Origin of the sequence: Paraburkholderia sp. RL17-347-BIC-D, assembly GCF_046027915.1 — a bacterium.
GTDB lineage: Bacteria > Pseudomonadota > Gammaproteobacteria > Burkholderiales > Burkholderiaceae > Paraburkholderia.
In genome coordinates this window covers 1-55771 of the sequence record NZ_JARESS010000027.1, presented here as the reverse complement: position 1 = coordinate 55771, position 55771 = coordinate 1, and the positions used below count along the sequence as shown (strand labels likewise).

The window sequence follows — 55771 nt, the reverse complement described above, 5'->3', positions numbered from 1 at the left end:
ATTTCATGGTCGGAATCGAAGAACGGGCGATCGAGACGGCGCGCAATGGCCCGGCCCACGGTGGTTTTCCCTGCCCCCATGAGCCCTACAAAAAATACATTGGCGTGTGCGTCCCGCGCTTGCAACGGTGTCCTCTGGCTAATCCGGTATGGTTCGTGCCGCAGCTTACTGGCAAAGCGGCTGCCTTGTCGAGCCTGCGCGCCCCCGCTCGCAAGCGGCGGCAGCATGCCCCTAATTTGTCTGAACGACGCGCGGCGTGATGAAAACAGCCAGTTCGCTGCGCTGGTCGCGATGAGCCCGATGGCGGAAAAGCGCACCTAAAACCGGTATTTTGCCCAGGACCGGGACCCGCGTCACATCGTCCCGGTCGTCGGTCGCATAAATTCCGCCGATCGACACCGTACCACCATCCTCGACCTCGACGCGCGTTTGCACGTGCTTGGTGTTGATCGCGGGCCCGGCGTCGGTCTGTTCGCCGACGCTGTCCTTGGCGACGTCGAGGTCCAGCACCACACGGCCGTCCGGCATGATCTGCGGCTCGACCTCCAGTTTGAGCGTGGCGCGGCGAAACTGCACGGCCGACACGCCCTGCCCCACTTTCGCCTGATACGGCAACTCGGTGCCCTGCTCGACCACCGCCTTCATCCGGTCGGCCGTGACCACGCGCGGACTCGAGACGATTTCGCCGCGGCCCTGCGCTTCGAGCGCGCTCAGCTCGATGTTCAGCAGCCGCGTCGCGCCGGCGGCGAACAGGGTCAGGCCGGCGGTCGCGGCGTCGAAGCCGGAAATCGGGCGGGCCGACAGATCGTAGCCGGCGCCGGTCAAGCCTTTCGCGGTGCCATCAGCGTTCGTGGCCGCCATGGAGAGCTTCACGCCGAGATTGCGCGAAAAACCATGTTCGCCTTCGACGATACGCGCTTCGATCAACACCTGGCGCGTTGGCCGGTCGACGGAAGCGAGCAGCGCCGCAATCTGCGCGAGGCGCCCTTCGAGATCGGTCACGAACAGCAGATTGGTGCGCGGATCGGCCGTCGCGGCACCGCGCTTAGACAAGACGCGTTGCGCGCCCGAACCGGTCAACAGCCGTCTGACGTCTTCGGCATGCGCGTAGTGCAGCTCGAACGTGCGGCTCGCGAGCGGCTCGAGATCGGCGGCTCGGGCGTGCGCTTCGAAGCGCTGCCGCTCGCGCGCCGCCAGATCCGCAATCGGCGCGACCCAGATCACGTTGCCGTGGCGCTCCATCGCCAGGCCGTTGACGTCGAGCAAGGTGTCGAAGGCAGTGCGCCACGGCACTTTGTCGAGCTTCAGTGAGACCGCGCCGCGCACTCTTTCGCTCGCGACGATGTTCAGCCCGGTGAACTTGGCGAACGCATTGAGGACGGCGCCGAGTTCGGCACGCTGGAAATTCAGCGAGATCGGTTTGTCGTCGGGCGCGAGGGCTGCGTCGGCGGCGCTGCGTGGCGCGTTGCTCAGACGGGCGAGCGGTGGCAGCGGCACCGGCGGACCTTCGAGCGCGGCGGTGCCGGCGGCTTCGGTGCGAGCCGGAGCGGCGGATTGCCTTCGCAGCGGGACGGAGCCGTCGGCGTCGGCATCGCCGAGATCCGGAGCCGCGGATTGCGTTGCAGCGGCGTCGGCACGCTCGTCCGTGCCGGCGTTGGCCGCCGCAGTGCTCCCGCGCGATGCCTCTGGATCGTCTGCTGAATCCTGACGAAACGGGTTGGGCACATCGGCCGAAACGTCGTGTGGTAGTGGCGGTGTGCCGCTGTACGGAGCGTCGCGCGGCGATACCGCGTCGTCGAGCGGCATGTAGGCAGGCAACGGCGGCAGTGGTGGAGTCGACGCCTGCGTGACGCTGGCGCCCAGCGTCGCGCTGAGATACAGGCCGAGACACACAATGAGGCGAGGCGACGCACGCGGATCAACTCTCGACAATGCAAAGGGAAAGGGCTTCACCAGTCTCATCAGGAAGCCTCCGTCATCGCCAGCATGCGTGTCGCACCGTCCTTAGCGAGCGTAATGCCGGACGCGTCCAGCTTCGTGACTCGCTCGGCGCCGATCCGCTCTCCGGACTCGACGGTTGCCACGCCGTCCGGTGTATCGAGCAAGGCCAGCCCACGCGTACGATCGCTCAGCAATCCGACCAGACGTAGTTGCGAGGCATCGGGCAGATCGCCGGCAGCCTGCATCTGCGGCTGCGAAAACGGATCGAAGAAAACGATGTCTTCATCGTCGTCGGAGTCGAGGCTGTCGTCGGCGAATGCATCCGCGGAGGTTGTCGATGGCGCCGGCCGCAGCGCGTCGAACACGTGCAGCGTAGCGCTCACCGACAACGCCGCGGCATCACGCTTGACGGTCACATCGACCGGCACGATCAGCACCGGCAGATCGGACAGTCCGCGCAAAAATGCCATCAGGTGAACGAAGTCCGTACGCGCGGTCAGTTGCAGCGGTCGCATGCTTTCAACGCCCGCGCCGCTGACCACGCCGGGTTCCACCGCCAGCAACGCGACGTTATTTTGCGCGGCCAGTTCGGAGACGATGCGCAGGTCGTCGGCGGAACTCCACGACGCGGATGTGCTCGTGGTCGAAGCAGCAACCGGCGCGGCGGCGGCATCACGGCGCAGCGCGGGCAATTGCGCAAGCGCGCGCCGCGCGTTCGCGAGATGCAAGCTACTGGCTTCCAACGCAGTGCGGCTCGCTTCGACACCACCGAGATCGGCCACGACCCAGCCATGCGCGCCAAGACCGAACACCAATGCCGCGATCAGTAACGCGACCACCCAGCGACGACGCCGGCTCCATGCATCGAGCGGCAAGTGCACGCGCTTCATCCAATGGGAAAGGGAAAGGCGCGCGTTTGCCGCGCCGCCGAACTCCACAAAGATCGTACTCATTTCGCACCTCTTGATTGTTCCGGCTTCACAGGACGCTGCGTTGTGGACCCAGCCGGGCGAGCCGCTTTCTGCGCCGGCTCGTTCCACCGCAGATGCGCACCGAATTCGATCGGACCGGCAACGCTCGCCTGCGCAGCAGCCGCACCGCCGCGTGAAACCGAACGATGCAGATCACTCACCTCCGCCCCCTTCACGCCACGGATCGCACTCAGCCGCTTGAGCCACTCGGCCGAGGCGAGATGTCCACGCGATGACGCCAGCAACTCGGTCTCGTCCTCGCGGTGGCGCAACTGCTGCAGCACCACGCCGTCGCCCGGTTCGAAACTCAGCGCGTCGAGCAGATCGCGCAGATGCGTGAGCGGCTCAGACACGCTCTTTGCGCGTGCGACGTCGCGGCGCTGTTCGTCTCGCGCGCGCAGCAACGCCGCGTGCTCCGCGAGCGGTGCCGACAGTTGCGTGAGCGTGTGTTCGATCGACACGCGCTGCGCATCGAGCCGCGCTCTCGCGATTACCTGCCAACCGCCCAATGCGAAAACGGCGGCGCAACCGGCGCAGACCGCGGCAACCCATTCGAGCACGCGCCGTCGGCGCGCGAGCCGCGCGTTGGTTTGCCGGTACGGGAGCAGATTGAAACCGCCGAGCCACGACCGCGCGAAGCGCGTGCCGCGTACCGGCGCACGGATGTTAGAGGCCGTTGCGTGCAACAGGCCGCCCGTCATTCGAGCACCCCGCGCAACGCAAGCCCGAACGCGACCGCGCCGGACGGCTCGTGCAACAGCGAATCGTCCAACGGCCGGACGAGACCACCCAGCACCGCGCATTCGAACGGCAGCACTGCGCAGCTCAACACGTCGGCGATATCCGCGCTCGAGAAACCCACACCGTCGAGCAGATCGACCTCGCCGCTCAACAACGCGCAGTCGAGTTCCGGGCCTTGGGCCAGGTCGCGCAACGCATCGGCGAGATCGGCGTGTTCCGGTGCCGGATAGCGCATTTCGCAGCAGATGACGTCGTCGACGATCCGCCAGCCATACACGCCGTCCGTACCGATCCACAACGCGACATACGGCTCGTGCGGATCGAGCTCGTAACTCGCCGCGTAGCGCATGGCGCGCAGCGCCGCATGCGGCTCGCCGTCGATGACGGTGAGCGAGATACCCGCAATCGCCGCGCATTCGATTCGCGCTTCGAGATGTTGCCGCGCGGTAGCGGCAATGGTCACGGAGCGGACCGGCGAATACGTTTCGTCGAGATACCAGTCGACGGCGAGAGCATGCCGCTCGAGGCCGGCAATGCGCTCGACCTCGCTCATCACCGCCGGCTCCAGTTCGGCCAGTTGATGCCCGCCGTCTTCCCCGCAACCGCTCTGCGCGGCAAGCCGCGTGAGCGGCACCGTGGTGGTCATGGTGGCCGACGCGGGCAGCGCCATCGCGCATCGCAAGGCATGTGTCGCGCACGCGTGCGGCAGACCGGCGAACGCCTCGCGCAACGCACGCGCCACCGCGTGCCGGTCGGCGATCTCACTGCCAGCCATAGCACCGGCGGCAAGCGGGACGGTGCTCACGTATTCGATATGCAACGCGCCGGGTGAGCGCACGCGCTGACTCAGCACGATCAGACGCACGGTCTGCGAGCCGACATCGATCCCCGCAGCAAAACGCTGCGCACCGGGTTGCACTGCCTGAAGCCAAGATCTTTTCAACGCCATGACGCCCTCCCTCTGACTCACGCGACGAACCATTCGAACGCGAGTGATGAGGAAGAATTGTGCGTAGCCGCGCCGCCGCGCGACACTCAGCCAAATGGCTAACGTTGAGCAACGCACGTCCTGTATGCCATCAAAGCGGCTACAGTGAAGTCATTCCCGCGCGGCGCGCAGACTTGCCAATAAGTGTCAGTAAGCATGCCGAAAGCTGAAAAGCGAGGCGGCTATAATCGCGGGACTGTTTTTTGGTGCCTATATGCAATCCACGTCTCCTACGTCCCCGCCGCCCGCGCCGCAGAAGCGCAAACGCCCGCTGTGGCTGAAGCTCATCCTGGGCTTCGTGGGTCTGATCGTCGCAGGCATTCTGTGCGTGCTGCTGGTGCTCGGCTATGCGCTTGTCGTCGCCACGCCCAATCTGCCGTCGCTCGATGCGTTGACCGACTACCGGCCGAAGGTGCCGCTGCGCATCTATACGGCCGACCATGTGCTGATCGGCGAATTCGGCGAAGAACGGCGCGACATCGTCCATATCCAGGACGTGCCCGATCATCTGAAGAAGGCGATTCTCGCCATCGAAGACGCGCGCTTCTACGATCACGGCGGCGTCGACCTCACGGGCATCGCGCGCGCGGGCTTCGTCGCGCTGACCAATGGCCACGCCACGCAGGGCGCAAGCACGATCACCATGCAGGTGGCGCGCAACTTCTTCCTTTCCAGCGAGAAGACCTACACGCGCAAGATCTACGAGATGCTGCTGGCGTACAAGATCGAGTCAAAGCTGTCCAAAGATCAGATTCTTGAGGTGTATATGAATCAGATCTATCTCGGCCAGCGCGCCTACGGTTTCGCGAGCGCGGCGCGGGTGTACTTCGGCAAGGATCTGAAGGATCTGACGCTGGCGGAATCCGCCATGCTGGCCGGCTTGCCGAAGGCGCCGTCCGCGTATAACCCGGTCGTCAATCCGAAGCGTGCGAAGGTGCGTCAGGAGTACATCCTGCAACGCATGTACGAGTTGCACTACATCACCCAGGAACAATACGACGAAGCGAGCAAACAGCCGCTCGTGGTCAAGGGCGCGGGCAAGGAATTCAGCGTGCACGCGGAATACGTCGCGGAAATGGTGCGTCAGATGATGTACGCGCAGTACCGCGAAGAAGCCTATACGCGCGGTCTGAACGTGGTGACCACGATCGATTCGGCGGATCAGGACGTCGCATACCGGGCGCTGCGCAAAGGTCTGATGGACTACGAACGGCGCCACGGTTATCGTGGTCCGGAGGCGTTCATCGATCTGCCGACCGACGCCGATGATCGCGAGCAGGCCATCGACGACGCGCTGCTCGAACACCCGGACAACGGCGAGATCATTGCCGCCGTGGTCACCTCGGCGAGTCCGAAGCAGGTGCAGGCCGCTTTCATCGACGGCAATGTCGCGACGATCCAGGGCGACGGCCTGCGCTTCGCGCAGTTTGCGCTCGGTCCGCGCGCGCAGCCGAATCAACGCGTGCGGCCCGGCGCGATCATCCGGCTCGTCAAGAACGACGACGGCAACTGGTCGATCACGCAATTACCGCAAGTGGAAGGCGCGTTCGTTTCGGTCATCCCGCAAGATGGCGCGATTCGCGCACTGGTCGGCGGTTTCGACTTCAACAAGAACAAGTTCAATCACGTGACTCAGGCGTGGCGTCAGCCGGGATCGAGCTTCAAGCCGTTTATCTATTCGGCGTCGCTCGAAAAGGGGCTTGGGCCGGCAACCGTGATCAACGACGCGCCGCTCTTCTTCAGCGCGGCTGAAACAGGCGGCCAGGCGTGGGAACCGAAGAACTACGGCGGAGGCTTCGACGGCCCGATGACCATGCGCACCGCGTTGCAACGCTCGAAGAACCTGGTGTCGATTCGTATCCTGAACCAGATCGGCACGAAGTACGCGCAGCAGTACATCACGCGTTTTGGCTTCGACGCGGATCGCCATCCGGCCTATCTGCCGATGGCGCTGGGCGCCGGTCTCGTCACGCCGTTGCAGATGGCGGGCGCGTTCTCGGTATTCGCCAACGGCGGCTATCGGATCAATCCGTATCTGATCGCTGAAGTCACCGATCAGCGCGGCATGGTGGTCGCGCACGCACAACCGCTCGTGGCCGCGCAAAGCGCGCCGCACGCGATCGAGCCGCGCAATGCGTACGTGATGAACAGCCTGCTGCAAAGCGTGGCGCAACGCGGCACGGGTGCGAAGACCAACGTACTGAAACGCACTGACCTCGCCGGCAAGACGGGCACGACCAACGATTCGCGCGACGCGTGGTTCGCCGGTTATCAGCACACGCTCACGGCCATTGCGTGGATCGGCTACGACAACCCGCGCAGTCTCGGCGACAAGGAAACCGGCGGCGGCCTCGCGCTACCCGTGTGGGTCGAATACATGGGTCGTGCGCTCAAGGGCGTGCCGGAGTACAAGATGCCGATGCCCGACGACGTGACTGAAGTCGGCTCGGAGCTTTATTTCGACGACTTCACGCCGGGGCATGGCTTCATCGCTACGGTCGGCATCAGTCAGGCGGCGCTGGACGCCGAGGCGAGCGGCGCGTCGGCCGCAGCGCCCGAGCAGGTCGGCGAGCAGGAGAAGCAGGACATCATGAATCTGTTCCGCGGACACTGACGCTCCGCCCGAAGTCCCGCAGAAAGCAAAACGGCCGCGCTGAATGCGCGGCCGTTTTTTGTGCGGTTCGGGTAATCAACTCAGCCGCGTTGGCGGCACTCAGCCGACCGGCGGGTCTTACGCTTCGAAGTGAACCGGCTCACCCGCCTGCTGCGTGGCGTACTCCGACAGCGCGGCAAAAAACTCCGTGCCGCTGCGCGTGTCGCGCCATTCGCCGTCGACGAAACGGAAGTGGAAACCACCCGCTTTCGCGGCGATCCAGATCTCGCTCATAGGTGGCTGCAGGTTGACGATGATCTTCGAGCGGTTCTCGAATTCGAGGGTCAGGACGTTGCCGCTGCGCTCCAGTTCGATGTCGGCATCGGTGTCGTCGAGCGCGCGTTCGATGGCGGCTAGCGCGGCTTCCGCGCGGGTCAGGTATTCACTATCGGACATGCTAAACTCCATCGATTATTTATTCAGGGACAGTCATGCGAGTCGTATCTCGGATGCGCGCGGCGGCGCCCGGCCGCGCGATTGTAGCGGTTTTAGCCATTCTCGCAGGTTGTGCACTTGCCGGCTGCGGACAACGCGGTTCGCTCTATTTGCCCACCGTGCCGCCGCTACCGGCCAAGCCGATCGATCGCACGCAAACGCCGCCGAACGTTGCGCAACCCGCCTCGGCAACATCCACCGACATGAGCACCGTCCCGGATACCTCCGGCACACCGCTTTCGTTGGCGCCGGAAAACGAACTCGCCACGCCGCCCGCCTCCGCTGCATCAGCTACGGCGGCTCCGCTGCCTGCTTCCGCCGCCACACCTGTTCAATAAGACTTTCGCATGACTCGATCCGCATTTGACTACGTCGACGGCGTGCTGCACGCCGAAGGCGTGTCCGCCGTCTCCCTCGCCGAGCAGTTCGGCACGCCGCTGTACGTGTATTCGCGCGCCGCGCTCACCGAGGCGTGGAACGCCTACGCGGGTGCTTGCGCCGGGCGTCGCGCGAGTGTGCATGTCGCCGTGAAGGCCAATAGCAACCTCGCTGTGCTGAACGTGTTCGCGCGCCTGGGCGCCGGCTTCGACATCGTGTCGGGCGGCGAACTGGCGCGTGTGTTGGCTGCCGGCGGCAAAGCGGAAAACACCGTGTTTTCCGGCGTCGGCAAGAACGCGGACGAAATGCGCGACGCGCTCGCGGCCGGCGTGAAATGCTTCAACGTCGAATCGATTCCCGAGCTCGATCGCCTGAATGCGGTTGCCGCGGAAATGGGCAAGAAAGCGCCCGTTTCGCTGCGCGTGAATCCTGACGTCGACGCGAAGACGCATCCGTATATTTCCACCGGCCTGAAGTCGAACAAATTCGGCGTCGCATTCGAGGACGCGCGCGCCACGTACCAGGCGGCTGCGGCCATGGCGAATCTCGAAGTGGTCGGCATCGACTGCCATATCGGCTCGCAGATCACCGAAGTCGCGCCGTATCTCGACGCGGTCGACAAGGTTCTGGAGCTGGTCGAGCAGATCGAGCAGGACGGCGTGAAGATTCGTCACATCGACGTGGGCGGCGGTCTCGGCATCACGTACGACGATGAAACGCCGCCGGAAATCGGCGAGTTCGTGCGCACCGTGCTCGATCGCATCGAAGCGCGCGGTCACGGCCATCGCGAAGTGTATTTCGAGCCGGGCCGTTCGCTGGTCGGCAACGCGGGCGTGCTGCTCACGCGCGTCGAGTTTCTGAAGCCGGGCGCGGAAAAGAATTTCGCTATCGTCGACGCGGCCATGACCGATCTCGCGCGCCCCGCCATGTACGAGGCGTATCACGCGATCGACCCGGTCGCGGAGCGCGACGTGCCGGCCCACGTATACGATGTGGTCGGTCCGGTTTGCGAGAGCGGCGATTGGCTCGGACGTGAACGCCTGCTGGCGGTTGAACCGGGCGATCTGCTGGCGATCCGCTCGGCCGGCGCATACGGCTTCGTGATGAGCTCGAACTACAACACACGTCCGCGCGCGGCGGAGGTGATGGTTGATGGTACACAGGTGCATGTGGTTCGCGCACGCGAAGAGGTGAAGCAGTTGTTTGCGGGCGAAACGGTTTTGCCGGCGTAACCTTTAACAACTGCCCCAACATCAAGAAGGCGATGCCACCGCAGCATCGCCTTTTTGTGTTTACGTCGCCGTTGTGCGCGATCTACGTCAGCGCAGCGCCGATCAACGCGTCTTCGACATCCTGTCACGCGCCCAAACGATCAAGCGCCAGCCCAGCAACGCCAACATGATCGCGCCGTAAATCTTCGGCAGGATCAGATCGTGTTTGCCGGCCTTCATCCACCAGAAGTGCAGGATCGCCAGCGCGCCGATTACATAGATGGACCGATGCAACATCTGCCAGCGACGCCCGAGCTTGCGCACCATCGCGCGCGGCGACGTCACGGCTAATGCGATCAGCAACACGAACGCCGCGAACCCCACCGTGATAAACGGTCGCTTGCCGATGTCCTTGATGATGTCAGCGACATCGAACCATTTGTCGAACCACAGGTAAGTGGTGAAATGCAGCGTCGCGTAGAAGAACGCATAGAGTCCGAGCATCCGCCGAAAACGTACGAACGCGACGACGCCGGTGAGTCGGCGCAACGGCGTCACGGCCAGCGTGATGCAGAGAAAGACGAGCGTCCAGAGACCCGTCGAGCGCGTGATGAACTCGATCGGATTCGCGCCGAGCCGGTCGGTCAAGCCAAATAGCACGATGCGCGCGAGTGGATACCACGCCGCGATAAACACCGCGATCTTGGCCGGCACGATCCAACGCGCGCCGGCTGCGGGGCGCTTCGCCGCCACCGACGCGGACGCTTGTGCGCGCGGCGTTTTTCGTTCGGCCTGGGTAGCGGATTGCGTATCGGAAGCCATGTTCGCGCCGCTCAAAAATTCTTCTTCAGGTCCATGCCCTGATAAAGCGACGCGACCTGATCGCCGTAGCCGTTGAACATCAACGTCTTGCGCTTGGGCGTGAAGAAACCGTCTTCGCCGATGCGTCGCTCGGTCGCCTGACTCCAGCGCGGATGATCGACGTTCGGATTCACGTTCGAATAAAACCCATATTCGTTCGACGCGTACGTATTCCAGCTGGTCGGCGGCTGCTTGTCGAGGAAGCGGATCTTCACCAACGACTTCGCGCTCTTGAAGCCATACTTCCACGGCACCACGACGCGCACCGGCGCGCCGTTCTGATTGGGCAGCACCTGGCCGTAGAGGCCCATCGTCAGAAACGTCAGCGGATTCATCGCTTCGTCCATGCGCAAACCTTCGGAGTACGGCCAATCGAGCACGGGCGTCGACAGTCCGGGCATTTGCGACGGATCGGCCAGCGTGATGAACTGCACGTATTTGGCATTGCCCGTCGGCTGCACGCGCTTGATCAACTCCGAGAGCGGCACGCCGATCCACGGAATCACCATCGACCAGCCTTCGACGCAACGCATCCTGTACACGCGCTCCTCGAGCGGCGCGAGCTTGAGCAATTCGTCGATATCGTAGACCTTCGGATTCTTGATCTCACCCTCGACGCTCACCTTCCACGGGTGCGGCCGCAGCGTCCCGGCATGGTGCACGGGATCGGCCTTGTCCGTACCGAACTCGTAGAAGTTGTTGTACGTGGTGATGTCCTTGTACGGCGTGATCTTGTCGAGCGCGACGAATTTGGCGTTGGTCTTCGCCGCCAGCTTTTGCGCTTTCGGGTCCGGCGACGTGTAAGCCGCCAGCGCCTCGCCGTTCACCCCGATCAGACTGCCGAGCGCCACCGCCCCGGCCGCCTGCAACACGCGCCGCCGGTTCTGGAAAACGCGCTGCGGCGTGATTTCGCTGCGCGCAATGTCGTCGCCAGTGAGTTGAATTCTGTCGCTACGCTTGATCCACATCGTGCTGCTCCTTGCCGGCCCATCGGTCTATGCATCTTAAGGGGCCATATTGATGATCGCTCGTCCGGGCGTCCGTCTTTCAGCCATCCACGGGTACTGTCAGGGCGAACACTCTGGAGGCAGCCAATATTCCATTGGCCGTAAAAAAACCGCCGGTGCGAAGCACACGGCGGTTTTGAGTCAGTTCAGAACAGCAGATCTTACAGCTTGCCGTAACTATGCAGGCCCGACAGGAACATGTTGACGCCGAGGAAGGCGAAGGTCGTCACCAGCAGGCCAGTCAGCGCCCACCATGCCGCGACCGCGCCACGCAGCCCCTTCATCAGACGCATGTGCAGCCACGCCGCATAGTTCAGCCAGACGATCAGCGCCCACGTTTCCTTCGGGTCCCAGCTCCAGTAGCCGCCCCAGGCTTCAGCAGCCCACAGCGCGCCGAGAATCGTCGCGATCGTGAAGAAAGCGAAACCGACGGCGATCGACTTGTACATCACGTCGTCGAGCACTTCGAGCGCCGGCAGGCGATCGGCCAGCACGCCGCGCTCCTTCGACAGGTACGCGACAGCCACCATGGCCGACAACGCGAAGCTGCCATAGCCGATGAAGTTCGCGGGCACGTGAATCTTCATCCACCAGCTTTGCAGCGCCGGAACCAGCGGCTGGATCTGCTGCGCGTCGCGCGCCACCGAGTACCACATCAGGAAACCAACCGCGGCGCTGATCACCAGCAGCACGAACGCGCCGAGCGCACGGGTGTTGTAGTGCTGCTCGTAGTACAGATAGAAAAGCGCGGTGATCAGGCTGAACAGCACGAACACTTCGTACAGGTTCGAGATAGGAATATGGCCGACGTCCGCGCCGATCAGGTACGACTCGTACCAGCGCACCATCAGCCCGACGAAGCCCATCACCACTGCCGCCCACGTCATTTTCGAGCCAATCGCGGCGCCGGTCGGCGAGCGCGACAGCAGGCCGATCCAGTAGAACACGGTGGCGAACACGAAGAGCGCGCTCATCCACAGAATCGCGGACTGGCTCGACAGGAAATACTTGAGGAAGAAGGCGTTATCCGCGCGGCTGAGATCGCCGTGATAGATCTGGATGGCCAGCAGCGACAGCGCAGCGATGCCCACCATCAGCGGACGCACCGGTTTCCAGCGCCAGCCGAGCACCACGAAAACCGGCACCGCGCAGCAGAGCACCAGCTTGTCGTAGTAATTCATGAACGGGTGATAGCGCGACAGCGCGAACCCGGCGCCCGCGACCATCGCGACGGCAAACAGCCAGTCGACAACGCCGAGCCGCTTCAGGAACGGCCGTTCGTCGTACTCGCCGATGTTGAGTGACTCGCCTGCCAGCGCCTTTTGGGGCCGCGAAGAGGGAGATTGGGAAACCTGAGTCAAGTCCATGATCTTACCGGGTCGAATCTTGTGAGCTTGCGGACGGCGCGCCGGCGTTGCCGGATTTATCGGAGGCGCCGGCGGCGTCGGGTGCTTCAACGAGTTTGGCGCCCAACGCGGCGCCTACTGCGTCGCGCGTCTGGACGAACTCTTTCTCGAAGTCGAGCGTCTTGCGCGCGCTCGACATCGCCATCACGACGTTCGTGCCGTGCTCGGTGTCTTTAAGCCAGAACCAGAGGCGCCGTTCACGGATGTAGAACATCGAAAAGATGCCCAACACGAGGAGCAGGCTGCCAAGATACACGACTTTTTTGCCCGGCGCGCGCGTCAACTGAAATACCGAAGCTTGCACCTGCTTGAATGAGTCAAGCTGTAAATAGACCGGCGATCCATACAAAAAGCTGTCGGATATCGCGTTGATCGAGCTTTGGATGAAGCGGCTGGCGTCCGGATTGGCCGGCGCCTCGGGCTCGCCGAGTTGCTGGCGGGACAGTTGATACAGGTCCCACGTCGCGCCTTCCAGCATGCGCAACAGCAGGCCGGCGGCCTTTTCCTGCTCGCCCTTCGGCACCGAATGGTCGATAAAACCGGCAATAGCCTGGAAGCCGCCGACCGTCTGGCCGTTCGGCATCTTGATGCCGTTGTCCGCACCCGCAAAAAGGGTCAGCACCCGCAGCGCGCTTTCTTCGAGATGCTGTTGCAATTCCGCGTTCGAACCGGGCACCGAGCGCAGCGCGAAACGGTGAGCCGCCGAGGCGCGCATGGCCGGATCCTCGAGCGTGGCGCGCAGGTTCATCCATTCCTTGACGGTGGCGCCGTTGTCAGCGGGAATGCGCAGGTAGCGGAACGGATCGTCCGGATTCACGCGCATGCCGGCGAGGAACATCTTTTCGCCGGATACGTCGACCGGCAGCATGTAGTTGTTGTACTCGCGCGCCTGGCCGTCCTTGTCGCGCACCTTGTATTGCACCGATGGGCCGACGTTGTGCAGATCGAGCGGCTTCGAGGTCTTCGCGCCGGAGCCGAGGCGCTCGTCGAACGCTTCCTTCAGCGTACGCTGCGCCGCGACGCCGCGGGCGTCGGTCTGGCCGCTGCCGTTCTGGATGTTTTCGACGTTGATCGCGCGGAAATCGGTGAATTCGACCGTCTGGCCGTCGGCGAGCGGCGTGGCCGTGCCCAACGGCGCATTGCCGCCGATCGTGCCGCCGAACGGTGCGGTCTTCGCGCTTGCACCGCTCATCGGGTAGGCCGTCATCTGCATCTGCGAGCCGCCGTCCTGGAAGCTCGACTGATAAATCGATACGCCGTCGTAGGTGAACGGCTTGTTCACTTCGACTCGCGCCGGAACGCGCGCGCCGGTCTTGTGATCCACCACCACGATGTCGCTCGCGAACAGCTTCGGCATGCCCGTCGAGTAGTAATCGACGATGAACTTGTTCAGTTCGATCGAAAACGGCAGGTCCTGAATCAGCGAGCCGTCCGGCTGGTTGAGGATCGCCGTGGACACGTGCTGGCCTTCCGGCACCCACGCGTAGCCGCGGAACGTCGGATTGGACTGTGACAGGCGATGGTCCGGCGTGATGTCGTTGATCACCGTGTTGGCGCGGATCGGCGACTTGTCGAACAGCCACATTTGCAGCTTGATCGGCAGATTGCTGTCCAGCAGGCCGCCGAGACAGATCACCACGATCGCAATGTGAGCAGAGATGTAGCCGAACTTGGTCAAGGCGCCGCGCTTGGCGGCGATCAAGGTCGCGCCTTCGGACTCTCGCGTGACGAACTTGTAGCCGAGCTTCGCCGAGAGCTTGGCGAGCAACGTCGAGGTCTGCGCGCGGGAGGCATGCACCGCGAATTCGCCCTTGTGATGGAACGCGCGCAGGCTGCCTTCGCGAACCCTGTCCTTCCAGCTCTTCGCGTCGGCGACCATTTTCGGCGCATTGCGGATCACGCACAGCGACACCGACACCATCAGGAAACCGAGAATCAGCATGAACCACCACGAGCTGTACACCGTGTACAGGCTCAACGAGCGGAAGATGTCCGCCCAGAACGGGCCGAACTGATTGACGTAGTTGGGATACGGATCGTCCTGCGTGAGGACGGTGCCGATGATGCTGGCGATCGACAGAATCACGAGCAACGAAATGGCAAAACGCATCGAACTCAAGACTTCGACGACGCTGCGCATGACGCGATTGCCCGACTTCGACTGCAAACCCGACGTGGTGACGCTCATTCATACTCCGACTGAACAGCAAAAAAGGGTGAAGGGCTGTCGTAGGCACGACGCCCTCACCCTTTTCTTGTTTTGTACCGGCCTCGCCGGGCCGGTTGCACTTGCGTGCGGGCTTCCTAGTGCAAGCCCGCGATGTAATCGGCTACAGCCTTGATCTCGCTGTCCGACAGACGCGTTGCAATAGCATGCATCGCCTCGTTGTTGTTACGTGCGCCAGGACCTTGCGTGAACGCGGTCAACTGCGCCACCGTGTATTCCGCCCACTGCCCCGACAGCCGTGGATACTGCGACGGAATCCCTTGCCCGGTCGGCCCGTGGCAGCTTGCGCACGCCGGCACGCCCTTGTCGGCAATGCCGCCGCGATAAATCTTCTGGCCGAGCGGCACGGTGTCCTTGTTGTGCGCGTAGCCCGGCTTCGGGGTCTGCGCCGCGAAATAAGCTGCGACGTTGACCATATCCTGATCAGACAGTGCCGCCGCCATGCCCGCCATGATCGCATTGTTGCGCGCTGGCTGCTTGGCGCCCGGCTGGGTCTTGAAGTCCTTGAGTTGCTTGACGAGATACTCAGGGTGCTGGCCCGCCAGCTTCGGATACGCGCCGCCGGCACTGTTGCCGTCTGCCCCGTGACACGACGCGCACACCTGCACCGCGATTGCCTGCCCCCGATTGACGTCCGGCTTTGCCGGTTCTGCTGCTCGTGCCTGAATTGCCAAACCTGAAAGACCTGCCGCTACATGAAGCACCATCAGAGTCTTGCTCAGTCGATTCATTCGCACACCCTGTCTCGTCTTGTGGGATTTTTAGAGCGCCCCCAAACCTGCCGCTTCGCGCCAGGCCCGGCGTTTTTCTTGAAGGTTTTGCAAAATACGACGGCGACCGAGTGACCGCCAGGAGCCGCCAAGGCACGTGGGCTGGCCCCCTCAGGTTTTCAGTAAACCATCGTATTGTACAATAACTCGCTAATCGCTAAGACGCCAGTCGGGCTTGACCCGTCCCCACTCCGGGTTCCCCGGCGTCTCGAATCCTGGCCTGATCATGTCCTTCCTGCTCCACCAATCCCGCTTTTTCACGACCGTCAATCACTTGCGTGATCTGCCGGCCACTTCGCAACCCGAGATCGCCTTTGCGGGACGCTCGAACGCAGGCAAGTCGACGGCCATTAATATTCTGTGCAATCAGAAGCGATTGGCCTTCGCCAGTAAGACGCCGGGACGCACGCAGCATATCAATTACTTTTCGGTGGGCAAGGCGGACGAGCCGACCGCGCACCTGGTCGATCTGCCGGGTTACGGCTATGCGGAAGTGCCGGGCGCGGCCAAGGCACACTGGGAAGCGCTGCTGTCCACCTACCTGCAATCGCGCTCGCAATTGCGCGGCATGATCCTGATGATGGATTCACGCCGCCCGCTGACCGATCTGGACCGCCGCATGATCGAGTGGTTCGCGCCGACCGGCAAGCCGATCCACACGCTCCTGACCAAATGCGACAAATTGACGCGTCAGGAAAGCGTGAACGCGTTGCGCGCGACCCAGAAAGGTCTGGCTGAATATCGCACCGCCGGCTACCAGGGCGAACTAACCGCCCAGCTGTTCTCGGCGCTCAAACGCGTCGGCATCGACGAAGCGCACGAGCTGATCGAAAGCTGGCTGATCCCCGAGGCGAAGGGTGAAACGGACGCCGCTCAGTAAGCGAGGCGAACACCGCCGGACAAGGCAAAAACGCCATTCCGGCCGCCCATAAAAAAACCCGCCGCTTTAACGGCGGGTCAAACAGCCTAATCGAAAAACGACAGGCACCCGCTCAGGGAGGAGAAGCGGGGAGGTCAGCGCAAGGCGCCTTGCTCGATCGGTATGATATACCATTGTCTCGAAAAGTTTCCGGCAGCGGAGGCAGGCGTTACTTGTCCACTCCACACATCCACGTTTCTTCGATTCGCTATGAGCTTCTATCCGCACTACCGTCCGCGCCGCATGCGCCGCGACGACTTCTCGCGCCGTCTGATGCGGGAAAACATCCTCACCACCAACGATCTGATTTATCCCGTCTTTATCGTCGAAGGCACCAACGTGCGGCAAGCCGTGCCGTCGATGCCGGGCGTCGAGCGCGTGTCGGTCGACCTGCTGATGGGCGTGGCTGAACAATGCGTCGAACTGGGCGTGCCCGTGCTGTCGCTGTTCCCGGCGATCGAGCCGTCGCTGAAAACGCCCGATGGCCGCGAAGCGACCAACCCGGCCGGTTTGATTCCGCGCGCGGTTCGCGAACTCAAAAAGAACTTCCCCGGGCTGGGCGTGCTCACCGACGTGGCGCTCGATCCCTACACGAGCCACGGTCAGGACGGCGTGCTCGACGAAACCGGCTATGTGATCAACGACGAGACCGTCGAGATTCTGGTCGAACAGGCGCGCGCGCAGGCTGAAGCCGGCGTCGACATCGTTGCGCCTTCGGACATGATGGACGGCCGCATTGGCGCGATCCGCGAAATGCTCGAGAGCGAAGACCATATCCATACGCGGATCATGGCTTATGCGGCCAAGTTCGCGTCGGCGTTTTACGGCCCGTTCCGCGACGCCGTCGGTTCCGCGACGAACCTCGGCAAGAGCAACAAGATGACTTACCAGATGGATCCGGCCAATTCGAATGAGGCGCTGCGCGAAGTGCAAGCGGACATCAACGAAGGCGCGGACATGGTGATGGTCAAGCCCGGCATGCCGTATCTCGATATCGTGCGTCGCGTGAAGGACGAGTTCCAGTTCCCGACCTATGTGTATCAGGTGAGTGGCGAGTACGCGATGCTGAAGGCGGCCGCGCAGAACGGCTGGCTCGATCACGACAAGGCGATGATGGAATCGCTGCTGGCGTTCAAGCGGGCGGGCGCGGACGGCGTGCTGACCTATTTCGCGTTGGATGCCGCGCGGATTTTGCGCTCGCAGAAGTAAGGCGACGCGCCGCCCGGCGCCGTGACGAACCGCCGGTTTGCGTTACGCACCCGGCGCGTTCACCCGATCCAGACTGCGCAAAAATTTATCCGCGGACTCGTAGCCGACGACGCGCAGCACCTCCTTGCCACTCTGATCGAAAAAGATGATCCCCGGTGGCCCGAACAAACTGAAGCGCTTGAGCAGCATCTGATCGTCGACATTGTTGGCGGTCACGTCGGCGCGCAACAGATTCATCTGCTTCAATTTCGCTTGAACACGCGGATCGCTGAAGGTGAATTTCTCCATCTCTTTGCAGCTGACACACCAGTCCGCGTAAAAATCGAGCATGGCGGGCTGCGCAGCCGTTTTGACGGCCTGGTCAAGTTCATTCGATGAACGCACCGGGGCGAACGTCAAATCGCTCTGCGGCTCGCTGTCCGGCTTATTCGAAGTGTTCGCGACGCCCACTTCTCCGCCACGCGCCGCCAACACCGCAAGCGGGCGCAGCGGATCGGATGAGCCCGCCGCCAGCCCGACCAGCAGGACCGCAGCCCAGATGGCAAACGCCGCACCGATGCCTCGACCGAGCCGGCGCCACACGGAAGCCTCCGCTGTGGGTGCCGAGAACAAGCCGAGGGAGGCCGCGGCGATCAGCAGCCAGAGCGCGCTCAGTAGCATCGTCGCAGTCGCGCCAAGCACCGGCCAGACGATCCACAGGGCGGCCGCAAGCAGCACGACGCCGAAGAACACCTTAACGCTGTCCATCCATGCGCCGGCGCGCGGCAGCAGTGTGCCCGCGCCTAGACCGAGGATCAGCAGCGGCACGCCCAATCCCAATCCCATCGAAAACAGCGCCGCACCGCCGAGCACCGCGTCGCCTGTATGCGCGATGAACGCCAGCACCGCGAAGAGCGGTGCGGTCATGCAGGCGCCGACCACCAACGCGGACAGAGCGCCCATCACCGCAACGGCCGCAAACTTGCCCCCGGAGCGCCCGGTCGATGCACGCGAGACGCCGTCCTGCCAACGCTGCGGCAGCGCGATGTCGAACCCTGCAATCAGGGTCAGCGCGAAAATGGCCAACAGGACGCCAAAAGCGCCAAGCACCCAAGGGTTTTGCAGCCACGCGCCGAGACTCTGCCCGACCAGCGCGGCAGCGATGCCGAGCGCCGTGTACACGAGCGCCATGCCGATCACATAGGCCAACGACAGTGCGAATCCACGTGCACGCGTCACGCGCGCGCCTTCGCCGATGATGATCGCCGAGAGAATCGGAATCATTGGATACGAACACGGGAGCAGACTGAGCACGGCGCCGGCGACGAAATAGAGTCCGACGATCGCGAAGAAACCACCGCCTTGCAGCAGCGACTGCGCGTAGTCTGCGCTGGTGGCGCGGTCGTACCACGAGGTGGCCGCGGCAGCGGATTTCTGCGCAACTTCGGCGCCGGCGTCAGCCGCGCTGCCGGCCGACTGCAGAGCCGCGCCGCTCACGTGATACACGCGCTCCATCGGCGGATAGCAGATGCCGGCATCAGCACAGCCCTGCGACGTCACCGCCAGGTCGAACGGTCCGACCGCCTGTTTAACGGGAATCCGGATCGTCAGTTCGTTCCGATACGTCTCGACGTTCTTGTTAAAGGTCTGATCGAACTTGACGTGGCCAGCCGGCAATTGCGGCTCGCCGATCGTGGTCGTGCCGTTGCGCGTCGCGAAGGCGAAGCGCTCACGATACATGTAGTAGCCATCCGCGATTTTGTAGGTTACGTCGACTTCGCCGGGTTTCTCCGACGCGCTGAATTTGAACGCCACCGCAGGATCGAGAAAATCGTCCGCCGCGCGGGCGAGCGTGCCGAACTGCGCGAAGATCAGGCAACCAAGCAGGAAGAATACGGTGCGCAGTGCATTGCGCACGCGCCGATCGAGGCCGTTAAACATGAAGAGGACGTTGGGTTTCAGCAGTGATCCACTGGCCGTACGCGGCCGATGCCGTCGCTTGCCATGAGAGGATTTCCGGCGTGTCGTAGGGATGGTGAGCCTGAATGTACTGCTCGAGTTCGAGCGCGCGTGCCGCGCTGGTCTTGAACAGCAACTGGATTTCCTGCGCTGTTTCGATCGCGCCCTGCCAGTGATAGCTGGACTGCACGGTGCCTAACTGCGTGACACAGGCACATAGCCGCGCGGCCAAGGCATCTGCGGCAAGCTTCTGAGCCACGGCCGCATCCGGTACCGTTGTCAGAATCAAGGTCACATTCACGCTCACAGATGGCTCCGGCAAAGGCACGATTCAGGTGCCGATATCGTATCACCTAGCCTTGTCCGACCGCTGAGGGCTCTGCAGCGGCCACTCGGCAAATGGCCGCAACCATTGCGTTCTGGCGCTATAAACAAAAAAGCCAGGCTTGGCGCCTGGCTTTTTTAGATGCGAGGAAGCTTACTCAGCTTCTTGCACTTCAACTTCTTCAACTTCCGGACGGTCGAGCAGTTCGACCAGTGCCATCGGAGCGTTGTCGCCGACGCGGAAGCCGAACTTCAGAACGCGCAGATAGCCGCCCGGACGGGTAGCGTAACGCGGGCCCAGAACTTCGAACAGCTTCGTGACCGAGTCACGATCGCGCAGGCGGTTGAACGCCAGACGACGATTTGCCAGCGACGGCTTCTTGCCGAGCGTGATCAGCGGTTCGACAACTTTACGGAGTTCTTTCGCCTTCGGCAGCGTGGTCTTGATGACTTCGTGCTCGATCAGCGAATTGGACATATTACGGAGCATTGCCAGACGGTGGCTGCTCGTGCGGTTCAGTTTCCGCAAACCATGACGGTGACGCATGTTAATTCCTTCGATTCAGAGTTTTGGTCCAGCTCTTCTATCGCGCTCGAACTACCTGCGGTTTCCCAATGGTAGCGAGTGCACGGGCCGGTAGTGAAAAAAGACAAGACGCGGATTTTAAAGGAAAATCCGCGTCTTTGCCAGTGCAGCGACGGGTTCTGTCCCGGGATTACTTGTCGACTTACTTGTCCAACCCTGCCGGCGGCCAGTTTTCGAGTTTCATGCCGAGCGTCAAACCACGCGACGCCAGTACTTCCTTGATTTCGTTCAGCGACTTGCGACCCAGATTCGGCGTCTTCAGCAGCTCGTTTTCCGTGCGCTGGATCAGGTCGCCGATGTAGTAAATGTTCTCGGCCTTCAGGCAGTTCGCGGAACGAACCGTCAGTTCGAGATCATCGACCGGACGCAGCAGGATCGGATCGATCTGCGGCGCACGCGACGGCGCTTCAGCCGTTGCTTCGGTGCCTTCCAGTGCAGCGAAGACCGACAGTTGATCGACCAGAATGCGCGCCGATTGACGGATCGCTTCTTCCGGCGAAATCACGCCGTTGGTTTCGATGTTCATCACGAGCTTGTCGAGGTCGGTACGCTGTTCGACGCGAGCGCTTTCAACGGCGTAGCTCACGCGGCGAACCGGCGAGAACGACGCGTCCAGCACGATACGGCCGATGATCTTGGCCGACTCTTCGCCGTAACGACGCACGTTGCCCGGCACGTAGCCGCGGCCCTTCTCGACCTTGATCTGCACGTCGAGCTTGCCGCCCTTCGACAGATGCGCAATCACGTGATCCGGGTTGATCACTTCGCAATCGTGCGCGAGTTCGATGTCGCCAGCGGTGACAACGCCTTCGCCTTCCTTGCGCAGCGTAACCGTTACTTCGTCACGGTTATGCAGCTTGAAGACCACGCCCTTCAGGTTCAACAACAGGTTGACCACATCCTCTTGCACACCGTCGAGCGTCGAATACTCATGTACGACGCCTGCGATCGTCACTTCGGTCGGCGCGTAGCCCACCATCGACGACAGCAGCACACGCCGGAGCGCGTTACCCAAGGTGTGGCCGTAACCGCGTTCAAACGGTTCCATGACCACTTTCGCATGGCTCTCACCAAGCGATTCAACAGCGATGATCTTGGGCTTCAACAAACTGGTTTGCATAGGTTTTCCTTTTCAATACCCTCGGCTCGTTACACCGATAAGGCTGACCGGTAACAACCTGAAAATAAACAGCCGAGGCGCCCCCTTGCTCAGCGCAATCAGGGTGCCCCGGCCGTTAATCCGATTACCGCGAATACAATTCGACGATCAGGCTTTCGTTGATATCGCCAGCGATGTCGCTGCGTTCCGGCTTCTGCTTGAACGTGCCTTCGAACTTCTTCGAATCGACAGCGACCCAGCTCGGCAGACCGCCTTGCTCAGCCAGCGACAGCGCTTCGAGAATCCGCGCCTGCTTCTTCTTCGTTTCGCGCACCGCGACGACGTCGCCTGCCTTCACTTGCATCGACGGGATGTTCGACACCACGCCGTTCACGACGATCGCCTTGTGGCTCACGAGCTGACGTGCTTCAGCGCGCGTCGAGCCGAAGCCCATGCGATACACGACGTTGTCCAGACGCGATTCGAGCAACTGCAGCAGGTTTTCACCCGTGTTGCCCTTCAGGCGGTCGGCTTCAGCGAAGTAACGACGGAATTGACGCTCGAGGACACCGTAGATGCGCTTCACTTTTTGCTTTTCGCGCAGCTGCGTGCCGTAGTCGGACGTACGTGCGCCCGAGGTGCGGCCGTGTTGGCCGGGCTTGCTGTCAAGCTTGCACTTGTCAGCGAGCGAACGACGGGCGCTCTTCAGGAAAAGGTCAGTGCCTTCACGGCGGGACAGCTTGGCCTTAGGGCCGATATAACGTGCCACGTTGATTCCTTCAGTGATTAATCACGCGAATGCGTGCACTCGCGCTAGTCCGAGCCCTTTGGGCCGAACGGTGGGCTTAGTCAATTCAATAGCGCAAGCAGCCTGCCGCCGCGCAGGGCGGCAACAGGCGCAAGCAATACTAGCGTCTTAGATACGACGACGCTTCGGCGGACGGCAGCCGTTGTGCGGGACCGGGGTCACGTCGGAGATCGCAGTGATCTTGATGCCAAGACCATGCAACGCGCGCACCGCCGACTCACGGCCAGGACCGGGGCCCTTGATCCGCACTTCGAGGTTCTTCACGCCGTATTCCATCGCCACGCGGCCAGCCGATTCGGCTGCCACCTGGGCTGCAAACGGGGTCGATTTACGCGAACCCTTGAAGCCCTGACCACCCGACGTTGCCCAAGCAAGTGCATTGCCTTGACGATCGGTGATCGTGATGATGGTGTTGTTGAACGACGCGTGAACGTGAACCACGCCCTCGGCGACGTTCTTCTTGACCTTCTTGCGAACGCGTTGCGCCGCGGAGTTGTTCGAAGCCTTAGCCATTACGTTTTCCTGTAACTGTCAGTTCCGCTTACTTCTTCAGCGATTGCGCTGCACGACGCGGACCCTTGCGCGTACGGGCATTCGTACGCGTACGTTGGCCGCGCAGGGGCAAGCCCTTACGATGCCGAACGCCACGGTAGCAGCCGAGATCCATCAGGCGCTTGATGTTCATCGTCGTTTCACGGCGCAGATCGCCTTCAACGATGAACTTGCCGACTTCTTCACGCAGCTTTTCGAGGTCTGCGTCGTTCAGGTCTTTGACCTTCTTCGAAAATGCCACACCAGCAGCGACGCAAATGTCGCGCGAGCGCGTGCGGCCGACACCGTAAATAGCCGTGAGGCCGATTTCGGTATGCTGGTGATTCGGGATGTTAACCCCTGCGATACGAGCCATTGTTTTTCCTCAAACAAAAAGCGCAAGCAAAAGCGCGGCGTTCAGCCTTGACGCTGTTTGTGGCGCGGATCAGAGCTGCAAATCACGCGCACAACGCCTTTGCGCTTGATGATCTTGCAATTGCGGCAAATGCGCTTAACCGATGCCATCACTTTCATGATATTACCCTTTTTTCAAATCACTTCGCCCGGAACACGATCCGCGCACGCGACAGATCGTAAGGCGTCAATTCAACCGTCACCTTGTCGCCCGGCAAGATTCGGATGTAGTGCATCCGCATCTTCCCGGATATGTGTCCCAATACGACATGGCCGTTTTCCAGCTTCACCCTGAAGGTAGCGTTAGGCAGGTTTTCGATGACTTCACCCTGCATCTGGATAACATCGTCTTTGGCCATAAGTCCTTTCAACGCATCGGGACGCCGCCGCCTTTGAAATTAGCTTTCTTCAGCAGCGATTCATACTGTTGCGACATAACGTACGACTGCACCTGCGCCATGAAATCCATTGTGACGACGACAATGATCAGCAGCGACGTTCCACCAAAATAAAACGGCACGTTCCAGCGCAGCACCAAAAACTCGGGCAGCAGACAAACAAACACGATGTAGATCGCACCGGCCAGCGTCAGACGCGTGAGGATGCGGTCGATATATCGCGCCGTTTGATCGCCCGGGCGGATGCCTGGGACGAAAGCGCCACTCTTTTTCAGGTTGTCGGCCGTCTCTCTGCTGTTGAACACCAGTGCGGTGTAGAAGAAACAGAAGAAAACGATCGCCAACGCGTACAGCAACACGTACACGGGTTGACCGGGCTTGAGGGCTTCGGCCACGTTGTGCAACGTGTCTGCGAACCAGCCGGTACGCGACCCCGAACTAAACCAGTTCAGGATAGTTGCCGGGAAGAGAATGATCGACGATGCAAAGATCGGCGGAATCACGCCCGACATGTTCAGCTTCAACGGCAGATGCGAAGACTGTCCGCCGTAAATCTTGTTACCGACTTGCCGCTTCGCGTAGTTCACAAGAATCTTGCGCTGGCCGCGTTCGATGAACACCACCAGATACGTCACAGCAGCAATCAGCGCGACGACGATAATCGCGGATATCGGGCTCATCGAACCGGTTTGCACCAGCGAAACAAGACCACCGATCGCATTCGGGAAACCCGCTGCAATCCCGCCGAAAATAATGATCGAGATACCGTTGCCAAGCCCGCGTTCCGTGATCTGCTCACCTAGCCACATCAGGAACATCGTGCCGGTCACCAGCGTCACGACCGTCGTCAACCGAAAAACCATCCCCGGGTCGATCACGAGACCAGGCTGATTTTCCAGCGCCACGGCAATGCCGAAGGCCTGGAACGTTGCCAGCAGGACCGTAAAGATACGCGTGTACTGCGTAATCTTCCGTTGACCTGCCTGCCCTTCTTTTTTCAGCGCTTCGAGCTGCGGCGAGACAATCGCCAGCAACTGCATGATGATCGACGCCGAAATATACGGCATGATCCCCAGCGCAAAAATCGTGAACCGCGAAAGTGCGCCACCCGAGAACATGTTGAACATGCCAAGGATGCCGCCCGACTGGCTTTGGAACAACTTTGCCAGCTGGTCCGGGTCAATACCCGGCACCGGAATATGCGCGCCGATACGGTAGACGATCAGCGCCAGCAGCAGGAACACTGCTCGCCGACGCAGATCGCCGAACTTCGCCGCGCTGCGACCGGGTTTTGCGAGACTCGGGCTGTTAGCCAAGTACCTTCTCCGATGCAAATGCTAGTGACGGCAAATAACTTGCGCGTTACTCGGCAAAAGAGCCGCCGGCTGCTTCAATAGCAGCGCGCGCACCCTTCGTCGCACCCAGACCCTTCACAACGACCTTGCGCTTGAGCTCGCCCGTCGCGATGATCTTGGCGCTCTTGATCAGCTCGCCGACCAAGCCGGCTTGCTTCAGAGCCAGCAGATCGATTTCGTCGACCGGCAGCTTTTCCAGATCCGAGAGACGCACTTCACCGACGAATTCCTTCGTCAGCGAGGTGAAGCCACGCTTCGGCAGGCGACGTTGCAGCGGCATTTGACCGCCTTCGAAGCCAACCTTGTGAAAGCCGCCCGAACGCGACTTCTGACCCTTGTGACCACGGCCAGCGGTTTTGCCGAGGCCGGAGCCGATGCCGCGACCAACGCGACGCTTTGCGTGCTTCGCGCCTTCAGCCGGCTTCAGGTTATTCAATTCCATTATCAACTCCTTGAGTCCTGGTCAGCCGCTTAGCTGATGACCTTAACGAGGTACGAAACCTTGTTGATCATGCCGCGCACAGCCGGCGTGTCCTGCAACTCGCTAACCGAGTTGAGTCGGCGCAGGCCCAAGCCACGCACCGTTGCACGGTGCGTTTCACGGGTGCCGATCAGGCTCTTGACGAGCTGGACCTTGACAGTTTTATCAGACATGGTGTCCACCTTAGCCCAGAATATCTTCGACGGACTTGCCGCGCTTCGCCGCGATGTCGCCCGGCGTGGACTGCTTGCGCAGACCGTCGAGCGTTGCACGAACGAGGTTGTACGGGTTCGTCGAACCGTGGCTCTTGGCCACAACGTTCTGCACGCCCATCACGTCGAACACTGCGCGCATCGGGCCGCCAGCGATCACACCGGTACCGTCCTTGGCCGGGGCCAGGAGGACCATCGATGCGCCGTGCTTACCGTGCACTTCGTGTTGCAGGGTACCGTTCTTGAGCGGCACCTTGAACATGTTGCGGCGAGCCTGTTCCATCGCCTTCTGAACAGCGACCGGCACTTCCTTCGCCTTGCCCTTGCCCATACCGACGCGGCCATCACCGTCGCCAACCACGGTCAGTGCGGCGAAACCGAGAATCCGGCCACCCTTCACGACCTTGGTCACGCGGTTGACCGAAATCATTTTTTCACGAAGGCCGTCGTCGCGTTCGTCAGCCTGAACTTTCGCTTGCATCTTTGCCATGACGAATTCTTCCCTTAGAACTTGAGTCCGGCTTCGCGCGCCGCATCAGCCAGCGCTTTCACGCGGCCGTGGTAACGGAAACCCGAACGGTCGAAGGCGACGGATTCGATGCCGGCAGCCTTAGCCTTTTCTGCGATGCGCTTACCGATCAGCGTAGCAGCGGCGACGTTGCCGCCCTTGCCCGTTTGATCAGCCAGTTGCGCACGCACTTCGGCCTCGAGCGTCGACGCGCTGGCGAGCACCTTGGTGCCGCACGGCGAGAACACTTGCGCATAGATGTGCGTGTTCGTGCGATGCACGGCGAGACGCGCGACCTGCAGCTCAGCGATCTTGATACGCGTCTGACGAGCGCGGCGCAGGCGAGATTGAGTCTTATCCATGATTGCGCACCCTTACTTCTTCTTCGTTTCTTTGAGGATCACAACCTCGTTGGCGTAACGCACACCCTTGCCCTTGTAGGGCTCCGGCGGGCGATAGCCGCGCACTTCTGCAGCGACCTGGCCAACTTGTTGCTTATTGATCCCCTTGATCACGATTTCGGTTTGCGTCGGGGTTTCAGCCTTGACGCCTTCCGGCATCTGGTGCACCACGGGGTGCGAGAAACCCAGCGACAGATTCAGCTTGTCGCCTTGCGCTTGTGCGCGGTAACCGACGCCAACCAGCGTCAGCTTGCGCTCGAAACCCTTCGTCACGCCGTTCACCATGTTCGCAACCAGTGCGCGCATCGTGCCCGACATCGCATTCGCTTCGCGGCTTTCGTCAACCGGCTCGAACTTCAGCGTGCCGTTGTCGTTCACCACCTTCACGAGGCTGTTAGCAGCCTGCGAAATCGTACCCAGCGGGCCCTTGACGGTAATGCGATCGTCGCTCAGGGCCACTTCGGCGCCTTGCAGCGCGACCGGGCTTTTACCTACTCGAGACATGTTTCTCTCCTTTCGGCCTTAAGCGACGTAGCAGATGACTTCGCCGCCAACGCCCGTTGCGCGCGCCTTGCGGTCCGTCATCACGCCCTTCGGCGTCGACACGATTGCCACGCCGAGGCCATTCATGACCACAGGGATGTCGTTACGGCCGCGGTACACACGCAGACCAGGCTTCGAAACGCGTTCAATGCGCTCGATGACCGGGCGGCCAGCGTAGTACTTCAACACGATGTTCAATTCAGACTTCGCACCTTCGGACTTCACTGCGAAATCATCGATATAGCCTTCGTCCTTCAGGACCTGCGCAATCGCAACCTTGACTTTCGACGAGGGCATAGTCACCGAGACTTTCTCAACCATCTGCGCATTGCGGATGCGAGTCAGCATATCGGCGATAGGATCACTCATGCTCATTTACGTTTCTCCTATTACCAGCTCGCCTTGGTCAGGCCAGGGATCTCGCCGCGGAACGCGATTTCGCGAATCTTGTTACGCGCCAGCCCGAATTTACGGAACGTGCCACGCGGGCGACCGGTAATTGCGCAGCGGTTGCGCTTACGGGTCGGGTTAGAGTTGCGCGGCAGTTGTTGCAGTTCGAGACGTGCTGCGTAGTGCTCTTCGTCCGACTTGCTCATATCGCCGATAATCGCTTTCAGCTCAGCACGCTTGGGCGCGTACTTAGCGGCCAGGCGAGCACGCTTCTTTTCACGTTCGATCAGTGCCAGTTTAGCCACGGTAACCTCAGTTTCTGAACGGGAACTTGAAGCTGGCGAGCAGAGCCTTTGCTTCGTCGTCGGTCTTCGCAGTCGTCGTGATGCTGATGTTCAGCCCACGCAGTGCGTCGATCTTGTCGTAGTCGATTTCGGGGAAAATGATCTGCTCTTTCACACCGATGTTGTAGTTGCCGCGACCATCGAACGCACGACCCGACACGCCACGGAAGTCACGCACACGGGGGAGCGCGACCGTCACGAAACGGTCCAGAAATTCGTACATTGCCTGACCACGCAACGTGACCATTGCACCGATCGGATAGCCTTGACGGATCTTGAAGCCAGCGATTGCCTTGCGTGCCTTCGTGATCACCGGCTTCTGGCCTGCGATCTTCGTCAGGTCGCCAACGGCGTTTTCGATGATCTTCTTGTCAGCAACCGCTTCGCCAAGGCCCATGTTCAGGGTGATCTTGGTGATGCGCGGCACTTCCATCACGGACTTGTAACCGAACTTCTCGATGAGGCCGGGTACAACCTTCTCTTTGTAAAACTCTTGCAAACGAGCCATTTTTTTACTCCGCAGCGTCAGGCGCTCAGCTCGGCACCGGTCGTCTTAAGGAAACGGACTTTCTTGTCTCCTTCGACCTTGATGCCTACACGCGACGCCTTGCCATTCGCGTCGACCAATGCGACGTTCGAAATTTGCAGCGGCATCGTCTTGGCTTCCACACCGCCCGTCGTACCCTTCATCGGGTTCGGCTTGACGTGTTTCTTGACGAGGTTGATACCCTCGACAATCACTTTGCCTTCGCCAACGGACAGCACGACGCCGCGCTTGCCTTTATCTTTGCCGGTGATGACGATAACTTCGTCACCCTTGCGAATCTTGTTCATCGCGACTCCTTACAGCACTTCAGGTGCCAACGAAACGATCTTCATGAATCGTTCGCTGCGCAACTCGCGCGTGACAGGCCCGAAAATACGGGTGCCAATAGGTTCGAGCTTGGCATTCAACAACACAGCGGCGTTGCCATCGAACTTGATCAGCGAGCCGTCCTGACGGCGCACGCCCTTGGCGGTGCGAACCACCACGGCGTTGTAAATTTCGCCTTTCTTCACGCGCCCGCGCGGCGTTGCTTCTTTGACGGTCACCTTGATGATGTCGCCAATGCTGGCATAACGACGCTTCGAGCCGCCGAGCACCTTGATGCACATGACTTCACGCGCACCCGTGTTGTCGGCCACTTCAAGCCGAGTTTCGGTCTGGATCATGGTTTATCTTTCCCAACTTAATCCGGCCACACCACCATGGCGTACCCGGTCAGTCTTGGTCCCGTCAGCCAATCGGCTGCTTGGGTATGAACAGCAGCGACGGCAAACGAAACCCGCCATCGCAATCCGGTGAATCCTTCGGAACAGACTGGCGCCTGAACCGCTTCCCCCACCAACTTCGCCCGCGACGGGGCTCCCATAAAAGAGGGAAGACCGAGATTATAACAAATAATCCCGGCCTTGCAAGCGAAACTTACTGCGATTTCAATTACTTCTACAACTTTGCGGCGTCAGATGACGCGAGCAGCCTCGACCAAGCGAGCCACAACCCAAGCTTTCGTCTTCGAAATCGGACGCGTTTCCTGGATTTCAACGAGGTCACCCTCGTTGTACGTGTTCGCATCGTCGTGCGCATGGTACTTCTTCGAACGCACAACGTACTTGCCGTAGATCGGGTGCTTCACGCGGTGCTCAACCAGCACGGTGACCGTCTTGTCCATCTTGTTGCTGACGACCTTGCCGACCAGCGTCCGCTTGAGCGAGGTTTTTACGCTATCGTTCATTTCTGGTTCGCCTTCTCAGTCAGGACGGTCCGCACACGTGCGATGTCGCGACGAACCTTCTTCAGCTGGCTCGTGTTCGTGAGCTGCTGGGTCGCGAGTTGCATGCGCAGGCCGAATTGCGCCTTCAACAGGTCCGACAGCTCCTTGTTGAGCGCGGCCTGATCTTTCTGGTGAAGTTCGGAAGCCTTCATCATTTGCTCCTTAGGCGCCGAGCTGACGCACGATAAACGTCGTCTTGAGCGGCAGCTTAGCTGCAGCCAGACGGAACGCTTCGCGTGCCAGCTCTTCGGTTACGCCGTCCATTTCGTACAGCATCTTGCCCGGTTGAATCTCTGCGACGTAGTACTCAGGGTTACCTTTACCGTTACCCATACGTACTTCAGCCGGCTTGTGCGAGATCGGCTTGTCCGGGAAGATGCGGATCCAGATGCGGCCACCACGCTTGATGTGACGCGTCATTGCACGACGTGCCGCTTCAATCTGGCGCGCGGTCAAGCGACCACGACCGATAGCCTTCAGGCCGAACTCACCGAACGACACCGCGTTGCCGCGGGTAGCGATACCGGTGTTACGACCCTTCTGCTCTTTGCGATACTTTCTGCGTTTCGGTTGCAGCATCGTTATTCTCCAGTCTTCCCGCCGTCGCCGGCACCGCCAGCACGACGAGGAGCGCCACGGCGTGCACCTGCCGGGCCACCACCTTCACCATCGCGACGCGGACGGCGATCGCCACCCGGACGTGCGTTGCGGCGCGGACGCTTTTCTTCGGCGACTTCTTCAACCACCGGTGCGTCGTTGCGGCCGAGCGTATCGCCCTTGTAGACCCACACCTTCACGCCGATGATGCCGTACGTCGTCTTCGCTTCCGAAGTTGCGTAGTCGATATCAGCACGCAGCGTATGAAGCGGCACGCGACCTTCGCGATACCATTCCGTACGAGCGATTTCGATACCGTTCAGGCGGCCAGCGCTCATGATCTTGATGCCTTGAGCACCCAGACGCATTGCGTTTTGCATCGCACGCTTCATCGCGCGGCGGAACATAATCCGGCGCTCGAGCTGTTGCGTGATCGAATCCGCGATCAGTTGCGCATCGGTTTCCGGCTTGCGGATTTCTTCGATGTTGACGTGGACCGGAACGCCCATGCGGCGTTGCAGTTCCGACTTCAGCAGCTCGATATCCTCACCCTTCTTACCGATGACCACACCCGGACGCGAGCTATAAATCGTGATGCGCGCGTTTTTTGCCGGACGCTCGATGACGACGCGACCAACCGAAGCGTTCTTCAGCTTCTTCTTCAGGTATTCACGAACACCGATGTCTTCCTGCAACATCGCCGCGAAATTGTTGTTGTTCGCGTACCAACGCGACGCCCAATTGCGGCTGACGGCCAAACGGAAGCCAGTCGGATGAATTTTCTGTCCCATCGTATGACCCCTTAATTCCCGACCGTCACAGTGATGTGACAGGATTGCTTCTCGATGCGGTTACCGCGGCCTTTAGCGCGCGCGGTAAAACGCTTGAGCGACGCAGCCTTGTCGATGTAGATGCTCGTGATCTTGAGCTCATCGATATCGGCGCCTTCGTTATGCTCCGCATTCGCGATCGCCGACAGCACGACCTTTTTCACGATTCCCGCAGCCTTCTTCGGCGAAAACGTCAGAACGTTCAGCGCCTTGTCGACCGGCAAACCGCGGATCTGGTCAGCCACAAGGCGCGTTTTCTGCGCCGAGATGCGGGCACCGCGATGAATTGCTTTCACTTCCATCATGAGCCCCTTATTTCTTAGCCTTCTTGTCGGCTGCATGACCCTTGAACGTACGGGTCAGTGCGAACTCGCCAAGCTTGTGGCCGACCATGTTTTCCGAGATGTACACCGGAACGTGTTGACGGCCGTTGTGAACGGCGATCGTCAGACCGATGAAATCCGGGAGGATCGTCGAGCGACGCGACCAGGTTTTGATCGGCTTCTTATCCCGCGAAGCTGCTGCCGCCTCAACTTTCTTCAGCAAATGGGCGTCGCAGAACGGACCTTTTTTTACAGAACGTGCCATTGCCTACTCCTTAACGCTTGTGACGGCGCTGGACGATCATGCTCGTCGTGCGCTTGTTGCTGCGGGTGCGATAACCCTTAGCAGGCGTGCCCCACGGGCTCACCGGATCGCGACCTGCAGCCGTCTTGCCTTCACCACCACCGTGCGGGTGATCGACCGGGTTCATTGCAACGCCACGCACCGTCGGGCGGATACCGCGCCAGCGGTTCGCGCCAGCCTTACCGATTTGACGGAGGCTGTGCTCTTCGTTGCCAACTTCACCAATCGTCGCGCGGCATTCAACGTGAACGCGGCGGATTTCACCCGAGCGCAGGCGGACCTGTGCGTAGATGCCTTCACGAGCCAGCAGCATCGCCGACGTGCCAGCCGAACGCGCCATTTGCGCGCCCTTGCCCGGCAGCATTTCGATGCAGTGAATCGTCGTACCGACTGGAATGTTGCGGATCGGCAGCGTGTTGCCTGCGCGGATCGGAGCTTCCGAACCCGACATCAACTGCTGGCCAACCGTCACACCCTTCGGAGCGATGATGTACTTGCGCTCGCCGTCTGCGTACAGAACCAGCGCGATGTTCGCGCTACGGTTCGGATCGTACTCAAGACGTTCGACCTTTGCCGGAATGCCGTCCTTGTTGCGACGGAAGTCGACGACACGATAGTGATGCTTATGACCACCGCCCTTATGACGGGTGGTGATGTGACCGTTGTTGTTACGGCCGGCGGTCGTGGATTGCGAGTCGAGCAGCGGTGCGTACGGCTTGCCCTTATGCAGATCCTTGTTGACCACCTTGACCATCGCACGGCGGCCCGGCGAAGTCGGCTTAACTTTAACGATTGCCATGATTACTTGGCCTCCGCTTCAAAGTTGATTTCCTGGCCGGGCTTCAGGCAGACGTACGCCTTCTTCACGTCCTTGCGCTTGCCCATGAAGCGGCCAAAGCGCTTGGCTTTGCCCTTCGAGACCAGCACGTTGACGGAATTGACTTCCACCTTGAACAGCAGCTCGACTGCAGCTTTCACTTCCTGCTTCGTGGCATCGGGCGCGACTTCGAACACGACTTGCTCGTTCTTGTCGGCCACCAGCGTCGCCTTTTCGGAGATCACCGGCGCGAGCAGGACCTGCATCAAACGATGATCGTTCTTGCGAATCTCGCTCATGACAGCAACTCCTCGATCTGGGCGACCGCAGCCTTCGTGATCAGGATCTTCTTGAAGTAGATCAGCGACAGCGGGTCGGCGTAACGCGGCTCGACAACTGCCACATGGGCGAGGTTGCGCGACGCGAGGTACAGGTTTTCGTCAACCGTGTCGGTAATCACCAGCACGGAGTCGAGACCCATCGCCTTGAATTTTTCGGCCAGCAGCTTCGTCTTCGGCGCTTCGAGCGTCAACTCGTCGACCACCGAGATGCGGCCTTCGCGGGCCAGCTGCGAGAAGATCGAGCAGAGACCTGCGCGATGCATCTTCTTGTTGACCTTGTGCGAAAAGTTTTCTTCCGGCGAATTCGGGAAGATCCGGCCACCGCCGCGCCACAACGGGCTCGACGACATACCGGCACGGGCACGGCCCGTACCCTTCTGGCGCCACGGCTTCTTGGTCGTGTGCTTGACTTGCTCACGATCCTTCTGCGCGCGGTTGCCGCTACGGGCATTCGCCTGGTACGCAACCACTACCTGGTGAATCAGGGCTTCGTTGTAATCGCGGCCGAACACGACATCCGACGCGCTAACGCCTGCACCTTCCTGACCATTGGCATTCAGGAGCTTAAGTTCCATTATTTCGCTCCTTTCACGGCACGCGTCTTCACGGCCGGCGTAACGAATACCTTGCCACCCTTCGCACCCGGAACGGCGCCCTTGACCAGCAACAGCTTGCGGTCAGCGTCGATACGAGCGATTTCGAGGTTTTGCACGGTTACCGTATCGTCACCCATGTGACCGGTCATGCGCTTACCCGGGAAAACACGACCCGGATCCTGCGCCATACCGATCGAGCCCGGCACGTTGTGCGAGCGCGAGTTACCGTGCGATGCACGGCCAGATGCGAAGTTGTAACGCTTGATGGTACCGGCGTAGCCCTTACCAATCGACACGCCTTGCACGTCGACCTTCTGGCCTACTTCGAACAGGTCGGGGCCGACCACGGTGCCGTTCGACAACTCGGCAGCCTTGGCAGCATCAATCTGGAATTCTTTGAGGATTTCACCGGCTTGAACACCGGCTTTGGCGAGATGACCGGCCAACGGCTTCGTCACACGCGATGCACGGCGCGTACCGAATGCAACCTGCACGGCCGTGTAGCCGTCGGTTTCAACAGTCTTGATCTGCGTCACGCGGTTGTCGGACACGTCCAGCACGGTAACGGGAATCGAATCCCCTTCTGCCGTGAAGATACGGGTCATGCCAACCTTGCGACCTACGAGTCCAAGGCTCATCGTTTTCTCCATTCCCGACTGCGATTGGTCGGGGCTAATTTACAAAATGCCGGTGCCGTTTCGGGCATGAATTCATGCTGCAGCACACCGACTTTTTTGCGCCAATGCGCGAAAAGCCTTGCATTATAGCGAGGCTTTTCGTTTTCCGCAAGCAATCAATGACTTAGCGATGTCCGGCGGACCGGATAACCGCTGGAAGCCTTATTGCAGCTTGATTTCCACGTCCACGCCAGCCGGCAGATCGAGCTTCATCAGTGCGTCAACGGTCTTGTCCGTCGGATCGACGATGTCCATCAGACGTTGGTGCGTACGGATTTCGAGCTGATCGCGCGAGGTCTTGTTGACGTGCGGCGAACGCAGGATGTCGAAGCGTTGAATGCGGGTCGGCAGGGGCACCGGACCACGAACGATTGCGCCAGTCCGCTTTGCCGTGTCGACGATTTCAGCTGCCGATTGATCGATCAGACGATAGTCGAAAGCCTTCAGGCGAATGCGGATTTTCTGGTTCTGCATGACAATTCCTTGGAAAAGAGCGAGGCGGTATTGCACCGCCAGACAATAAAAGAACGTAGAGCCGGGCGCCCGCTGAGGGCCGGCGCCCGGCTCCGGGCACCACTTACAGCAAATACGTCAATCCGCGATTTTACTCGAGAATCTTGGCAACCACACCTGCGCCGACCGTACGGCCGCCTTCGCGGATTGCGAAACGCAGACCTTCTTCCATCGCGATCGGGTTGATCAGCTTCACCGTGATCGACACGTTGTCGCCCGGCATGACCATTTCCTTGTCCTTCGGCAACTCGATCGAGCCCGTCACGTCCGTCGTACGGAAGTAGAACTGCGGACGATAGTTGTTGAAGAACGGCGTGTGACGACCACCTTCGTCCTTGCTCAGCACATACACTTCAGCCGTGAAGTGCGTATGCGGGTTGATCGAACCCGGCTTCGCCAATACCTGGCCACGCTCCACGTCTTCACGCTTCGTGCCGCGCAGCAGGATACCCACGTTGTCGCCTGCCTGACCCTGGTCCAGCAGCTTGCGGAACATTTCCACGCCCGTGCAGGTCGTCTTCACCGTCGGCTTGATACCGACAATTTCGATTTCCTCGCCGACCTTCACGACGCCGCGCTCAACGCGACCCGTCACCACCGTGCCGCGACCCGAGATCGAGAACACGTCTTCCACCGGCATCAGGAACGCGCCGTCAACTGCGCGCTCCGGCGTCGGGATGTACGTGTCCAGCGCGTCGGCCAGATTCATGATCGCCACTTCGCCCAGCTCGCCCTTGTCGCCTTCCAGCGCCAGCTTGGCCGAACCCTTGATGATCGGCGTGTCGTCGCCCGGGAAGTCGTACTTCGACAGAAGTTCGCGAACTTCCATCTCGACCAGTTCCAGCAGCTCAGCGTCGTCCACCATGTCGCACTTGTTCAGGAACACGATGATGTACGGCACGCCAACCTGACGCGCCAGCAGGATGTGCTCACGCGTTTGCGGCATCGGGCCGTCTGCGGCCGAGCACACCAGGATCGCGCCGTCCATCTGCGCTGCGCCCGTGATCATGTTCTTCACATAGTCAGCGTGGCCCGGGCAGTCGACGTGTGCGTAGTGGCGGTTAGCCGTTTCGTACTCGACGTGTGCCGTGTTGATCGTGATGCCACGCGCCTTTTCTTCCGGCGCCGCGTCGATCTGGTCGTATGCCTTCGCTTCGCCGCCAAACTTCTGCGTCAGAACCGTCGTGATCGCTGCCGTCAGCGTGGTCTTGCCGTGGTCAACGTGACCGATCGTGCCGACGTTCACGTGCGGCTTGGTCCGTTCGAATTTACCTTTAGCCATGTTTCTCTTCTTTCAAAAAGTTAATCGTTGAATGACTTGCCGCGCGATTACTTCGACTTCGCGTTGATGATCGCTTCGGACACGTTACGCGGTGCTTCGGAGTAGTGCTTGAACTCCATCGTGTACGTTGCACGACCTTGGGTCAGCGAACGCAGCGACGTCGAGTAGCCGAACATTTCCGACAGCGGGACTTCGGCGCGAACGATCTTGCCGCCGCCAACCATGTCGTCCATGCCCTGAACGATACCGCGACGACCCGACAGGTCGCCCATCACGTTGCCCATGTAATCTTCAGGCGTTTCGACTTCCACAGCCATCATCGGCTCGAGGATGACCGGTTGAGCCTTGCGCATTGCTTCCTTGAACGCCATCGAACCGGCCATGCGGAACGCATTTTCGTTCGAGTCAACGTCGTGGTACGAACCGAACGTCAGGTGAACCTTGACGTCGACGACCGGGAAGCCTGCCAGCACGCCTGCCTTCAGCGTTTCCTGGATACCCTTGTCCACCGCCGGGATGTATTCGCGCGGAATCACACCGCCCTTGATCTCGTCGAGGAACTCGTAGCCCTTGCCTTGCTCATTCGGCTCGAGCGTGATGACCGCGTGACCGTACTGGCCGCGACCACCCGACTGCTTGACGAACTTGCCGTCAACGTCTTCCGCCTTGCCGCGAATCGTTTCGCGGTAAGCAACCTGCGGCTTGCCGACGGTCGCTTCCACGCCGAATTCGCGCTTCATACGATCAACCAGAATTTCCAGGTGGAGCTCGCCCATGCCCGAAATAATGGTTTGGCCCGATTCTTCGTCCGTTTGAACGCGGAACGACGGATCTTCCTGTGCCAGACGGTTCAGCGCCAGACCCATCTTTTCCTGGTCAGGCTTCGTCTTCGGCTCAACAGCCTGCGAAATCACCGGCTCCGGGAAAATCATGCGTTCGAGCACGATCGGGCTTTGCGGATCGCACAGCGTGTCGCCGGTCGTTGCGTCTTTCAGGCCGACTGCAGCAGCGATGTCGCCTGCGCGGACTTCCTTGATTTCTTCGCGCTGGTTCGCGTGCATCTGCAGAATACGACCCAGACGTTCCTTCTTGTCCTTGGTCGCGTTCAGCACGGTGTCGCCGGAATTCACAACGCCCGAGTACACGCGGAAGAAGATCAGCTGGCCGACGAACGGGTCGGTCATGATCTTGAATGCCAGTGCCGAGAACTTTTCGTCGTCGGCAGCGCGGCGCTCGCCCTTTTCACCGTTTTCCAGCTCGCCGGTAACCGGCGGGATGTCGACCGGCGACGGCAGGAAGTCGAGCACGGCGTCCAGCATACGTTGCACGCCCTTGTTCTTGAACGCGGTACCGCACAGCATCGGCTGGATTTCGCAAGCGATCGTACGGTCGCGCAGACCCTTAACGATTTCCGCTTCCGTCAGCTCGCCCTCTTCGAGGTACTTGTTCATCAGGTCTTCGCTCGACTCAGCAGCCGCTTCGACCATCTTTTCGCGCCACTCGTTGCACGAATCGAGCAATTCCGCCGGGATCTCTTCGTACGAGAACTTCGTGCCTTGCGACGCGTCGTCCCAAATGATCGCTTTCATCTTCAGCAGATCGACGACGCCCGTGAAGTTTTCTTCCGCACCGATAGGCACCACGACCGGAACCGGGTTCGCCTTCAGACGCAGCTTGAGCTGGTCGTAAACCTTGAAGAAGTTCGCGCCGGTACGGTCCATCTTGTTGATGAACGCGAGACGGGGAACCTTGTACTTGTTAGCCTGACGCCACACGGTTTCCGACTGGGGCTGAACGCCGCCCACAGCGCAGTAGACCATGCACGCGCCGTCGAGCACGCGCATCGAGCGCTCAACTTCAATCGTGAAGTCGACGTGGCCCGGGGTGTCGATGATGTTGATGCGGTGCTCAGCGCGGTCGCCGGCCATGCCTTTCCAGAACGCCGTGGTAGCAGCGGACGTGATCGTGATGCCGCGTTCCTGCTCCTGCTCCATCCAGTCCATGGTGGCAGCGCCGTCGTGAACTTCACCAATCTTGTGGTTCACGCCGGTGTAGAACAAGATGCGCTCGGTCGTCGTCGTTTTGCCGGCGTCGATGTGAGCGCTAATACCGATGTTACGGTAGCGCTCGATAGGTGTCTTGCGAGCCACTTTGATCCTCTATTGGGATGACGCGATGCGAGAAAATGCCCATCGCGCTGTAACACAAACGGGCGAGGCGCTTTGTAAGCGCACCCGCCCGGAATTTCTTTCCGTTTTTTCTGCTAAACCCGGGTTCGGGAAGCTTAGAAACGGAAGTGCGAGAACGCCTTGTTGGCTTCTGCCATCCGGTGAACTTCGTCGCGCTTCTTCATTGCGCCGCCACGGCCTTCGGCCGCTTCGGAGAGTTCACCTGCCAGACGCAGGGCCATCGACTTCTCGCTGCGCTTCTTCGCGGCTTCACGCAGCCAACGCATCGCCAATGCCATACGACGCGACGGGCGCACTTCGACCGGAACCTGATAGTTCGCACCACCAACGCGGCGGCTCTTCACTTCGACCACCGGCTTGACGTTGTTGAGCGCTACCGTGAACACTTCCAGCGGGTCCTTGCCACCCTTGGTCTGGATCTGTTCGAAAGCGCCGTACACGATACGCTCGGCAACCGACTTCTTGCCAGAGAGCATCAGCACGTTCATGAACTTAGCTACATCAACGTTACCGAACTTCGGATCCGGCAACACTTCCCGCTTGGGGACTTCGCGACGACGCGGCATGTTTCTTCCTTTAACTTTTCAGTTGGAGCTATTTTTAGCCCCGCGGCCACCAACTAACCCGATTCATCTCTAACGACTTACCAGCCTGGTCGGGTGACCACTTACTCGACAGCGCCGGCGATTCCGGCACCACCGCTATTACCGCCCTTGCAGGCGACGTGAAACTACTGACCGGCTAGTTACTTGCCAGCCTTGGCACGCTTCGCACCGTACTTCGAGCGAGCCTGCTTACGATCCTTGACGCCCTGGGTATCCAGCGAGCCGCGAACCATGTGGTAACGCACACCCGGCAAGTCCTTCACACGGCCGCCGCGAATCAGCACGACCGAGTGTTCCTGCAGGTTGTGGCCTTCACCACCGATGTACGAAATCACTTCGAAGCCGTTCGTCAGGCGCACCTTCGCAACCTTACGGAGTGCCGAGTTCGGCTTCTTCGGCGTCGTGGTGTACACACGGGTGCACACGCCGCGACGCTGGGGGCAGTCCTGCAAAGCCGGGCTCTTGCTCTTCGTCGTTTCCGACGCGCGGCCTTTGCGAACCAGTTGATTGATGGTTGGCATTGTTTATTCCTGAAATTGAACAAAATCGACGCATCTGTTTCCGGGCAAAGCAGAAACGATTGCGCATCGAACTTCCGGACCGGTAGTCGGCGTACGAATCGACTTCGCGCGCAGGCATTCCAAGAACCGGAACCTAGCATAATATTCCGAAAATACTAAGGGCGTCAACAGGTTGCGATGTTTCGCATCCCTGCCGACCCGCTCAGGCACTCGCTGAGCGCTCAGTCGGCGGCGACGACTTCCAGCAATTCGTCGCCGAAACGGTCGAGTTTGCGCGCGCCCATACCCGGAATACCGCGCAAATCCTCGATCGAATCGGGGCCGTTGCGAGCAATTTCCGCCAAGGTCGCGTCGTGGAATATCACATATGCCGGCACGCCGTCGCTCTTGGCCGTTTCGGTGCGCCACGCGCGCAGACGCTCCCAGCGCGCGCGTTCACGCGGGCCCATGCCGATCGTCGGGTCGGCGCGCTCGCTGGTGCGGCCGGACGATTGACGCGTGCGCGTCGGCTTCACATAACGGCGCATCGTGACGTTCTGCCCGCCCTTGAGGACCGGCTTGCTTGCCTCGGTCAGGACCAGTGAGCCGAAGCCTTCGTGGTCGACCGTTAGATAGCCGAATGCGACCAGTTGGCGAAATACCGCGCGCCACTCCGGCTCGCCTAGCGCCGAGCCAATGCCGAACGTAGTCAGTTTCTCGTGACCGCGCTGCACGATTTTCTCGCTGCTGTTGCCACGCAGAATGTCGATCAGATGGCCGGCGCCGAAATGAAAGCCGCTCGCCCGCTGGGCGCGGAACACGCACGATAGCGCCATCTGCGCCTCGCGCGTCGCATCCCATGTGTCCGGCGGTTCAATGCAGTTGTCACAGTTGCCGCAAGGTTTGCTCGATTCGCCGAAATACGCGAGCAGTCGCACACGCCGGCAGGTCGCCGCTTCGCACAGTCCCAGCAGCGCATCCAGCTTGCCCGTTTGTACGCGTTTGTGCGCGTCGTCGGCGTCGGATTCGTCGATCATCTTGCGCTGCTGCACGACGTCGCCGAGACCGTAGGCCATCCACGCGTTCGCCGGCATGCCGTCGCGGCCCGCGCGGCCCGTTTCCTGGTAATAGCCCTCGACGCTCTTCGGCAAGTCGAGGTGAGCGACGAAGCGTACGTCCGGTTTGTCGATGCCCATGCCGAACGCGATCGTCGCGCACATCACGATCCCTTCCTCGCGCTGAAACATCTCCTGATGCTTCTGGCGGATTTCGAACTCCATCCCGGCGTGGTACGGCAGCGCGCGCATGCCTTTTTCCTTCAGCCACTCCGCCGTCTCTTCGACCTTGCGACGCGACAAGCAATAGACCACGCCGGCGTCGGTCGTGCCGTCCGGCTTCGAATGCTCGGCGCGGATGAAGTCCAGCAATTGCGTACGCGCGTTGTCTTTTTCGACGATGCGATAGCGGATGTTCGGCCGGTCGAAGCTCGACACGAAAATGCGCGCGTCATCCAACGCGAGGCGGTGGATGATCTCATCGCGCGTGATGGCATCCGCGGTGGCCGTGAGCGCGATTCGCGGCACGTTCGGAAAGCGCTCGTGCAGCACAGATAGCTGAATGTATTCCGGCCGGAAATCGTGCCCCCATTGCGACACGCAATGGGCCTCGTCGATGGCGAACAAGCCAATGCGCGTGCGTTCCAGCAGTTCCTGAAAACGGGGCGTCATCAACCTCTCCGGCGCCACGTAGAGCAGATCGATATCACCGTCGCGCAACGCGCGCTCCGTTGCCATCGCCTCGGCGCTCGACAGCGTCGAATTCAGATACGCCGCGCGTACGCCCACTTCGGTGAGCGCGGCGACCTGATCCTGCATCAGCGCGATCAGCGGAGAAACGACGATGCCCGTGCCGAAACCGCCTTCGCGGCGCACCAGCGACGGAATCTGATAGCAGAGGGACTTGCCGCCGCCCGTCGGCATCAACACGAGGCAATCGCCGCCGCCGGCGACGTGCTCGACAATTTCGCCCTGCTGCCCTCTGAACGCGGGGTAACCGAAGACTTCGTTGAGGATTTCGAGGGGACGGGACATGATTTGAGAGAAGCAGCGTGATGCCGGTGACACGAATTTTACCAACGCATTCGTGCTGCGCCCGCGCTTTGATGCAGCGTTAGCCATTTGGCCTACTAGTCCGCAAAAAAGTGCAAAAAGAAAAGCGCATAAAAAAAAGCCGCTCAGTTGAAACTGAGCGGCTTCGCTGGCTGGTCAGCCCCAAGCGGCTTGCGCCGCCAGGACTTACTCGCCTGAGTGCTGCTGTTCGGCGGCCGGGGTTTCCGGCGTACCGAATTCGAACGACTCTTCCGCTGCGATCTGATCGAAACGCTCGCGGTCGGACAGTTCCTTGCTCTTGCGTGCCTTGTGGAACGCGAGACCCGTACCGGCCGGAATCAGACGGCCGACGATCACGTTTTCCTTCAGACCACGCAGGTCGTCGCGCTTGCCCATGATCGCCGCTTCGGTCAGCACGCGGGTCGTTTCCTGGAACGACGCCGCCGAGATGAACGAATCGGTCGACAACGAGGCCTTCGTGATACCGAGCAAGACGTTTTCGTACGTTGCCGGACGCTTGTCTTCCGCGATCATACGGTCGTTCTCGTCGAGCATATCCGACCGCTCGACCTGTTCGCCCGGGATGAAACGCGTATCGCCGTTGTCCGTAATCTGCACGCGGCGCAGCATCTGACGAACAATCACTTCAATGTGCTTGTCGTTGATCTTCACGCCTTGCAGACGGTACACGTCCTGCACTTCGTCCACGATGTAACGCGACAGCGCTTCGACGCCCTGCAAACGCAGAATGTCGTGCGGATCCGCCGGCCCGTCGACGATCATTTCGCCCTTGTTGACGACTTGACCATCGTGCACCAGAACCTGCTTTTCCTTCGCGATCAGGAACTCGTGCTGGTTGCCCTCGAGGTCCGTGATAACGAGACGCTGCTTGCCCTTCGTGTCCTTACCGAACGACGTCGTACCCGTGACTTCCGCCAGGATACCTGCGTCCTTCGGCGAACGTGCTTCGAACAGTTCCGCCACACGTGGCAGACCGCCGGTAATGTCACGCGTCTTCTGCGATTCAGTCGGGATACGTGCGAGCACTTCACCGACCTGCACTTGCTGACCGTCCTTCACGGTGATCAGAGCGCCGACCTGGAAGCCGATCTGCACCGAGTGCTCGGTGTTCGGGATCTTGACTTCTTCGCCGTTCGCATCGAGCAGCTTGACCTGCGGACGCACCGTCTTCGACGCTTGCGAACCACGACGCTTCACGTCGATCACGACCAGCGTGGACAGACCCGTCACGTCGTCGATCTGCTTGGCAACCGTCACGCCTTCTTCGACGTTTTCGAACTTCACCGTGCCACCGTACTCGGTGATGATCGGACGCGTCATCGGATCCCACGTTGCCAGTTGCGTGCCGGCCTTGATCTGCGCGCCGTCCAGTTGCAACAGCGTCGCGCCGTACGGCACCTTGTGACGTTCGCGCTCGCGACCGTGGTCGTCGGTGATCATCGCTTCGCCCGAACGCGAGATGACGATCTGCTCGCCCTTCGCGTTGGTGACGTAACGCATCGTTGCCGTGAAACGCACCGTGCCGTTCGACTTCGCTTCAACCGACGAAGCCACTGCCGCACGCGATGCCGCGCCACCGATGTGGAACGTACGCATCGTGAGCTGCGTGCCCGGTTCACCGATCGACTGCGCAGCGATCACGCCGACTGCTTCACCAACGTTGACCGACGAGCCGCGGCCCAGGTCGCGGCCGTAGCAGGCTGCGCACAGACCGTAACGCGTCTCGCAAGTCAGCGGCGTACGCACGCGCACTTCGTCGATGCCGAGGCGTTCGATTTCTTCGACCGCGTCTTCGTCGAGCAACGTGCCCGTTTCGTACAGCGTTTCCTGCGATTCCGGATTGACGACGTCAGCCACCGTCACGCGACCGAGAATACGGTCACGCAGCGCTTCGACGACTTCACCGCCTTCGACCAACGCCTTCATGGCGACGCCGTTGGACGTACCGCAATCGTCCTCGACCACCACCAAATCTTGCGTCACGTCGACGAGACGACGCGTCAGGTAACCCGAGTTTGCCGTCTTCAGTGCCGTATCAGCCAGACCCTTACGTGCGCCGTGGGTCGAGATGAAGTACTGCAACACGTTCAGGCCTTCACGGAAGTTCGCCGTAATCGGCGTCTCGATGATCGAGCCGTCCGGCTTCGCCATCAGGCCACGCATACCGGCCAGCTGACGAATCTGAACCGCGGAACCACGAGCACCCGAGTCCGCCATCATGTAAATCGAGTTGAACGATTCCTGACGCGTTTCGTTGCCGTCGCGATCCGTGACCGGTTCCGTCGACAGCTGCTCCATCATCGCCTTGCCGACCGCTTCCGACGTTGCCGACCAGATGTCGACCACGTTGTTGTAGCGCTCTTGCGACGTGACGAGGCCCGACATGTACTGACGGTCGTATTCCTTCACCTTCTTCGCGGCGTCGCCGACGATGGTTTCCTTCTGCGGCGGCACGAGCATGTCGTCGACGCAGATCGAGATACCAGCGCGCGTTGCCAGACGGAAACCCGACTGCATCAACTGGTCGGCGAAAATCACCGTTTCACGCAGACCGCACTTGCGGAATGCGGTGTTGATGAGGCGCGAGATTTCCTTCTTCTTCAGCGGCTTGTTGAGCACCGAGAACGGCAGGCCCGGCGGAAGGATTTCCGACAGGATTGCGCGGCCGACTGTGGTCGGGTACAGCGTGATCTTCGGCACGAACGCCGGCGCACCTTCCGACTTGTCTTCGTTATGGACCATTTCGGTGATCCGCACGTTGACGCGCGAGGCGAGCTCGACTTCCTTGTTCTCGTACGCACGCAGCGCTTCCGAGACGCCCGTGAACGTCAGGCCTTCGCCCTTGCCGTTCACTGCTTCACGAGTCGCGTAGTACAAACCGAGCACGATATCCTGCGACGGCACGATCGACGGATCGCCGTTGGCCGGGAACAGGACGTTGTTCGACGCCAGCATCAGCGTGCGCGCTTCCATCTGCGCTTCCAGCGACAGCGGCACGTGAACAGCCATCTGGTCACCGTCGAAGTCGGCGTTGAACGCCGCGCAAACGAGCGGGTGCAGCTGGATTGCCTTACCTTCGATCAGCACCGGCTCGAAAGCCTGAATGCCAAGACGGTGCAGCGTCGGCGCACGGTTCAGCATGACCGGATGTTCGCGAATGACTTCTTCGAGAATGTCCCACACCACCGGCGTCTGGTTCTCGACTTCCTTCTTCGCAGCCTTGATGGTGGTAGCGACACCCATCACTTCCAGCTTGTTGAAGATGAACGGCTTGAACAGTTCAAGCGCCATCAGCTTCGGCAGACCGCACTGATGCAGCTTGAGCGTCGGGCCGACCACGATCACTGAACGGCCCGAGTAGTCAACGCGCTTACCGAGCAAGTTCTGACGGAAACGACCGCCCTTACCCTTGATCATGTCAGCGAGCGACTTCAGCGGACGCTTGTTCGCGCCGGTCATGGCCTTACCGCGACGACCGTTGTCGAGCAGCGAATCGACGGCTTCCTGCAGCATCCGCTTTTCGTTGCGGACGATGATTTCAGGCGCCTTCAGTTCGAGCAGACGCTTCAACCGGTTGTTACGGTTGATCACGCGCCGATACAGGTCGTTCAGGTCCGACGTCGCGAAACGGCCGCCGTCCAGCGGCACCAGCGGACGCAGTTCCGGCGGCAGCACCGGCAACACTTCGAGCACCATCCAGTCAGGCTTGATGCCCGAACGCTGGAAAGCCTCGAGCACCTTCAGGCGCTTCGCGTACTTCTTGATCTTCGCTTCCGAACCCGTGTTCTTGAGTTCGGTGCGCAGCATCTCGACCTGTTCGTCGATGTTGATCGCGCGCAGCAGTTCGCGCACGCCTTCCGCGCCCATTTCAGCGCGGAATTCGTCACCGTACTCTTCGACCTTGTTGTAGTAATCCTCTTCCGTCATGATCTGCCGCGCTTTCAGCGGCGTCATGCCCGGATCGATCACCACATATGCTTCGAAGTACAGCACGCGTTCGATGTCGCGCAGCGTCATGTCGAGCACCATGCCCAGACGCGACGGCAGCGACTTCAGGAACCAGATGTGCGCAACCGGCGAGGCCAGTTCAATGTGGCCCATCCGTTCGCGACGCACCTTCGCCAGCGTCACTTCGACGCCGCACTTCTCGCAGATCACGCCACGGTGCTTCAGGCGCTTGTACTTGCCGCACAGGCATTCGTAGTCTTTGATCGGCCCGAAGATCTTCGCGCAGAACAAACCATCGCGTTCCGGCTTGAACGTCCGGTAGTTGATGGTTTCCGGCTTCTTGACTTCACCGAACGACCACGAACGGATCTTGTCCGGCGAAGCCAGACCGATCTTGATCGCGTCAAAAACTTCAGGCTGTTGGACTTGCTTGAATAGATCGAGCAGAGCTTTCATTGCTTTCTCTCCGTAGTCCGATTAGTTGCGGTCGAGGTCGATGTCGATACCGAGCGAGCGGATTTCCTTCACCAACACGTTGAAGGATTCCGGCATGCCGGCGTCGATCACGTGATCGCCCTTGACCAGGTTTTCATAAACCTTGGTCCGGCCTGTCACGTCGTCCGACTTCACCGTCAGCATTTCCTGCAGCACGTACGATGCGCCGTACGCTTCGAGCGCCCACACTTCCATTTCACCGAAACGCTGGCCACCGAACTGCGCCTTACCGCCCAACGGCTGCTGCGTCACGAGCGAGTACGGGCCCGTGGAACGCGCGTGCATCTTGTCGTCGACCAAGTGGTGCAGCTTCAGGTAGTGCATGTAGCCGACCGTCACCGTACGTTCGAACATCTCGCCCGTGCGGCCGTCGTACAGACGCACCTGATTCTTCGACGGCGTCATGCCGAGGTTCTTCGCGATGTCGTCCGGGAATGCCAGATCCAGCGCGCGCGACATTTCTTCTTCCGTCGCACCGTCGAACACCGGCGTGGCAAACGGCACGCCTTCGCGCAGGTTCTTCGCCAGTTCGACGATCTCGTCGTCCGTGAAGCTGTCCAGCTCTTCGGCGCGGCCCGACTCGTTGTAGATCTTGGTCAGGAATTCGCGCAGTTCTTCGATCTTCGCCTGACGCTGCAGCATTTCGCCGATACGCCAGCCGAGACCCTTCGCGGCCCAACCCAGATGCACTTCGAGAACCTGACCCACGTTCATCCGCGACGGCACGCCGAGCGGGTTCAGAACGACGTCAGCCGGACGGCCGTCGGCCATGTACGGCATGTCTTCGATCGGAACGATCTTGGACACCACACCCTTGTTACCGTGACGGCCCGCCATCTTGTCGCCAGGCTGCAGGCGGCGCTTGACTGCCAGGTAAACCTTGACCATCTTCAACACGCCCGGCGGCAGTTCGTCGCCTTGCGTGAGCTTCTTGCGTTTTTCTTCGAACGCCAGATCGAACTGGTGACGTTTCTGTTCGATCGAGTCCTTGATAGCTTCGAGCTGGGCCGCTGCTTCTTCGTCCGCGAGGCGGATGTCGAACCAGTGGTAGTGATCCAGATCTTCCAGGTAAGCCTGTTCGATCTTCGTGCCCTTCGCGAGCTTCTTCGGACCGCCGTTCGCGACCTTGCCGGTCAGCATACGTGCGAGACGCTGGAAGGCGTCGCCTTCCACGATACGCAGCTGGTCGTTCAGGTCGAGGCGATAGCGCTTCAGTTCATCGTCGATGATCTGTTGCGCACGCTTGTCGCGCTGAATGCCTTCACGCGTGAACACTTGGACGTCGATCACCGTGCCGCTCATGCCCGACGGCACGCGCAGCGACGTGTCCTTCACGTCCGAAGCCTTCTCGCCGAAGATCGCGCGCAGCAGCTTTTCTTCCGGCGTCAGCTGGGTTTCGCCCTTAGGCGTGACCTTGCCGACCAGCACGTCGCCTGCTTCGACTTCAGCGCCGATGTAGACGATGCCCGACTCGTCGAGACGGCCGAGCTGCACTTCAGCCAGGTTCGAGATGTCGCGCGTGATTTCTTCCGGTCCGAGCTTCGTATCGCGAGCAACGACGTTCAGTTCTTCGATGTGGATCGACGTGTAACGGTCGTCAGCAACCACCTTCTCCGAGATCAAAATCGAGTCTTCGAAGTTGTAGCCGTTCCACGGCATGAACGCGACCAGCATGTTCTGGCCGAGAGCCAGTTCGCCGAGGTCGGTCGATGCACCGTCAGCCAGCACGTCGCCACGCGACACGATGTCGCCGACCTTCACGATCGGGCGCTGGTTGATGTTCGTGTTCTGGTTCGAACGCGTGTACTTGATCAGGTTGTAGATGTCCACGCCGACGTCGCCAGCAACGGCTTCATCGTCGTTCACGCGGATCACCATACGGCCTGCGTCGACGTAATCGACCACACCGCCGCGGAATGCCTGAACCGTCGTACCCGAGTCGACTGCCACCGTGCGCTCGATACCCGTACCGACCACGGCCTTTTCAGGACGCAGACACGGCACAGCCTGACGCTGCATGTTCGAACCCATCAATGCGCGGTTCGCGTCATCGTGCTCGAGGAACGGAATCAGCGATGCTGCCACCGACACGATCTGCGACGGCGCCACGTCCATGTACTGGATGCGGTCCGGCGTGACCATCAGCGTTTCGCCTGCTTCACGCGACGACACCAGTTCGTCGGTCAGCGAGCCGTCAGCAGCAACCGCCGCGTTCGCCTGAGCGATCACGTAACGGCCTTCTTCGATCGCCGACAGGTAGTCGATCTGATCGGTCACCTTGCTGTCCACGACCTTGCGATACGGCGTTTCGAGGAAGCCGTATTCGTTCAGGTGCGCATACAGAGCGAGCGAGTTGATCAGGCCGATGTTCGGACCTTCCGGCGTTTCAATCGGGCAAACGCGACCGTAGTGAGTCGGGTGCACGTCGCGGACTTCAAAGCCAGCGCGCTCACGCGTCAAACCGCCCGGGCCAAGAGCCGAAACACGGCGCTTGTGGGTGATTTCCGACAGCGGGTTCGTTTGGTCCATGAACTGCGACAGCTGCGACGAACCGAAGAACTCGCGAATCGCCGACGAAATCGGCTTCGAGTTGATCAGGTCGTGCGGCATCAGGTTTTCGCTTTCGGCCTGGCCGAGGCGTTCCTTCACAGCACGTTCGACACGCACGAGACCTGCGCGGAACTGGTTTTCCGCCAGTTCGCCGACGCAACGCACACGACGATTGCCCAAGTGGTCGATGTCGTCCACTTCGCCCTTGCCGTTACGCAGCTCGACCAGGATCTTGATCGTGGCGAGGATGTCGTCGTCTTGCAGCGTCATCGGGCCGACGATTTCGTCGCGGCCGACACGGCGATTGAACTTCATACGACCCACCTTCGAAAGGTCGTATGCGTCTTCGCTGTAGAACAGACGGTTGAACAGCGCCTCGACCGCTTCTTCGGTCGGCGGTTCGCCCGGACGCATCATGCGGTAGATCGCGATGCGCGCGGCCATCTTGTCCGCGGTTTCGTCGATACGCAGCGTCGACGAAATGTACGGACCTTGATCCAGATCGTTCGTGTAGAGCGTCTGGATGTCTTTGATCTTCGACTCGCGCAGCTTCTCGAGGACGGTTTCCGTGATTTCGTCGTTCGCGTTGGCGATGACTTCACCGGTGTCGCCGTCGACGACGTTCTTCGCCAGCACGCGGCCGAGCAGATAGTCTTCCGGGACCGAGATGAACTTGGTCTTGGCGTTGTCGAGGTCGCGAATGTGCTTCGCGTTGATCCGCTTGTCCTTCTGGACGATCACGTTGCCATCACGGTCCGTGATGTCGAAACGCGCGACTTCGCCACGCAGACGCTCCGGCACGAATTCCATCTGCGCGCCTTCCGGCATCAGCGTGAAATTGTCGAACACGAAGAAGTTTGCGAGGATCTGTTCCGGCGTGAGGCCGATTGCCTTCAGCAGGATCGTGACCGGCATCTTGCGGCGACGGTCGACGCGGAAGTACAGCACGTCCTTCGGGTCGAACTCGAAATCGAGCCACGAACCGCGGTAAGGAATGATACGTGCCGAGAACAGGAGCTTGCCCGAGCTGTGCGTCTTGCCCTTGTCGTGTTCGAAGAACACGCCCGGCGAACGGTGCAACTGCGAAACGATCACACGTTCCGTGCCGTTGATGACGAACGAACCTGTCGGCGTCATGAGCGGAATTTCGCCCATGTACACTTCCTGTTCCTTCACTTCCTTGACGACCGGCTTGCTCGGCGATTCCTTGTCGAGCAGCACCAGACGCACTTTCGCGCGCAGGGCCGAGCAGTACGTCAAACCGCGCTGCTGACATTCCTTGATGTTGAATGCCGGCGGCGACAGCATGTAGCTGACGAACTCTAGACGAGCGAACCCGTTATGCGAAACAATCGGAAAAACGGAGGTAAACGCAGCTTGCAGGCCTTCCGGCTTGCGTTGCGTGGACGACGTGTCTGCTTGCAGAAACGTGCTGAATGATTCAAGCTGGGTAGCCAGCAGGAAAGGTACTTGGTGAACGATGGGGCGCTTCGCAAAACTCTTGCGAATACGCTTCTTCTCGGTGAAGGAATATTGCATACGATCTCCGAATCACGGCGGGCATTGTTGTCGAGGCAGGATACCTTGATGAGACAACCCGAGTGTTCACCGACTGAGACCCGATGGCCGTCCGATGGCTTGAACGAGCCTAGAAGCTTGGTGGTTGGCCGCTACCAACCGCTGGCTGACGGCAGCGGATGCCTATGTTGCCCGCTACCCGACCAAACTTGCCTTCTGCAGTCGCTTCAGAAGACAAAGAGAAACGCCGGTCAATGTTGCCGAAAGGCGGTTTTCTTTGGCTTCTGGGGCGTCTGTTCTTGCCGAAATTAGCTGACAAAAACGTAGTCCCCACAAAGCACAAAAAGGCCGGCGGTGGAAAACCGCCAGCCTTCGCACAGCGCGCTGAAACTTACTTGATTTCAGCCTTCGCGCCGGCTTCTTCCAGCTTCTTCTTGGCTTCTTCAGCAGCAGCCTTCGGTACCGATTCCTTAACAGGCTTCGGTGCGCCGTCGACCAGGTCTTTCGCTTCCTTCAGGCCAAGACCCGTCAGTTCACGAACAGCCTTAATGACCGAAACCTTGTTCGCGCCGACTTCCGTCAGGTTGACCGTGAATTCGGTTTGCTCTTCAGCAGCAGCAGCAGCGCCGCCGCCTGCCGGGCCTGCCACTGCAACAGCAGCTGCCGACACGCCAAACTTTTCTTCGAACGCCTTGACCAGTTCGTTCAGTTCCAGAACCGACATCGAGCTTACTGCCTCGAGGATGTCTTCTTTTGCGATTGCCATTTGAAATACTCCTAAATTGAATTCGGATACAGCCAGCGATCAATCACGCTCGACTGAAGTGCATTACGCAGCGGTTTCTTCGCCTTGTTTCTTTTCTGCCAGCGCGGCCAGAGCGCGCGCAAAGCCGGAAACAGGTGCCTGCATAACGTACAACAGCTTGGAGAGCAGTTCTTCGCGGCTCGGGATGTTTGCCAGCGCTTGCACGCCAGCCTTGTCCATCACCTTGCCTTCGTAGGAACCAGCCTTGATGATCAACTTGTCATTGGTTTTGCCGAAGTCGTTGACGACCTTAGCAGCAGCAATTGCATCTTCCGAGATGCCGTAGATCAGGGGACCAGTCATCTGCTCTGCCAGCGGAGCAAACGGGGTACCTTCGACAGCGCGACGCGCCAACGTGTTTTTCAACACGCGAAGGTAAACCTGTTGCTCACGCGCTTTCGCGCGCAGCTTGGTCAGATCGCCAACCGCGATTCCACGATACTCAGCCAGAACCACGGTCTGGGCTTTCGCGACTTGCGCGGCAACCTCAGCGACGACGGCCTGCTTGCTTTCTTTGTTGAGTGGCACGGTTAACCTCCAGATTCGATACACGCGGCGTGCGCCTTGTGTATCGCGTTCAATAACGGCGTCCGACCAGTCAGGAGTATTTCGACCGCCCGACACCCGCATTGCTGCGGAGATCGACCGGCTTCATCACTACAAAACCTTTTCGGGTTCGCCATCTGCGTTGGCTTTGCATTAAGGACTCGCCCACCTGCTGCGTGCCCGCCAACGGTCTTTGACAACCGGCTGTGCCATGCAAACTGCCATTTCACAACCGCCCAAAGCCCATAAAACCGCCCCGACTTTCGCCGAGGCGATGAATTTTCTTACTGTGTTGCCAGCGATGCCTGGTCGACGCGAACGCCGACACCCATCGTGCTCGACAGCGCAACCTTGCGCAGGTAGATACCCTTGCTCGTTGCCGGTTTCGCTTTTTGCAGCGCGTCGACGAGAGCGTTCAGGTTGCTACGCAGAGCCGTCGGCTCGAACGAAGCACGGCCGATAGTGGCGTGGATGATACCGGCCTTGTCGACACGGAATTGCACCTGACCAGCCTTGGCGTTCTTGACCGCGGTCGCGACGTCCGGCGTAACCGTACCGACCTTCGGGTTCGGCATCAAGCCGCGCGGGCCGAGGATCTGACCGAGCGTACCGACGACGCGCATCGTATCCGGCGAAGCGATCACGATGTCGAAGTCCAGCTTGCCAGCCTTGACTTGTTCAGCCAGGTCTTCCATACCGACGACTTCCGCGCCGGCTGCACGGGCCTGTTCAGCCTTTTCGCCTTGTGCGAACACGGCGACGCGGACCGACTTACCGGTACCTGCCGGCAGAACGACCGAGCCACGAACCACTTGGTCCGACTTCTTCGCGTCGATGCCGAGTTGCACTGCAACGTCGATCGACTCGTCGAACTTCGCGCTTGCGCATTCCTTCACGAGCGACAGCGCTTCATCGATTGCGTACAGCTTTTGACGATCGACCTTGGCTGCAAATGCTTGCAGACGCTTTGAAAGCTTAGCCATTTACACGCCCTCCACGGTGATGCCCATCGAGCGGGCGCTACCAGCGATCGTACGAACCGCTGCGTCCAGATCAGCTGCCGTCAGATCGGGCATCTTGGTCTTGGCGATGTCTTCAGCTTGAGCGCGGGTGATCTTGCCGACCTTGTCGGTATGCGGCTTGCTCGAACCCTTGTCGATCTTCGCTGCCTTCTTGATCAGAACCGTAGCCGGCGGCGTCTTCAGAACGAACGTGAAGCTCTTGTCCGCAAACGCGGTGATCACGACCGGAATCGGCAGACCCGGTTCCAGCGCTTGAGTCTGCGCGTTGAACGCCTTGCAGAACTCCATGATGTTCAGGCCGCGTTGACCCAGTGCCGGACCAACCGGCGGCGACGGATTGGCTTTACCTGCAGGAATCTGCAGCTTGATAAAGCCGATGATTTTCTTTGCCATGTTGAAAACCTCTTTGGAACACCGCATGGGTACATGCGGGAGTTCAGTGAGTAGTAGCGCGCGTTCGCCGAAAAACTGGGTACTTACGCTCCTCAACGGCCATTACGCGGACCGTAAGCGCGAAATACGAAACGCACCGACTGGTGCGCTCCGTAGAATTTTGGATTACAGCTTTTCGACCTGGCCGAATTCCAGCTCGACCGGCGTTGCGCGGCCGAAAATCGTAACGGAAACACGGACGCGCGACTTTTCGTAGTTCACTTCTTCGACGCTGCCGTTGAAATCCGTGAACGGACCGTCCTTCACCCGCACCATCTCGCCGACTTCGAACAGGGTCTTCGGACGCGGCTTTTCCACGCCTTCCTGCATTTGCGACATGATCTTCTCGACCTCCCGTGGGGAAATCGGACTCGGACGATTACGCGCACCACCAACGAAACCCGTCACCTTTGCCGTATTTTTCACGAGGTGCCACGTCTCGTCAGTCATTTCCATCTCCACGAGCACATAGCCCGGGAAGAAACGACGCTCGGTCACCGATTTGTGACCGCCCTTCACCTCGACCACTTCTTCAGTCGGAACAAGGATTTGACCAAACTGGTCTTGCATGCCAGCACGTTCGATGCGCTCCTGAAGCGCACGTTGCACGCTCTTCTCCATGCCGGAGTAGGCGTGCACGACGTACCAACGCTTGCCGCTCGGGGATGCCGGAGTATCGCTCATATCATTTCCAACCCAGAATCACCGAGAAAATCGCCCATTCGATGGATTTATCACTAATCCAAAGAAAGATCGCCATGACGAACACGAAGCCGAACACTACGAGCGTTGTCTGGGTAGCCTCTTTGCGAGTCGGCCAAACAACCTTGCGGACTTCCTTATACGAATCTTTGGCGAAAGCGATGAAACCCTTGCCAGGCGCGGAGAGAAGACCGACTGCAACACCCGCGATCGCACCAACAGCCAAGGCAGCTCCGCGGACGTACCATTCCTGGCCGCTAAGCCAGAAGAACCCCACGAACCCGGCCAAGACCAACAATACGCCCCCGACGAGCATCAGCTTGTCGCCGGATGTATTTACAGTTTCGACGGAAGGATTCGCCATAACACCTTAAGGAAGCGCCACATACGGCGCGAGAGTTGGCAGGGGCAGAGGGAATCGAACCCCCAACCTTCGGTTTTGGAGACCGACGCTCTGCCAGTTGAGCTATACCCCTAAACCATTTGGGGTTGACGACACCGCCAACCCCGAAACTACCGATCAACGAGAACTATCTGGCGTTACTCGAGAATCTTGGCAACCACACCTGCGCCGACCGTACGGCCGCCTTCGCGGATTGCGAAACGCAGACCTTCTTCCATCGCGATCGGGTTGATCAGCTTCACCGTGATCGACACGTTGTCGCCCGGCATGACCATTTCCTTGTCCTTCGGCAACTCGATCGAGCCCGTCACGTCCGTCGTACGGAAGTAGAACTGCGGACGATAGTTGTTGAAGAACGGCGTGTGACGGCCACCTTCGTCCTTGCTCAGCACATACACTTCAGCCGTGAAGTGCGTATGCGGGTTGATCGAACCCGGCTTCGCCAGCACCTGGCCACGCTCCACGTCTTCACGCTTCGTGCCGCGCAGCAGGATACCCACGTTGTCGCCCGCCTGACCCTGGTCCAGCAGCTTGCGGAACATTTCCACGCCCGTGCAGGTCGTCTTCACCGTCGGCTTGATACCGACAATTTCGATTTCCTCGCCGACCTTCACGACGCCGCGCTCAACGCGACCCGTCACCACCGTGCCGCGACCCGAGATCGAGAACACGTCTTCCACCGGCATCAGGAACGCGCCGTCAACTGCGCGCTCCGGCGTCGGGATGTACGTGTCCAGCGCGTCGGCCAGATTCATGATCGCCACTTCGCCCAGCTCGCCCTTGTCGCCTTCCAGCGCCAGCTTGGCCGAACCCTTGATGATCGGCGTGTCGTCGCCCGGGAAGTCGTACTTCGACAGAAGTTCGCGAACTTCCATCTCGACCAGTTCCAGCAGCTCAGCGTCGTCCACCATGTCGCACTTGTTCAGGAACACGATGATGTACGGTACGCCAACCTGACGCGCCAGCAGGATGTGCTCACGCGTTTGCGGCATCGGGCCGTCTGCGGCCGAGCACACCAGGATCGCGCCGTCCATCTGCGCTGCGCCCGTGATCATGTTCTTCACATAGTCAGCGTGGCCCGGGCAGTCGACGTGTGCGTAGTGGCGGTTAGCCGTTTCGTACTCGACGTGTGCCGTGTTGATCGTGATGCCACGCGCCTTTTCTTCCGGCGCCGCATCGATCTGGTCGTACGCCTTCGCTTCGCCGCCAAACTTCTGCGTCAGAACCGTCGTGATCGCTGCCGTCAGCGTGGTCTTGCCGTGGTCAACGTGACCGATCGTGCCGACGTTCACGTGCGGCTTGGTCCGCTCAAACTTACCCTTGGCCATTTTCGACTCCTAAGAGGATTTTTCCGTACGTTGCGCCGGGCGCAAACAATCACCGAGTACTTCTGGTGCCCATGGGCAGGATCGAACTGCCGACCTCTCCCTTACCAAGGGAGTGCTCTACCACTGAGCCACATGGGCGCTACTTCTGTGTTGCTGGAGCGGGTGAAGGGAATCGAACCCTCGTCGTAAGCTTGGAAGGCTTCTGCTCTACCATTGAGCTACACCCGCAAGGATTCATGGATTCCCAACAACTGCTACAACTTGCATTCTGGTGGAGGAGGTTGGATTCGAACCAACGTAGGCGTAAGCCAACAGATTTACAGTCTGCCCCCTTTAGCCACTCGGGCACCCCTCCGCAGAGAACTGATGATTATGGGGGAACAACCGCTTGTTGTCAAGACTTGCTTGACTGCACCAAACCCAAAGCTCTCACTTATATAGTGACTGCTGCCTCCC

Annotated in this window: 61 protein-coding genes and 4 tRNA genes (1 of these 65 cut by a window edge); 5 read left to right on the top strand and 60 right to left on the bottom strand. The window is 60.4% G+C overall.

The features are described from left to right. The 5 genes from P0D96_RS29810 to pilM all read right to left on the bottom strand — a co-directional run. Positions 1-125 carry the start of a shikimate kinase gene (locus P0D96_RS29810; RefSeq protein WP_106284162.1) on the bottom strand. 427 nt of this gene lie to the left of the window's left edge, so 125 of the gene's 552 nt are visible here — the first part of the coding sequence; the start codon lies at positions 123-125; its stop codon lies beyond the left edge, outside the window. A gap of 106 nt (positions 126-231) precedes the next feature. After that, positions 232-1962: a type IV pilus secretin PilQ gene (locus P0D96_RS29805; RefSeq protein ID WP_408317049.1), complete on the bottom strand. Its 1731-nt coding sequence runs from the start codon at positions 1960-1962 to the stop codon at positions 232-234. Beyond that, the gene (locus tag P0D96_RS29800; protein WP_408317047.1) at positions 1962-2894 is read right to left on the bottom strand and encodes a hypothetical protein; all 933 of its coding nucleotides are present in this window, start codon (positions 2892-2894) and stop codon (positions 1962-1964) included. Before P0D96_RS29800 ends, P0D96_RS29805 begins: the two co-directional genes overlap by 1 nt. Continuing rightward, positions 2891-3613 carry a fimbrial assembly protein gene (locus P0D96_RS29795; RefSeq protein WP_408317045.1) on the bottom strand — a complete coding sequence of 241 codons (723 nt, stop codon included), beginning with the start codon at positions 3611-3613 and terminating at the stop codon, positions 2891-2893. Before P0D96_RS29795 ends, P0D96_RS29800 begins: the two co-directional genes overlap by 4 nt. After that, entirely contained in the window at positions 3610-4602 is a 993-nt protein-coding gene (gene pilM / locus P0D96_RS29790) for a type IV pilus biogenesis protein PilM (RefSeq protein WP_408317043.1), read from the bottom strand. Before pilM ends, P0D96_RS29795 begins: the two co-directional genes overlap by 4 nt. 253 nt (positions 4603-4855) lie before the next feature. Here pilM and P0D96_RS29785 point away from each other — a divergent pair, with 253 nt between their 5' ends. Beyond that, complete coding sequence (locus P0D96_RS29785; protein ID WP_408286915.1) at positions 4856-7255, top strand: penicillin-binding protein 1A; 2400 nt, start codon at positions 4856-4858, stop codon at positions 7253-7255. A gap of 117 nt (positions 7256-7372) precedes the next feature. On the opposite strand, the gene cyaY is transcribed toward P0D96_RS29785, so the two are convergent. Next, positions 7373-7690 carry an iron donor protein CyaY gene (cyaY, locus tag P0D96_RS29780; RefSeq protein WP_011490036.1) on the bottom strand — a complete coding sequence of 106 codons (318 nt, stop codon included), beginning with the start codon at positions 7688-7690 and terminating at the stop codon, positions 7373-7375. Between the two features lie 35 nt (positions 7691-7725). Here cyaY and lptM point away from each other — a divergent pair, with 35 nt between their 5' ends. Together lptM and lysA are read left to right on the top strand one after the other, a co-directional pair. Further along, positions 7726-8067 carry an LPS translocon maturation chaperone LptM gene (gene lptM / locus P0D96_RS29775; protein ID WP_408179046.1) on the top strand — a complete coding sequence of 114 codons (342 nt, stop codon included), beginning with the start codon at positions 7726-7728 and terminating at the stop codon, positions 8065-8067. Between the two features lie 9 nt (positions 8068-8076). Continuing rightward, on the top strand, positions 8077-9339 hold the full coding sequence (gene lysA / locus P0D96_RS29770) for a diaminopimelate decarboxylase (protein WP_408179045.1): 1263 nt from the start codon (positions 8077-8079) through the stop codon (positions 9337-9339). Positions 9340-9441: 102 nt separating this feature from the next. Here the strand turns inward: lysA and msrQ are convergent, their stop codons facing one another. From msrQ to P0D96_RS29745, 5 genes are all read right to left on the bottom strand, one after another. After that, a complete protein-coding gene (gene msrQ / locus P0D96_RS29765) occupies positions 9442-10140 on the bottom strand; it encodes a protein-methionine-sulfoxide reductase heme-binding subunit MsrQ (protein ID WP_408317042.1) in 699 nt (232 codons plus the stop codon). 11 nt (positions 10141-10151) lie between these two features. After that, positions 10152-11147: a protein-methionine-sulfoxide reductase catalytic subunit MsrP gene (msrP, locus tag P0D96_RS29760; protein ID WP_408179043.1), complete on the bottom strand. Its 996-nt coding sequence runs from the start codon at positions 11145-11147 to the stop codon at positions 10152-10154. 200 nt (positions 11148-11347) lie between these two features. Then, positions 11348-12553 carry a c-type cytochrome biogenesis protein CcsB gene (gene ccsB, locus P0D96_RS29755; RefSeq protein WP_408179042.1) on the bottom strand — a complete coding sequence of 402 codons (1206 nt, stop codon included), beginning with the start codon at positions 12551-12553 and terminating at the stop codon, positions 11348-11350. A gap of 4 nt (positions 12554-12557) precedes the next feature. After that, the gene (locus P0D96_RS29750) at positions 12558-14780 is read right to left on the bottom strand and encodes a cytochrome c biogenesis protein ResB (protein ID WP_408317040.1); all 2223 of its coding nucleotides are present in this window, start codon (positions 14778-14780) and stop codon (positions 12558-12560) included. Positions 14781-14896: 116 nt separating this feature from the next. After that, positions 14897-15550: a c-type cytochrome gene (locus P0D96_RS29745; RefSeq protein ID WP_408179040.1), complete on the bottom strand. Its 654-nt coding sequence runs from the start codon at positions 15548-15550 to the stop codon at positions 14897-14899. A gap of 265 nt (positions 15551-15815) precedes the next feature. Here P0D96_RS29745 and yihA point away from each other — a divergent pair, with 265 nt between their 5' ends. Beyond that, the gene (yihA, locus tag P0D96_RS29740) at positions 15816-16469 is read left to right on the top strand and encodes a ribosome biogenesis GTP-binding protein YihA/YsxC (RefSeq protein WP_408179039.1); all 654 of its coding nucleotides are present in this window, start codon (positions 15816-15818) and stop codon (positions 16467-16469) included. 249 nt (positions 16470-16718) lie between these two features. Further along, complete coding sequence (hemB, locus tag P0D96_RS29735) at positions 16719-17717, top strand: porphobilinogen synthase (RefSeq protein ID WP_132376702.1); 999 nt, start codon at positions 16719-16721, stop codon at positions 17715-17717. Between the two features lie 42 nt (positions 17718-17759). On the opposite strand, the gene dsbD is transcribed toward hemB, so the two are convergent. From dsbD to P0D96_RS29490, 49 genes are all read right to left on the bottom strand, one after another. Then, positions 17760-19637, bottom strand: coding sequence for a protein-disulfide reductase DsbD (gene dsbD / locus P0D96_RS29730; protein WP_408317038.1), 1878 nt, complete (start codon positions 19635-19637; stop codon positions 17760-17762). Further along, positions 19630-19962: a divalent-cation tolerance protein CutA gene (gene cutA, locus P0D96_RS29725; protein WP_408179037.1), complete on the bottom strand. Its 333-nt coding sequence runs from the start codon at positions 19960-19962 to the stop codon at positions 19630-19632. The genes dsbD and cutA overlap by 8 nt, the downstream gene beginning before the upstream one ends. A 171-nt stretch (positions 19963-20133) precedes the next feature. After that, positions 20134-20526, bottom strand: a complete 393-nt coding sequence (gene rplQ / locus P0D96_RS29720; RefSeq protein WP_006052227.1) for a 50S ribosomal protein L17 — start codon at positions 20524-20526, stop codon at positions 20134-20136. A 181-nt stretch (positions 20527-20707) separates the two neighbouring features. Continuing rightward, positions 20708-21685, bottom strand: coding sequence for a DNA-directed RNA polymerase subunit alpha (locus tag P0D96_RS29715; RefSeq protein ID WP_028199575.1), 978 nt, complete (start codon positions 21683-21685; stop codon positions 20708-20710). A gap of 124 nt (positions 21686-21809) precedes the next feature. Beyond that, positions 21810-22433, bottom strand: coding sequence for a 30S ribosomal protein S4 (rpsD, locus tag P0D96_RS29710; protein ID WP_106284146.1), 624 nt, complete (start codon positions 22431-22433; stop codon positions 21810-21812). 147 nt (positions 22434-22580) lie between these two features. Continuing rightward, positions 22581-22985, bottom strand: a complete 405-nt coding sequence (gene rpsK, locus P0D96_RS29705; protein WP_006052224.1) for a 30S ribosomal protein S11 — start codon at positions 22983-22985, stop codon at positions 22581-22583. Positions 22986-23013: 28 nt separating this feature from the next. Beyond that, complete coding sequence (gene rpsM, locus P0D96_RS29700; protein WP_012434566.1) at positions 23014-23379, bottom strand: 30S ribosomal protein S13; 366 nt, start codon at positions 23377-23379, stop codon at positions 23014-23016. Positions 23380-23420: 41 nt separating this feature from the next. Beyond that, on the bottom strand, positions 23421-23537 hold the full coding sequence (gene rpmJ, locus P0D96_RS29695) for a 50S ribosomal protein L36 (protein ID WP_004199844.1): 117 nt from the start codon (positions 23535-23537) through the stop codon (positions 23421-23423). Between the two features lie 20 nt (positions 23538-23557). After that, positions 23558-23776 carry a translation initiation factor IF-1 gene (gene infA, locus P0D96_RS29690; protein WP_004521905.1) on the bottom strand — a complete coding sequence of 73 codons (219 nt, stop codon included), beginning with the start codon at positions 23774-23776 and terminating at the stop codon, positions 23558-23560. Positions 23777-23784: 8 nt separating this feature from the next. After that, on the bottom strand, positions 23785-25131 hold the full coding sequence (gene secY, locus P0D96_RS29685; RefSeq protein ID WP_011490049.1) for a preprotein translocase subunit SecY: 1347 nt from the start codon (positions 25129-25131) through the stop codon (positions 23785-23787). A 46-nt stretch (positions 25132-25177) separates the two neighbouring features. Beyond that, on the bottom strand, positions 25178-25612 hold the full coding sequence (rplO, locus tag P0D96_RS29680; RefSeq protein WP_011490050.1) for a 50S ribosomal protein L15: 435 nt from the start codon (positions 25610-25612) through the stop codon (positions 25178-25180). Positions 25613-25641: 29 nt separating this feature from the next. Then, on the bottom strand, positions 25642-25824 hold the full coding sequence (rpmD, locus tag P0D96_RS29675; protein ID WP_007180126.1) for a 50S ribosomal protein L30: 183 nt from the start codon (positions 25822-25824) through the stop codon (positions 25642-25644). Positions 25825-25834: 10 nt separating this feature from the next. Beyond that, a complete protein-coding gene (gene rpsE / locus P0D96_RS29670; RefSeq protein WP_006052219.1) occupies positions 25835-26353 on the bottom strand; it encodes a 30S ribosomal protein S5 in 519 nt (172 codons plus the stop codon). A 14-nt stretch (positions 26354-26367) separates the two neighbouring features. Beyond that, the gene (rplR, locus tag P0D96_RS29665) at positions 26368-26733 is read right to left on the bottom strand and encodes a 50S ribosomal protein L18 (RefSeq protein WP_006052218.1); all 366 of its coding nucleotides are present in this window, start codon (positions 26731-26733) and stop codon (positions 26368-26370) included. Between the two features lie 12 nt (positions 26734-26745). Beyond that, positions 26746-27276, bottom strand: a complete 531-nt coding sequence (rplF, locus tag P0D96_RS29660; RefSeq protein WP_132376698.1) for a 50S ribosomal protein L6 — start codon at positions 27274-27276, stop codon at positions 26746-26748. An 18-nt stretch (positions 27277-27294) separates the two neighbouring features. Further along, on the bottom strand, positions 27295-27690 hold the full coding sequence (gene rpsH, locus P0D96_RS29655) for a 30S ribosomal protein S8 (RefSeq protein ID WP_006052216.1): 396 nt from the start codon (positions 27688-27690) through the stop codon (positions 27295-27297). Positions 27691-27704: 14 nt separating this feature from the next. After that, positions 27705-28010: a 30S ribosomal protein S14 gene (gene rpsN / locus P0D96_RS29650; RefSeq protein WP_006052215.1), complete on the bottom strand. Its 306-nt coding sequence runs from the start codon at positions 28008-28010 to the stop codon at positions 27705-27707. Between the two features lie 7 nt (positions 28011-28017). After that, on the bottom strand, positions 28018-28557 hold the full coding sequence (rplE, locus tag P0D96_RS29645; protein ID WP_006052214.1) for a 50S ribosomal protein L5: 540 nt from the start codon (positions 28555-28557) through the stop codon (positions 28018-28020). 17 nt (positions 28558-28574) lie between these two features. Further along, the gene (gene rplX, locus P0D96_RS29640; protein WP_006052213.1) at positions 28575-28883 is read right to left on the bottom strand and encodes a 50S ribosomal protein L24; all 309 of its coding nucleotides are present in this window, start codon (positions 28881-28883) and stop codon (positions 28575-28577) included. 9 nt (positions 28884-28892) lie between these two features. After that, on the bottom strand, positions 28893-29261 hold the full coding sequence (rplN, locus tag P0D96_RS29635) for a 50S ribosomal protein L14 (protein ID WP_006052212.1): 369 nt from the start codon (positions 29259-29261) through the stop codon (positions 28893-28895). Between the two features lie 290 nt (positions 29262-29551). Next, positions 29552-29824, bottom strand: a complete 273-nt coding sequence (gene rpsQ, locus P0D96_RS29630; RefSeq protein WP_007180129.1) for a 30S ribosomal protein S17 — start codon at positions 29822-29824, stop codon at positions 29552-29554. Beyond that, positions 29821-30015, bottom strand: coding sequence for a 50S ribosomal protein L29 (rpmC, locus tag P0D96_RS29625; protein ID WP_007180130.1), 195 nt, complete (start codon positions 30013-30015; stop codon positions 29821-29823). The genes rpsQ and rpmC overlap by 4 nt, the downstream gene beginning before the upstream one ends. A gap of 10 nt (positions 30016-30025) precedes the next feature. Next, positions 30026-30442: a 50S ribosomal protein L16 gene (rplP, locus tag P0D96_RS29620; protein WP_007180131.1), complete on the bottom strand. Its 417-nt coding sequence runs from the start codon at positions 30440-30442 to the stop codon at positions 30026-30028. 2 nt (positions 30443-30444) lie between these two features. After that, positions 30445-31251 carry a 30S ribosomal protein S3 gene (rpsC, locus tag P0D96_RS29615; protein ID WP_011490053.1) on the bottom strand — a complete coding sequence of 269 codons (807 nt, stop codon included), beginning with the start codon at positions 31249-31251 and terminating at the stop codon, positions 30445-30447. Between the two features lie 11 nt (positions 31252-31262). Next, the gene (gene rplV / locus P0D96_RS29610; RefSeq protein ID WP_007180133.1) at positions 31263-31595 is read right to left on the bottom strand and encodes a 50S ribosomal protein L22; all 333 of its coding nucleotides are present in this window, start codon (positions 31593-31595) and stop codon (positions 31263-31265) included. Between the two features lie 7 nt (positions 31596-31602). Then, positions 31603-31878, bottom strand: a complete 276-nt coding sequence (gene rpsS / locus P0D96_RS29605) for a 30S ribosomal protein S19 (RefSeq protein WP_004199273.1) — start codon at positions 31876-31878, stop codon at positions 31603-31605. 10 nt (positions 31879-31888) lie between these two features. After that, positions 31889-32716: a 50S ribosomal protein L2 gene (rplB, locus tag P0D96_RS29600; protein ID WP_132376697.1), complete on the bottom strand. Its 828-nt coding sequence runs from the start codon at positions 32714-32716 to the stop codon at positions 31889-31891. A gap of 2 nt (positions 32717-32718) precedes the next feature. Further along, entirely contained in the window at positions 32719-33033 is a 315-nt protein-coding gene (rplW, locus tag P0D96_RS29595) for a 50S ribosomal protein L23 (protein WP_007180135.1), read from the bottom strand. Continuing rightward, complete coding sequence (rplD, locus tag P0D96_RS29590) at positions 33030-33650, bottom strand: 50S ribosomal protein L4 (RefSeq protein ID WP_007180136.1); 621 nt, start codon at positions 33648-33650, stop codon at positions 33030-33032. Before rplD ends, rplW begins: the two co-directional genes overlap by 4 nt. Further along, positions 33650-34309: a 50S ribosomal protein L3 gene (gene rplC, locus P0D96_RS29585; protein WP_007180137.1), complete on the bottom strand. Its 660-nt coding sequence runs from the start codon at positions 34307-34309 to the stop codon at positions 33650-33652. The genes rplD and rplC overlap by 1 nt, the downstream gene beginning before the upstream one ends. 201 nt (positions 34310-34510) lie before the next feature. Next, positions 34511-34822 carry a 30S ribosomal protein S10 gene (gene rpsJ / locus P0D96_RS29580; protein WP_006998489.1) on the bottom strand — a complete coding sequence of 104 codons (312 nt, stop codon included), beginning with the start codon at positions 34820-34822 and terminating at the stop codon, positions 34511-34513. 130 nt (positions 34823-34952) lie between these two features. Then, entirely contained in the window at positions 34953-36143 is a 1191-nt protein-coding gene (gene tuf / locus P0D96_RS29575; RefSeq protein ID WP_012434572.1) for an elongation factor Tu, read from the bottom strand. Between the two features lie 47 nt (positions 36144-36190). Further along, positions 36191-38293, bottom strand: a complete 2103-nt coding sequence (gene fusA / locus P0D96_RS29570; protein WP_408179035.1) for an elongation factor G — start codon at positions 38291-38293, stop codon at positions 36191-36193. Between the two features lie 134 nt (positions 38294-38427). Further along, positions 38428-38898 (bottom strand): 30S ribosomal protein S7, encoded by a 471-nt coding sequence (gene rpsG, locus P0D96_RS29565; RefSeq protein ID WP_006053291.1) that lies wholly within the window; start codon positions 38896-38898, stop codon positions 38428-38430. A 179-nt stretch (positions 38899-39077) separates the two neighbouring features. Then, positions 39078-39458, bottom strand: coding sequence for a 30S ribosomal protein S12 (gene rpsL, locus P0D96_RS29560; RefSeq protein WP_006998493.1), 381 nt, complete (start codon positions 39456-39458; stop codon positions 39078-39080). Between the two features lie 221 nt (positions 39459-39679). Further along, on the bottom strand, positions 39680-41527 hold the full coding sequence (gene recQ / locus P0D96_RS29555; protein WP_408179034.1) for a DNA helicase RecQ: 1848 nt from the start codon (positions 41525-41527) through the stop codon (positions 39680-39682). A gap of 204 nt (positions 41528-41731) precedes the next feature. Next, positions 41732-45970: a DNA-directed RNA polymerase subunit beta' gene (gene rpoC / locus P0D96_RS29550; protein WP_132376694.1), complete on the bottom strand. Its 4239-nt coding sequence runs from the start codon at positions 45968-45970 to the stop codon at positions 41732-41734. Between the two features lie 21 nt (positions 45971-45991). Next, the gene (gene rpoB / locus P0D96_RS29545) at positions 45992-50098 is read right to left on the bottom strand and encodes a DNA-directed RNA polymerase subunit beta (RefSeq protein WP_132376693.1); all 4107 of its coding nucleotides are present in this window, start codon (positions 50096-50098) and stop codon (positions 45992-45994) included. Positions 50099-50468: 370 nt separating this feature from the next. Continuing rightward, the gene (rplL, locus tag P0D96_RS29540; RefSeq protein ID WP_011490060.1) at positions 50469-50843 is read right to left on the bottom strand and encodes a 50S ribosomal protein L7/L12; all 375 of its coding nucleotides are present in this window, start codon (positions 50841-50843) and stop codon (positions 50469-50471) included. Between the two features lie 63 nt (positions 50844-50906). Continuing rightward, positions 50907-51410 carry a 50S ribosomal protein L10 gene (gene rplJ / locus P0D96_RS29535; RefSeq protein ID WP_007180144.1) on the bottom strand — a complete coding sequence of 168 codons (504 nt, stop codon included), beginning with the start codon at positions 51408-51410 and terminating at the stop codon, positions 50907-50909. A 302-nt stretch (positions 51411-51712) separates the two neighbouring features. After that, entirely contained in the window at positions 51713-52411 is a 699-nt protein-coding gene (gene rplA, locus P0D96_RS29530; RefSeq protein WP_408317035.1) for a 50S ribosomal protein L1, read from the bottom strand. After that, entirely contained in the window at positions 52412-52843 is a 432-nt protein-coding gene (rplK, locus tag P0D96_RS29525) for a 50S ribosomal protein L11 (protein ID WP_007180146.1), read from the bottom strand. It abuts the gene before it with no gap. A 165-nt stretch (positions 52844-53008) separates the two neighbouring features. Further along, a complete protein-coding gene (nusG, locus tag P0D96_RS29520) occupies positions 53009-53566 on the bottom strand; it encodes a transcription termination/antitermination protein NusG (RefSeq protein ID WP_007180147.1) in 558 nt (185 codons plus the stop codon). A 1-nt stretch (position 53567) separates the two neighbouring features. Next, positions 53568-53948: a preprotein translocase subunit SecE gene (secE, locus tag P0D96_RS29515; protein ID WP_132376690.1), complete on the bottom strand. Its 381-nt coding sequence runs from the start codon at positions 53946-53948 to the stop codon at positions 53568-53570. Between the two features lie 36 nt (positions 53949-53984). Further along, positions 53985-54060 (bottom strand) — tRNA-Trp (locus P0D96_RS29510). A gap of 64 nt (positions 54061-54124) precedes the next feature. Further along, a complete protein-coding gene (tuf, locus tag P0D96_RS29505; protein WP_012434572.1) occupies positions 54125-55315 on the bottom strand; it encodes an elongation factor Tu in 1191 nt (396 codons plus the stop codon). Between the two features lie 63 nt (positions 55316-55378). Further along, positions 55379-55453: transfer RNA gene (locus tag P0D96_RS29500), tRNA-Thr, on the bottom strand. A gap of 16 nt (positions 55454-55469) precedes the next feature. Beyond that, positions 55470-55543: transfer RNA gene (locus P0D96_RS29495), tRNA-Gly, on the bottom strand. Positions 55544-55584: 41 nt separating this feature from the next. Next, positions 55585-55670, bottom strand: a tRNA-Tyr gene (locus P0D96_RS29490). Positions 55671-55771: the final 101 nt, after the last annotated feature.

Excerpts from the sequence above, each read along its gene's own strand:
- P0D96_RS29805 (WP_408317049.1), bottom strand. The coding sequence starts at position 1,962 with ATGAGACTGGTGAAGCCCTTTCCCTTTGCATTGTCGAGAGTTGATCCG.
- P0D96_RS29800 (WP_408317047.1), bottom strand. The coding sequence starts at position 2,894 with ATGAGTACGATCTTTGTGGAGTTCGGCGGCGCGGCAAACGCGCGCCTT.
- P0D96_RS29795 (WP_408317045.1), bottom strand. The coding sequence starts at position 3,613 with ATGACGGGCGGCCTGTTGCACGCAACGGCCTCTAACATCCGTGCGCCG.
- pilM (WP_408317043.1), bottom strand. The coding sequence starts at position 4,602 with ATGGCGTTGAAAAGATCTTGGCTTCAGGCAGTGCAACCCGGTGCGCAG.
- P0D96_RS29785 (WP_408286915.1), top strand. The coding sequence starts at position 4,856 with ATGCAATCCACGTCTCCTACGTCCCCGCCGCCCGCGCCGCAGAAGCGC.
- cyaY (WP_011490036.1), bottom strand. The coding sequence starts at position 7,690 with ATGTCCGATAGTGAATACCTGACCCGCGCGGAAGCCGCGCTAGCCGCC.
- lptM (WP_408179046.1), top strand. The coding sequence starts at position 7,726 with ATGCGAGTCGTATCTCGGATGCGCGCGGCGGCGCCCGGCCGCGCGATT.
- lysA (WP_408179045.1), top strand. The coding sequence starts at position 8,077 with ATGACTCGATCCGCATTTGACTACGTCGACGGCGTGCTGCACGCCGAA.
- msrQ (WP_408317042.1), bottom strand. The coding sequence starts at position 10,140 with ATGGCTTCCGATACGCAATCCGCTACCCAGGCCGAACGAAAAACGCCG.
- msrP (WP_408179043.1), bottom strand. The coding sequence starts at position 11,147 with ATGTGGATCAAGCGTAGCGACAGAATTCAACTCACTGGCGACGACATT.
- ccsB (WP_408179042.1), bottom strand. The coding sequence starts at position 12,553 with ATGGACTTGACTCAGGTTTCCCAATCTCCCTCTTCGCGGCCCCAAAAG.
- P0D96_RS29750 (WP_408317040.1), bottom strand. The coding sequence starts at position 14,780 with ATGAGCGTCACCACGTCGGGTTTGCAGTCGAAGTCGGGCAATCGCGTC.
- P0D96_RS29745 (WP_408179040.1), bottom strand. The coding sequence starts at position 15,550 with ATGAATCGACTGAGCAAGACTCTGATGGTGCTTCATGTAGCGGCAGGT.
- yihA (WP_408179039.1), top strand. The coding sequence starts at position 15,816 with ATGTCCTTCCTGCTCCACCAATCCCGCTTTTTCACGACCGTCAATCAC.
- hemB (WP_132376702.1), top strand. The coding sequence starts at position 16,719 with ATGAGCTTCTATCCGCACTACCGTCCGCGCCGCATGCGCCGCGACGAC.
- dsbD (WP_408317038.1), bottom strand. The coding sequence starts at position 19,637 with ATGTTTAACGGCCTCGATCGGCGCGTGCGCAATGCACTGCGCACCGTA.
- rplQ (WP_006052227.1), bottom strand. The coding sequence starts at position 20,526 with ATGCGTCACCGTCATGGTTTGCGGAAACTGAACCGCACGAGCAGCCAC.
- P0D96_RS29715 (WP_028199575.1), bottom strand. The coding sequence starts at position 21,685 with ATGCAAACCAGTTTGTTGAAGCCCAAGATCATCGCTGTTGAATCGCTT.
- rpsK (WP_006052224.1), bottom strand. The coding sequence starts at position 22,985 with ATGGCTAAGGCTTCGAACAACTCCGCGGCGCAACGCGTTCGCAAGAAG.
- rpsM (WP_012434566.1), bottom strand. The coding sequence starts at position 23,379 with ATGGCTCGTATCGCAGGGGTTAACATCCCGAATCACCAGCATACCGAA.
- rpmJ (WP_004199844.1), bottom strand. The coding sequence starts at position 23,537 with ATGAAAGTGATGGCATCGGTTAAGCGCATTTGCCGCAATTGCAAGATC.
- infA (WP_004521905.1), bottom strand. The coding sequence starts at position 23,776 with ATGGCCAAAGACGATGTTATCCAGATGCAGGGTGAAGTCATCGAAAAC.
- rplO (WP_011490050.1), bottom strand. The coding sequence starts at position 25,612 with ATGGAATTGAATAACCTGAAGCCGGCTGAAGGCGCGAAGCACGCAAAG.
- rpmD (WP_007180126.1), bottom strand. The coding sequence starts at position 25,824 with ATGTCTGATAAAACTGTCAAGGTCCAGCTCGTCAAGAGCCTGATCGGC.
- rpsE (WP_006052219.1), bottom strand. The coding sequence starts at position 26,353 with ATGGCAAAGATGCAAGCGAAAGTTCAGGCTGACGAACGCGACGACGGC.
- rplR (WP_006052218.1), bottom strand. The coding sequence starts at position 26,733 with ATGGATAAGACTCAATCTCGCCTGCGCCGCGCTCGTCAGACGCGTATC.
- rplF (WP_132376698.1), bottom strand. The coding sequence starts at position 27,276 with ATGTCTCGAGTAGGTAAAAGCCCGGTCGCGCTGCAAGGCGCCGAAGTG.
- rpsH (WP_006052216.1), bottom strand. The coding sequence starts at position 27,690 with ATGAGCATGAGTGATCCTATCGCCGATATGCTGACTCGCATCCGCAAT.
- rplE (WP_006052214.1), bottom strand. The coding sequence starts at position 28,557 with ATGGCTCGTTTGCAAGAGTTTTACAAAGAGAAGGTTGTACCCGGCCTC.
- rplX (WP_006052213.1), bottom strand. The coding sequence starts at position 28,883 with ATGAACAAGATTCGCAAGGGTGACGAAGTTATCGTCATCACCGGCAAA.
- rplN (WP_006052212.1), bottom strand. The coding sequence starts at position 29,261 with ATGATCCAGACCGAAACTCGGCTTGAAGTGGCCGACAACACGGGTGCG.
- rpsQ (WP_007180129.1), bottom strand. The coding sequence starts at position 29,824 with ATGAACGATAGCGTAAAAACCTCGCTCAAGCGGACGCTGGTCGGCAAG.
- rpmC (WP_007180130.1), bottom strand. The coding sequence starts at position 30,015 with ATGAAGGCTTCCGAACTTCACCAGAAAGATCAGGCCGCGCTCAACAAG.
- rplP (WP_007180131.1), bottom strand. The coding sequence starts at position 30,442 with ATGCTGCAACCGAAACGCAGAAAGTATCGCAAAGAGCAGAAGGGTCGT.
- rpsC (WP_011490053.1), bottom strand. The coding sequence starts at position 31,251 with ATGGGACAGAAAATTCATCCGACTGGCTTCCGTTTGGCCGTCAGCCGC.
- rplV (WP_007180133.1), bottom strand. The coding sequence starts at position 31,595 with ATGATGGAAGTGAAAGCAATTCATCGCGGTGCCCGCATCTCGGCGCAG.
- rpsS (WP_004199273.1), bottom strand. The coding sequence starts at position 31,878 with ATGGCACGTTCTGTAAAAAAAGGTCCGTTCTGCGACGCCCATTTGCTG.
- rplB (WP_132376697.1), bottom strand. The coding sequence starts at position 32,716 with ATGGCAATCGTTAAAGTTAAGCCGACTTCGCCGGGCCGCCGTGCGATG.
- rplW (WP_007180135.1), bottom strand. The coding sequence starts at position 33,033 with ATGAGCGAGATTCGCAAGAACGATCATCGTTTGATGCAGGTCCTGCTC.
- rplD (WP_007180136.1), bottom strand. The coding sequence starts at position 33,650 with ATGGAACTTAAGCTCCTGAATGCCAATGGTCAGGAAGGTGCAGGCGTT.
- rplC (WP_007180137.1), bottom strand. The coding sequence starts at position 34,309 with ATGAGCCTTGGACTCGTAGGTCGCAAGGTTGGCATGACCCGTATCTTC.
- rpsJ (WP_006998489.1), bottom strand. The coding sequence starts at position 34,822 with ATGCAGAACCAGAAAATCCGCATTCGCCTGAAGGCTTTCGACTATCGT.
- tuf (WP_012434572.1), bottom strand. The coding sequence starts at position 36,143 with ATGGCTAAAGGTAAATTCGAACGGACCAAGCCGCACGTGAACGTCGGC.
- rpsG (WP_006053291.1), bottom strand. The coding sequence starts at position 38,898 with ATGCCGCGTCGTCGCGAAGTCCCCAAGCGGGAAGTGTTGCCGGATCCG.
- rpsL (WP_006998493.1), bottom strand. The coding sequence starts at position 39,458 with ATGCCAACCATCAATCAACTGGTTCGCAAAGGCCGCGCGTCGGAAACG.
- recQ (WP_408179034.1), bottom strand. The coding sequence starts at position 41,527 with ATGTCCCGTCCCCTCGAAATCCTCAACGAAGTCTTCGGTTACCCCGCG.
- rpoC (WP_132376694.1), bottom strand. The coding sequence starts at position 45,970 with ATGAAAGCTCTGCTCGATCTATTCAAGCAAGTCCAACAGCCTGAAGTT.
- rpoB (WP_132376693.1), bottom strand. The coding sequence starts at position 50,098 with ATGCAATATTCCTTCACCGAGAAGAAGCGTATTCGCAAGAGTTTTGCG.
- rplL (WP_011490060.1), bottom strand. The coding sequence starts at position 50,843 with ATGGCAATCGCAAAAGAAGACATCCTCGAGGCAGTAAGCTCGATGTCG.
- rplA (WP_408317035.1), bottom strand. The coding sequence starts at position 52,411 with ATGGCTAAGCTTTCAAAGCGTCTGCAAGCATTTGCAGCCAAGGTCGAT.
- rplK (WP_007180146.1), bottom strand. The coding sequence starts at position 52,843 with ATGGCAAAGAAAATCATCGGCTTTATCAAGCTGCAGATTCCTGCAGGT.
- nusG (WP_007180147.1), bottom strand. The coding sequence starts at position 53,566 with ATGAGCGATACTCCGGCATCCCCGAGCGGCAAGCGTTGGTACGTCGTG.
- secE (WP_132376690.1), bottom strand. The coding sequence starts at position 53,948 with ATGGCGAATCCTTCCGTCGAAACTGTAAATACATCCGGCGACAAGCTG.
- tuf (WP_012434572.1), bottom strand. The coding sequence starts at position 55,315 with ATGGCCAAGGGTAAGTTTGAGCGGACCAAGCCGCACGTGAACGTCGGC.